We start from the raw sequence: 57,671 nt of genomic DNA on the forward strand, positions 1-57,671 counted from the left end.
GCGGGCCCCCGTCAATTCCTTTGAGTTTCAACCTTGCGGTCGTACTCCCCAGGCGGAGTGCTTAATGCGTTAGCTGCAGCACTGAAGGGCGGAAACCCTCCAACACTTAGCACTCATCGTTTACGGCGTGGACTACCAGGGTATCTAATCCTGTTTGCTCCCCACGCTTTCGAGCCTCAGCGTCAGTTACAGACCAGAGAGCCGCCTTCGCCACTGGTGTTCCTCCATATATCTACGCATTTCACCGCTACACATGGAATTCCACTCTCCTCTTCTGCACTCAAGTCTCCCAGTTTCCAATGACCCTCCCCGGTTGAGCCGGGGGCTTTCACATCAGACTTAAGAAACCGCCTGCGCTCGCTTTACGCCCAATAAATCCGGACAACGCTTGCCACCTACGTATTACCGCGGCTGCTGGCACGTAGTTAGCCGTGGCTTTCTGGTTAGATACCGTCAAGGGATGAACAGTTACTCTCATCCTTGTTCTTCTCTAACAACAGAGTTTTACGATCCGAAAACCTTCTTCACTCACGCGGCGTTGCTCGGTCAGACTTTCGTCCATTGCCGAAGATTCCCTACTGCTGCCTCCCGTAGGAGTTTGGGCCGTGTCTCAGTCCCAATGTGGCCGATCACCCTCTCAGGTCGGCTATGCATCGTGGCCTTGGTGAGCCGTTACCTCACCAACTAGCTAATGCACCGCGGGTCCATCCATCAGCGACACCCGAAAGCGCCTTTCAAATCAAAACCATGCGGTTTCGATTGTTATACGGTATTAGCACCTGTTTCCAAGTGTTATCCCCTTCTGATGGGCAGGTTACCCACGTGTTACTCACCCGTTCGCCACTCTTCTTTTCCCGGTGGAGCAAGCTCCGGTGGAAAAAGAAGCGTACGACTTGCATGTATTAGGCACGCCGCCAGCGTTCGTCCTGAGCCAGGATCAAACTCTCATAAAAAGTTCGAACAATCTTACGATTGTTAAGCTCAATTTGTTTGCTAGCATATTGCTTGCTTGTTAAAAATGTTTGTTGTCTTGAATTGAATCAAGACGCCCTACACATTTGGTTTGTCTTACTTTGTTCAGTTTTCAAAGGTCTACTTCATCGGAAGTGCTTCTCCGACTTGTTTTGGCTGCCGTAGCAACTTTTATATCATATCAGAGTAACAAGTGATTGTCAACTCTTTTTTAAAAGTTTTTTCGATTTCGTTTTTCGAAATCTTTCAGCAACTCATTCATCATAACTTATCGTTTGTTATTTGTCAAGAACTTTTTTGAAGTTTTTTTCGATAGAATCAAGCTTCGCAAGCTGTTCTTTTTTAACGACTCAGTTATCTTATCACGTCTAAAAACATGTGTCAACTCTTTTTTGGAATTTTCACAAAATGTTTCAATTAGATGCGACAACGTTGTTTAATATATCATTAAAAAAAATAAAGGTCAAGCTAAAATAATATTTTAGCTTGACCTTATTATAATTTCAACGATTGTCAAAAGTATTGTTTGCAACTGTGTTCCCTGTTTCTATTGATAGGATACAGCTTTCGAAACATAAGTTTTGAACTGCTTCGATTCGTCCAAATTCTTTTGCAGTTATTGTACAATGAGTAAAGCAGACATCTTCTATAGGTTTTTCAGGAAATGCTACCAAGTCAAAAGCCCGAGAAGGAAGTGGATAGCCTGGAGAAAGACTTGCCTGTACATTTTTGACATGTATGTCTCTGACTTTTGTCATTTGTTTTGATTCAGGTATTTCTTCAGCCACTGCTTGCCAACTTTCTGGCATTCGTTCAAGGCCATTGCTATTTTTTCTATTATATTCATTATGCCAGTCCATTATCCAAGAAAACGGAAATTGTACATCCATCATATTCAGGTTTTCTACCCTGATATTTTCAATCACTCCCCCTCTTTCTCTTGAAGATTTCATTCGAATACCACAGTCTGACTGAAAAAAATCGATATCATGAATATACACATCACTAACTCCAGCACTAACTTCGCTACCAATAGTTACACCGTAACCTGAACGAATGGTACATCTTGCAATCTCGATTCTTGATGATTTTCGATTGACTCTTGCACCGTTGCCGTCCCTGCCAGATTTAATAGCGATACAATCATCACCACAGGCCAAATCACATTCATAGATACGCACATCTGTTGAAGAATCAATATCAATCCCATCTGTACTTGGCCCATCATTATGACGGATGATTACTTTTTCTACTAATACATCGTTAGAATAAGTGATTTGCAGGTTCCAAAAACCTGATTTTTGAAAAATCAAATCACGAATGACAACATGTTCTGCATGATACAGTAAACACGCGCGCGGACGCTTAATAGCATAATCTGCAATCCAACGCAGTCTCTTTCGATCATATTCAGCTCTTGTTCCGCTTTTTTGGTCTTTCCCCCAATATAGTTCCCACCAATGCTCTCCTTGTCCGTCAATTATTCCTTTTCCTTCTATAAGAATATCTTTTGCTGAGAGAACATTCAAAATCGCTGCTGGCCATTTCATTTCTATTCCAGCAACTCGTGTATCAATCTCTGGAAATGCTTCGATCTCTGTTTTTCCCTTGAGAACAGCCCCTTCTTCGAAGATGAGATGGCTCTTATCTTTTAAAAAAAGTGCACCGACTAAATAAATACCTTTTGGAATAAATACGGGCAAGTGTTCTTTTGCACCTTGATTGATTGCCTTTTGCAGCATTACTGTATCATCTTGATGAATGTCGTTTGTTATAAAATCTAAAGCATTGATGAACTCTTTTTTTGTCTGCAACACTTTTCTCCTTATCTTTCATTGATTTTTTTTAATTCTTCACCAATAAACACAGTTTTCGAACGATTCAGCGGATACCCTACTAATAAAATGATTGCGGATACAAATAAACAGAATGCTGGTAGCAAGTTTGCCATCGTATAAATTCTTTCTTGTACTAAAACTGATTGGATGGCTCCACCTGTTGTAGATGATTGGTAACCAATGAGTGCTAGCATAAATCCGCCGACTGCTCCTGCGCATGCTTGTCCTACTTTTCTCGCAAAAGAATTCACTCCGTATACTGTTCCATCTTCTCTTAAGCCTGTCTTATATTGATGATAGTCAATCACGTCAGTAATGAATGCCCAGACCATCAAATTGAATAAACCAGATCCTAAAGTAGCAATAAATAAAAGAATCAGATATACCCATGCATTTGTTATATGAAGGAAATACATCAGCAAGTACATACATGAAGAAGCGAGTAACGCAAATACGCTTGCTTCCTTTTTACCAAATAATTTTGTCAGCTTTGTAGCAAATGGTGCTAAAACCACTACTGTTCCGTAAGTAAATAAAAGAGCAACAGACATTGCTTGTTTATTATGGAAGTAATCATTAAACAAATAAGTCATATTCGTCCCAGCTAAAATCTGATTGATCACAATGAAAATGTCAACAATGACTAAAATAATCAGTGCTCGGTTAGCCAACAAACCTTTTACCAACTGAGAAGCAGACACTTTTTCATTTTTGACAACTCTTACTCGTTCAGTAGTCAATTTACAAGTCAGCATGTATGCGACAAATGCAATTGCCGCACATCCGATGGAAATCCAAAAGAAATGATTCCCCGAAACGACTTGCTGCCCACTCTTGTTATGGGTGTACATTAAAATCGGGATAAAGAACCCTGTAGTTGACCCGCCAATCGCAGAACCAATGCTTCGGAATGTGGATAACGAGGTGCGGTCATTAGGATTTGAACTAATGGCTGCTGCCATTGCTCCGTAAGGTATATTGATTGTTGACAGAAAAATACCATAAACAATATATGAAACAAAAATATATGCAATCTTCACCGTCATTGGAAGATGTTGGACGAATGGTAAAAACAAAATGACTGTCACTAAGCAAAATGGATATTTCATTTTTCTGATCCAAGGAATAAATCGGCCAGCTTCTGTTAACTCTGAGACATCGCATAATCTTCCAACCATCACATCAGCAAACGCATCCAAAATTCTAGAAATCAAGAATAACGTACCTACGATTGCTCCTGAAACACCAAGAACATTCGTGTAATAAATCATCAAGAAACTATTGACCAAACCTAAAATAAAACAGTTACCTAAATCACCGAACATGTAGCCTATCTTATCGGAAATCCCAAATTCCTTTTTTTCTTTTTTTACTGTATTTGCTGTAACAGCATTTTGTGAAAGCATTTGAATTCCTCCTACCCCTTATAGTAAACGTTTTCAAAATTATAACTCTTTTTTTCTTGTTTTGATATTCACAATATTGACTTTTTATTGCACTATCTTGACAGAGAAAAAACAAAAATACGTTTAAAAACATTGGCAGAAAAGGGCATTAATATTATTTTCATAACATCATAGATAAACAAAAAGATTCACTAACTAGCAAAAACAAGTTAGTGAATCTCTATTTATTAGAGAGCTAGGTCATTCATGATCTTTTCCATCATACTTAAAAAATTCAAAGTCAGCATAACTTCCTCTTTTTCTATTTAAATCATGTACGACTATCCCGATAAAATTCCCCGTAAATCCACCTGAGAGTATACACATGTTTTTTTGTAGACCTACTTCCTTCCATTCTTCAGATGGTGCGTCTTTCAAATAAAACTGTGCTGTCTCTTTCTTTACGGCTACTTTCAAGAAAGTCTTCTTTTCTTTGAGTGGAATCCTCCAATCTTCTATTTGTGCAACTCCGTTTTCTGATTCTATCATACGAAGACATTTTCCCTTGTTCTCATCCCAAGTAACATAGCAATAAATATAATTGGATTCATTTAAGTACAATACCAGCCCAGCCATCTGATTAAAATTATTAGGTGTATATTCAAATGCTGTCTCCGCATCAAAAGTAAAATCCGTTTGACGAATAGCTAATAAGTGATGGTCAAAGGTAGATTGAAGAGATTCACCGGCAATCAGTCGTAAAAAACTAGGTCTAGTTTTTGTATCACACCAATCAGCCCTTGGCAAAATACGTCTGGCATTCCAGTTCTTTTTTAGCTCTCCTTCGAATGTATCCATAAACTGATGATTTCTCTCTTGTTGTACCTCTTCATTCGTCTCAATCGTTATTTCTTCCATTGGAGTTGTCTGGTTATCTTTAAGCCTTAACCAATCGTCGGACGTCCAATACACTTCTTGGATAGCGGTTTCTCTTCCCAAAATAGCCGCACCGTTTAATGGTCTGGTACAAAGATATGTCATGTACCATTTTCCTGACGGGGTTTGTACTAAGCTCCCATGTCCTGTACATTGCAATGTAGAAGCAGGTTTGTCACTAGCTGTCAGCATAGGAAAACCAGGATCAAGCTCGTAAGGACCAGTAATATTCTTTGCTCGGCAGACTGTGACTGAATGTCCTCTTCCTGTACCGCCTTCTGCCGTCATCAAATAATAATACCCGTTACGAAAATACAAATGCGGTGCCTCCGTTTTCGCTAATTCTGTACCTGCAAATATTTTATAGATGGGACCATCAAGCTTCTTCTTCTCTGCATCATATTCTTGCAATACGATACCGCTGGATTTATTCGGTGTGTCCAGACGATAATCCCATAATTCATTGACAAGCCATTTTTTTCCTGTTTCCAAATCATGAAACAAAGAAGGATCAAAGCCGTTACTATTTAAATAAATCGGTTCGGACCAAGGTCCTGTGATCTCAGATGCAGTAATCAAGTAATTGTGGACATCTTTAAACGGACGGCCTGCACTTTTGACCTCTGTGTAAACAAGATAGAACAATCCATCAGCATAACTGATTTGCGGTGCCCATATGCTTCCGTTTGTAGGATTTCCTTGCAAAGATACTTGAGTGGTCAAAATATCCGTTGTATGTGACCAATTGACTAAATTCTTCGACTCATATACTCGAATTCCTGGAAGCCATTCAAAAGAGGAGACAATAATATAATATCGGTCTTTCGCTCTTAAAATATTAGGATCTGGATTGAACCCTCTTAAAATAGGATTTTTCACTTTGATAGTCTGCATGATTCAGGCTTCCTTTCTCATTCTTACTCGATACAAACTGAATGCCCCAGCGGCAAAATAAAAAAATGCAAAAGGAAACGCAATAAACTGAGTGCCGACCAACAATATAACTCCTGTTATAAAATACAAGCCAGTGGCAGTTGTTAAGTATTTTCCTTTAGCCGTCAAAAATAGTGCTACTGCTAAAAAAGCAAGTGAAATAAACAACACAACGGCAAACAGACCAGTCATGTCCTGTAATAGCTCAAATGTATTTTCTAAAGACAAAGTTGGATGATCGACAGCAAGCGACTGATAACTTTTTTTAAACTCTGACGCAGACATATTACTTAAAGTAACTGCTAATCCGCCAAAGAAAATCAGAGATAGGCTGCCACCGATCATTCCTAGCAATAGTTCCCATTTTCTTTTCATTTCAGAACCCCCTGCTTTTCTAAATAGATCCATTCAGGTCTTTTGATTGGTGTTTCATAATTGTTATTTCGTTCAGAGAATTTGGCAGTCTGTTCATTTTTCTTGTCATCCCAATTATCCCAACCAGTTGGGTGAACATGCCCACCTATCTTACACGCTTCAAACACGACATTTGCATACGGGCGCCACGGTCTTCCTAAATAGACGTTTTTAGTATCAGGCTCTGCAGTCAAGGTACAGCTTTCAAAACGATACCCTGATTTTTGATTTTTTGGCGTAGATGCTGCTGTGATGTATCCAGGATTTTTACTGGCTAAGCTATGGATACGGCACTGGCGAAAAACTGCATCTGCCCCACCAAATATGAAATCCACCGTTCCTTCAATCCAGCAATATTCATAGGTCTGACGACAATAATCAGGATTGGCAGAAGCCGGTGTACAAAAAGGCGTACCATCTTTTTGCAAGTCAGGCAACGGACCCGTGCATAAAGTATCCTGATAACCAGTTAGTCGACAGTTTTTTAATAATACGCGATCTCCTGAATTGAATAAAGCAACAGCTTGACCTACTTTTTCTCCTGGACCTGCTGTATTTTCGATGTGAAGATTTTCTAATACGACATTCGATCCTTCTAAGAAAAAAGTAGCACTTCGGAAAGTCCCTAACTGGCTACCGTCAAGATACTCCTGTTTTGCAAAACGATTACCGGAGATCACTACTGTTCCTGTTCCCACAAGTTTAAAATTGGATAATCTGCTTTCTATATATTCATCATATCTTCCTTCTTTTACTATCAAGACCTTTGGATGGCTATCCGGCAGGCCTGCCAAATAATCGATTCCTTCTTGGATAGTTTCAAAATCCGTCGGGATATCTATAGAATTTTTTCCAATTATCAGTTTGTCTTTCATCCTCATAAATGCTCCCTTATGAATTGTTTCCAAATGTTTCTCATTTCTTGTGTTTCCATATGACCGCCTGTTAAAGAAAAAGAAGAAAAGTTTTCTGGACTACCCATTGATCGATACTTTTTGTCCAGCCCTTTTCTCAGCTTCAGTACGCCTTCGTCCAAGCACATCGTATCGTTTTTTCCAACTAAGCTAAGACGAGGGCGCGGAGCGATTTTTTCTTGGATTGCTAACGTTGTATAAGCTGTCAGTAGGTTGGGCACATAGTAATAAAACCCATGATGATCTAGGCGACGATGTAGCAAAAGTGTTTCGATGTCCACCTGTGCCGCTAGATCAATACAAACTTTGACACGAGAATCCAATGCCGCCACCCACCAGCTTAATAAGCCTCCCATAGAAAGACCAATCGTTGCAATCCGTTGAGTATCTGTGTCTTCCCTTGTCTCCAAATAATCGATCAAGCTGATCACATCATAAATACGCATTCCCCATAACGTTTTTCCTGTTAATAAAAATTGTTTGAACAACTCACTTTCGGAAATACCTCCGCGTTCTTCAAATCCCCAAGCATCAATCGACCAAACAGCATATCCCATTCCTGTCAGTACTTCTGCAAAAGATGGAGAAGCTAAGTAAGGAGCACCATGGATCAATTCACTTTTCCCGACTGAAAAATCTCCGCCGTGAGAATGCAGGTAAAGGACCGTCGGAAACGGTCCTTCTTTCTCCGGGTAAGCATAAAGTGCTGGTACTGTTTCCAATTCATTTAAGTACAGTTGATAATATTCAAGCATAAACCCATTTTGTTTTTCTCGGTATAATCGCTTTCCAGTAGGAGTAAGTCTACTAGATGGATCACCTAAAAAGTCATTCAACTGCATAAGCAAAGTTTTTACGAACAACCAGCTCATCCATATTTTCCGATTGAGTTGACCGGAATTTCTCAATACTGATTTCTTTCGTATTTTCTAATAGAAATGCTGGTCCTTCATGATTCTCAATCGTCATTTGATTAAAGGAAACCTTATCCGCAAAACCAATGTAAAATCCTTGCTTGCTCATTTCCTCTATCCCTGTCATCATAGCAGGGACACCGGGAACTGCATCTTGGGCCATTGAAACATCAATATTGTCAAATGTGATTTCTTGTATAAACTGTTCTGCTAATCCATAAATAAATCCTGCAGAAGCATGGACATTCCTTGCCGTGATATTCGAAAAATGGATCCTTCTGAATGCTGGTGTCCGCTCATCTATCGGATAAGCCGTTTTTTCCCATACATATGGTTCTTTTCCTCGCGGACCGCAGAAATAATAAAGATTCAGTATAAATGGACACATCACATTATCCATGACTATATTGGATACTCGAATATCTTCAACGATCCCGCCTCGACCTCGTCTAGATTTCAATCGTATTCCTCGATCAGTTTCTTGGAAGATACAATTTGAAATGGTAATATTACGTATACTGCCACTCATTTCACTTCCTAACACGACCCCACCGTGTCCATGGACCATCGTACAATTTGTGATCGTGATATTTTCACAAGCGATCCTTTCGTACGTATCTTCAGTCCCTGCTTTGATTGCGATACAGTCATCTCCCACGTCAATATGGCAATTACTAATACGCACATTTTTGCAGGATTCTGGATCGATTCCGTCTGTATTTGGTGAATCCGCGGGGTTCAAAATCGTCAAGTTGTCAAACGTCGCGTTGCTACAAAGAATTGGGTTGATCGTCCAACTTGGTGACTGGATCAGTTTGATATCTTTCACAGTGATTCGATGGCAGTTATGGAAACTCATCAATTTAGGACGAGGATAAGCCAGATTATCTGGTTCGTTTCGGAAAGTATGCCACCATTTTTTTCCATTTCCATCTAATGTACCGAAACCAGTGACAGAGATGTTCTCTACATTTTGAGCATAGATACAGGAAGCATAGACTTTTCGATGGACTCCTTCCCAACGTGAATGAACAATAGGATAATCTTTTGGATCGTCAGAGAATTTCAAAACCGCCCCTGCGCTCAAATGAAGTTCTACATTGCTTTTTAAAAATAAAGCCCCTGTTAAAAATTCACCTGCTGGCACAACTACGGTCCCACCACCTGCGCTTGCTGCTGCATCAATCGCTTGTTGTATTGCTTCAGTATTCAATTCATCAATTGATGCACCAAATGTCAAAATATCATACATATTTATAATGCCTCCACTTCGATCAATGCTTGCAAGAATGCACCGACACCTTTTTGATCATTACAAATAATCGGCTCACTGATGTAGTAAGCGTATGAACCATCTCGCTGCTCTGCTCCGCCTAACCCTGCTACTTGACAGTTTTTGTTCAAGTTCAACCAGCCTTCTTTTGTTTCAAGAACAAATTCATCGAGTAGTCCTTGATGAGATTTTTTCACTTGCGGCAGCCACTCTTCTTTGTTCAGCAAGCCTAAGCGTATCCCTTTAGCCATTGCGTAAACAAACATACTGCTGCCAGAAGCTTCCAGATAATTTCCTTTCCGTTTTGTTTCTGTTGTTACTTGATACCATGTCCCACTGTTTTCTTCTTGATACGGAAGTAATGCGGTCAATGTCTTTTCTAAAATTTCCTTCAGCAAAGAACAATCCGTTTCCGCATGAAGCAATTCATAGGTATCTGCCGCAGCCATCAGATACCAGCCAATCGACCGACTCCAGAAATGATGAGATAAACCTGTTTCTGGATCAGCCCATGGTTGGACTTTCTTTTCATCCCATGCATGGATCAGTAAATTTGTTTTTGGATCGAATAAATGTTTATAGCTGATTTCAAACTGTCTCAAGACATCTTGGTAATCTTTTTCCTCACTAAAATTCTGGATAAATTCAGCATAAAAAGGTGAGCCCATATATAATCCATCTAACCAAATTTGATAAGGATAAATTTCTTTATGCCAAAAAGCCCCTTCGGATGTGCGTGGATGGTTTGCCAACTGCTGGGAAAGGAGTTCTGCTGCTTTTTTATATTTTTCTTCGCCTGTTTCTTTGTACAATAAAAAGAAAAGCTTTCCTGTATTTACATGGTCGATATTGTATTCTTCAACGCTGTAGCCACGGATCGTTCCATCTTCTTGCACGAAATAGTCGATATTGTCTTTTATGAAATCAAAATAAATTTTTTCTTGGGTTTGTTCCCAAAGTAATTGGAACCCTTTAAGTACGACACCATAGTCATAAGACCATTTTCCTTTATACCACTTTTCTTCATATAAGCGAGGTGTTCTTTCCATGATGCTTTTTGCTAATTTCTTTGACCAGTTTTCCATTATTTGCTCTCCTTTAAAAATTAAAATAGGATTTGGGACAAATACCAAGAAGTATTTGTCCCAATCGTCTATATTACTGTGCCGCTGCTTTGTATGCTTCCTCGTACTCTTGTGTGATTCGATCGCCTCCCTGTGCTTTCCAGTCTTCTACAGCTTTCTTGAATCCTTCTTCGTCAAGCTGTCCCATGATGTATTGCACCGTAGCATCAATGACGATTTTTTCAATTTCTGATCCTACTTCATTGTTCGTCGGTGAATCCAATGGCACAGAAGGATCCATTACAGCGAATTCTTCGTTTTCTTTGATCAATTGATTCGACAATTCTTTTTCAGGATCTGCATCTTTGAAAGAGAACGTCACTTCACTAGGCCGAGAACTTGATAGCGGTTGCACTTCTTGTTGCCAAAGATCCATATCGATAAATTCAATAGAACCATCATCATTCAATTCATAATGCGTTCCTTCAATACCACCAGTCATCAATTTATACATATCTTCTTCTAGAAGATCATCAACAAATTGCAGTAATTTCTTCAATTGTGCTTCGTCTTTTACTTGGGATTTAGGGAATGCTAGCAAACCGCCAATACCATTTCCTTCTGACCAAACATGATAGCCGCCGCCTTCACCATCTGAGATCTTGTTTACAGGGACTAATTCCATATCATCTTGAATGCCTTGTCCCATTGTCTTCAAGTTCTTGATGTCCACCATTCCAGTGTAGATTCCTGTTCTTCCTTGTGCAAATTGTTCTTGTTGGTCCGTTTTTTGAGTAACCGCAAAGTCTTGAGCTAAATAGCCATTCTCAAATAGATCTCTTGAGAAGTTCAACGCTTTCATGTATTCTTCTGTATCAAATTCTGGAGTGAATTTGCCATTATCGTCTACAGCCCAACCATTCGGTGCTCCAAAATAAGAAGTGAACAGCTTAAAGCTGGTATAACGAATATCACTAGGCGCACGATCACCAAAACCAACTGTATCATCCACACCATTTCCATCTGGATCGTTTTCTGTAAATTGTTTAGCTACTTCGTAAAGTTCATCCATCGTAGTTGGAACATCTAATCCAAGATTATCCAACCAGTCTTTTCGAATGACTAAACCAGCACGAGCATAGTCCTTTTGCATTGGCACGCCATACAGTGCTCCGTCGATACTTGCAGCTTCGATCCTATCCTCAGAGATTTGACTTAAGTTTTTATAGTCTTTTAAATATTCCGATACATCCCAGAATACGCCTGATTTCAACGCATTTCGGACAGAAGAGTTTTTCAGCATAGCAATTTGAAGTGTAACGATATCTCCTAGTTCGTCAGAAGCCAATGCAGTTGTCAGTCTTTCTTCTTTTGAAGCATCAGGAATCCAATTGAATGTAAGTTCCGTATCGGTTTTTTCTTCGATTAGGTTCACGATTGTGTCAGTTGGTGGTGAAGCATGGTGTAAAATATTCAACCAAGTGATTTTTGCTTTCCCATCTTCTGTCTCTGAAGAACTGTTGTTTGAACTGTTGCCGCATGCGGCAAGTGCTAGAATTCCTGCAAAACTAAGACCTAATTTTACGAGCGTTGCTTTTTTCATAAATTTTCTCCTTCACTGTTTTAATGATATTTTTGTTTTCTTCTGTTTTTTCTGTATATGAGTTCTTCCATTCCAAATGACAAAATATAGAATTTGCTGTCCACGTGACTGCGGAAAAGAAGAGACTGCCACCGATAAAGGTTAAAACACCTGGCATTGTTTGGATGATCATCAGGTAAATCCCCACCATACTTAGGATCAACACTAATGAATAATGAAGATGAGAGAATCCGAACAAAAATGCCATTTTCATTTTGAAAAAATATCCTTTCCAATCATAGTGAGCCATGATTGGGAAAATATAGAGTGCTGAGAGCAAATACATGAACGCAGCAATATACAAAGCGATTCTAAGATACCAATTGTGTATGAAAGAAAGATCCACAAGTAAAACAATTCCGATGACACCGTATATCCAGCTCATCAGTAAGGTTTCACGATAGTTTTCTTTAAAATATGAGAAGTACGTTTTCGTCAAAGGAAATGTTTCTTTTGTGCGCAGCCATTTTCTAATCACTGCAACCATTGCATAAGATGCAGGACCAAAAGTAAAAATCCCTAGTCCTGCAATGACTAAACCACCCCACAGAAAATTCAAATAAACCAACTGTAAAATACGATTTAGCCTTCCATTTATTTTATCTAATGACTGCAGCATGTCTTTCCCTCTCTTTCTAAATTAGTAAACGCCGTCTTCTCCTAGCTTTTTGGCGATCTTATTAGCTAAAATTACCATGAATAATCCTACGACCCCTTTAAACAATCCCATTGCTGTACTGAAACTTAATTGTCCATTCTTTAATCCAGCTGTATAAATATAGGTGTCGAAAATTTCTGCAACACTTCGATTCAATGAATTCAATAACAAGTACATATGCTCGAAACCTAAGTCCAGTGTCTGACCGATTTTTAGAATCAGCAAGGTAATGATTACTGGACGAATCGCCGGTAATGTAACATGCCATGTTTTTCGCAAGCGTCCTGCTCCATCCATTTCAGCTGCTTCATATAACTGTGTATCTACTGCAGTGATCGCTGAAAGGTAGATGATCGTAGACCAGCCCAACTCTTTCCAGATTACTTGTCCAATATAGACTGTTCGTGTCCACTCAGGAGATGTCAGAAAACTGATTTTTTCAAATCCCATCGTTGCAAGGAATTCATTCAATACCCCTCCGTCAACGTTCAAAAATACATAAGTAATCGAAACGATAATTACCCAAGACATGAAATGAGGGATATAAATGATCGTTTGAATCCCATTTTTCAGTCGCTTGTTCGTTACTTCGTTTAATAGTAGGGACAAAATAATTGGCATCGGAAAAAACACGAAGATATTTAACCCGAACAAGATCAAAGTATTCCTTAATAAAGTAAAGAAAGTCGGCTCTGTAAACAAACGAATGAAATGTTTGAATCCCACCCAAGGACTGCCCATTATCCCTAAAAATGGTTGATAATCCTGAAAAGCAATAACGAGCCCTCCCATAGGAAGATACCTAAAGATCAGGAAATAAAGGACCCCCGGCAGAATCATCACGTATAAAAATTTATTCGTTTTGATTCCTGCAATTATTTTTTTTCGTCTTCTGAGCTTTTCTTCTTTTTTCGATAGCGTCAGTTGAAATGGTTCTTGTTTCTTTACACTTTCCATAAGCCCCTCCTTAGTTTTGTGAATGTTTGCTGCTTATGTCTTTATGATAGATAACTATCCGAATTACGTATATAATCATTTTTATCGCATATAAAAACGCTTACACAACAATGATTTTTATACTCACAAAATACAAAAGTGTATTTCTTCACAAATAAGATACGCCTACTAACTATTCTATTTTTTTCTATCTGACACTTAACGTAGGAAATGATTATATACGTAATCTTTCACCGATGATAAATTGAATACATAGAAACAGAACTTTTAATTTATTTTGAGGAGGAGCCTATCTATATGAAAAAGAAAGTCTCTATAGGAGAAAGAAGTTTTACATTTTTCAACAATACGTTTCTGATCTTGCTAGCTTTGATCTGTATCGTGCCTTTTTTAAATATCATCGCTACATCTTTCGCTTCTACACAAGAAGTCGTCGCGAAAAAATTTATCCTTTTCCCTACCACCTTTTCTCTAGACGCGTATCGCTATATTCTATCTACGCCAACTATTTTTAGAGCACTTGCTGTTTCGATTGGCGTTACCGGGGTTGGAACGATCGTCAGCATGTGCGCAACTTCACTGATGGCATACGGGCTTTCCAGAAAGTACTTGTTTGGTCGAGGATTCGTCAACTTTCTTGTTGTATTTTCTATGTTGTTCAGCGGGGGAATGATTCCCACATTCTTGGTTGTTCGTTCTCTGGGACTGGTCAATTCTTATTGGGCAATGATCTTACCTGTAGCTGTTAATGCAATGAACATGATCATTATGAGAAACTTTTTCCAAGCCTTGCCGGATAGTTTGGAAGAATCGGCAAAAATGGATGGTTGTACAGATTTTGGTGTATTTTTCAAAATCATGCTACCATTAGCGTTACCGTCTATTGCTACTATCTCACTTTTTTATGCTGTTACTTACTGGAACACTTATATGACCGCTATTTTATATATCAACGATTCATCTAAATGGCCGATACAGATTCTTTTACGTCAGATCGTCATTGTATCAAGCGGGATGCAAGCAGAAAGTAGTGCCGTTGATGTGATTCCACCAGCACAAACAGTTAAAATGGCTGTTATCGTTATTGCAACAGTCCCTATGCTGATTGCTTATCCTTTTGTTCAGAAATACTTTGTCAAAGGCGCACTCGTAGGTTCTGTTAAAGGTTGATTATGTATGGAACATAAAATGGAGGTTGTGAAAGAGACGTTCAGCCTTATTGTTTATAAGCTGTCTCTTGAACACCGTTTATTCGCAAAAAAGGACTGTGACAAAGCTTTGGTCACAGTCCTTTTTGCGTGCTTAGCCTTGAAATTTAACTATCCATAAAGACAAATACTAAGGTTATTCACCTTTCTTTTATTGCTTGAATCAGATCACAAGAAAAACAGCCTCTTGATTAAACGGCGTTTATCTTATTGATTCTGCGGCAATAAAATCAGCCAGCCACAAAACATGAAATGCTGTTTTTCGCTGTCCTCTTTTATTGCTTGAATCAGACCACAAGAAAAACAGCCTCTTGTTTCACAAATATTTTTTTCGATATTCTCCCGGAGTGATCGATTCCTTCTTTTTGAAGAAACGAATAAAATTTTGCGGATTTCGATATTGCAGTTTTTCTGCAATATCTTTCACAGAGAGGTTGGTCTCTTTCAACCACTTTTTCGCTACCTCTAGACGATGATTTTGAACGAAATCACCAAATTTTTCTCCTGTTTCCTTTTTAAATACATTGCTTAAATAATTAGGGTTATAGTGCAACCTATCAGCAATCACATCTAGAGATAGATCACGGTCATATTCTGTATAGACGATGTGCATGATATTCTCCGAAAGATTTTTAAATTCATGATCAGTGATTGCTTGAGAACATTCTGTGATTGGCAAGACTAATTGTTCTAAAACAAGTTTTTCTAGCTCTTTAGGATGATAATTGTTCAATGCTTTTACATAGATTTGTTTCATGTTATCAAAATTTTTTGAATCTACTCCCAATAACTGACCTAATTGAACAAGTTCATTGATCAAACGGACCGAAACTACTTCTCGGCTCAGAGGATTTTTATTTTGTGCGAACAATGCATTAATTAATTCATGTACCAACTTCCTTACTTCCTGATTTCCGGAACGAATAGCTTCAAACAATCGATTCTGTTCTTCTACTGGGTATCTAATAAGCGTTTTTTCATGCGCAGCAGGAACAATTTCCTGATAAAATATGATCGAACTCGGACCAGTATTTACACGATAATACAGGGCTTCTTTTGCTCGGTCAACCGATTGCTTACTTTCATTCAGCGTTTCGAACCGATTACTGATACCTATACTCACAGTTAATTTCAAGTATTCTTTTACACGTTTTTGAATGAGTCGGCAATACTCCATGACTTTTTTGCTTGCATCTGCATCATCTTTATCCATTCGATAAATAGTGGCTTGCATTTCTTCATTTAAAACGATCGGCAGCATTCGATTTTCCTTTGGCACAATTTCCGTGATCATGTTGTTGATCGCTAAAAGTAGCAAATCACGCTCCCCACCGTGACTATCTTCTAACAGATCGATTTGAACCAAAGCTGTATAATAGCAGTCATTTTGAGAACTATAACCAAATTGCTGCAACCGCTGATCTAGTTCTCGCCTTTCTACTCGATTTCTAAATAAACTAAGTACAAATAGCGTTTCCAGTTGCGGCTTTTGGGTAACTAAGTGTGCACTTAACGCTTCTTTTTCTCCTATGATCCGACTGACTGATTGAGCGACCAAATCTAGTTCTTTCCCGCTGAATCCTTTTGATTTAAGATTCAAACGTTCCTGAATTTGAGAAATTGGACGAGCAAATCTGTCCGAAAATAAATAGGAAAGGAGACCGATCAGTCCTACTAGCGTCAAAGACACTGCAACTAACCCGATTCTCAGATTGCGAATCGTTGCTCCAATTGCACTAGAATCAACTTCTAATCTGTAAATCCAATTATTATAATCTGATTTCAGTACGATATAGGATGTCCCATTTTCTCTTATCACTTTCAACTGGTTGTAATCTAGATCCACATCCGCTAATGCATCTGGCTGCCCTTCTTCTTTTACTTTCTGTGTAGAAAAAAGCTTCCCATCTTCGTTTTCAATAGAAAGTATATCTTCTCCACTTTCACCAACAACTTGTTCTATTGTATGTTTCTCTATCGTAGCAATTCCCAATGCATATTTTTCTTTTTCAAACATTGGCAAAGGAATCACCATTTCGATTCCTTTGTTTTTCTTTTGCCAAAATAAATTATCTTTGTTATTTATGTACTTCTGTTGATACCTTTCAACTTCCTCTTCGGTCAGTTGATTCAACGATCCATTGATTACTCCCCATTTACCAGCTAAACTGACTAAATCATAATTATTATCATCCATAACAATTGTTTCTATAAAGTTTAGTTCTTTCCTGATTTCAGAATAAGTGGAGTAATTTGTATATGTCAGCGGATGCTTGAATATATCCGAGAAATTTTTGGTCGAACCATACGTAGAAAACGAATATTCGATCGTTCTGATTTTCCATTCAACGTTCGTTTTGACTTGCCTGAGCAGATTTTTTTTATCTGTTAAATAACTCGATTCGATCGACTCATAGGTATTCTGATAAATGAATAAACTAAATCCTATGACAAGTACGGCTCCTAATAAAAACATCGGTAAAAATATTTTATAAAATACTGTACTTTTCTTCATTTTCTTCCTCTCTTTCCTTTTAAATAAAAGGCTTTCATTTTTCTGTAAAATTGATACTCATCTAATTAAATGAGCATTCCCCGCTTTTAAGAATAGCATAATTAAAAATAAAAATCCAAGTAATTTTTAACGTGTGCAATCTTTTCATACCAAAGATCTATTGACTTATCGTAGTTATCGTAATATGATGAATGCGTTAACAAAAAGTGAAAAAGTAAGGAAAATGATGGAATGGTAACGATCAAAGATATCGCTAAAGCAGCTGGTGTTTCTCATACGACAGTTTCTCGTGCTTTGAATAACAGCAGTTTAATCAAAAATGAAACAAAACAAAAAATACGGAAACTAGCTAAGGAAATGAATTATTCGCCGAACTATAGTGCAAAAGGTTTAGTAAATCAAAAAAAATATCTGATCGGGCTGTTTTTCTCAAGTTTGCATAAAGGAACTTCATCAAATTTCCTAGCAGATTCCATTGCAGGTATCCATTCAGTGTTGGACACAAACTACAGCTTATCTGTCGAAAGTATCGATGCTGTTGATTTAACAGAAATCAATTTGCAACGTTATGATGGTCTAATCGTTATGAGTCAAAGTGATGAAGATCAGCCTTTTATCGATTATCTAAAAGAAAAAGAGTTTCCCTTCGTCGTTGTCAATCGTCACATCAATGATCCAGCGGTTATCAATGTTACTGTCGATGATGCGGCCGGTGTTATGCAGGCAGTAGATTACGGTATTGGGTGCGGACATACGAAGATCGCTTATATTGGTGGGAAGAAAAACTTTCGTTCGACAAAAGAACGGGAAAAAGGTGTATTGGACAGTCTAAAAAAAGCAAGCATCCCTGCCAATCCAGCCTATTTTTTAACAGGAGACTACAGCTTAGAAAGCGGCCTCCAAAACATGGAGTACCTATTATCGCTTTCTGACCTGCCTACTCTGGTTTTTTGTGGCAACGACGACATAGCGATTGGTGCATTGAGAGCTGTGCATTCAGCTGGTCTTCGTGTTCCCCAGAACATTTCTCTGATTGGGTTCGATGATTCTCCAGTCGTCTCCTATCTTAATCCACCGCTTACTACAGTACACAAACCGTTGAAAGAAATGTGTCAAGTAGGAACAAAGCTTTTACTGGATTTGATTGAAGACAGGCCGATCGAACAATCTAAAATTGAGCTCTCCACCTTACTGATGCTTCGTGAGTCGATCAATTACTTGTAAACTGCAAGTAATTTTATATAAAAATGTTAACGTGTGCACAACACAGAAAGGAAGTAATCTATGAATAAACTGACAAAAGAATTAGTGAAAAAAAACGAGGCTCCCGTAAAAGTTCTTCAATTCGGCGAAGGCAATTTTATGCGCGGATTTGTTGATTGGCAGATTCAGCAACTGAATAACCAACAATTGTTTAAAGGAAATGTCGCCATCATTCAGCCTTTAGAACAAGGTCTTGGGAATATGATGAACCAGCAAGACAATTTATACACGGTCATTTTACAAGGAATCAGCAATGGCGAAATCGTTGATACTTCCGAGATTATCACCATAGTAGAACAAATGATCAATCCTTATCATGAATGGGATGCTTATCTTTCTCTAGCAGAAAATGACGACTTGACCTATATTGTTTCCAATACAACAGAGGCAGGAATCCAATTTGTGGAGACTGATGAACGAACAGATACGCCACCACAGAGCTTCCCGGGCAAACTGACAGCCTTTTTATACCGACGTTTCGAATTAAACAAAGCTGGTTTTACAATTATTCCTTGTGAATTGATTGACAGAAACGGTGAACGTCTAAAAGAAATCATTTTACGCTACGCAGAAAAATGGGATTTAGAACCTGCTTTTATTGAGTGGTTAGAGAAAGAAAATGTTTTCTGTTGTAGTTTAGTTGACCGCATCGTCCCAGGTTATCCTCGTGAGGATGCCGATGTTTTCAATCAACGACATAACTATGAAGATCAATTGATGGTCAAAGCGGAACCATTCATGCTTTGGGTAATCGAAGGGCCTAAAGAGTTGGAGAATCAACTACCATTCAAACAGGCTGGCTTGAATGTCATCATCACAGATGATATGACTCCTTATCGTGAACGTAAGGTGCATTTGCTTAATGGACCGCACACAGCGATGGTCCCTCTTGCTTTGTTGGCGGAATTGGAAACTGTAGAAGAAGTAATGAAAGATCCTTTATTCTCCGCTTATGTTGATCAGCTATTCGATCTAGAATTGATTCCTATGCTTTCTTTACCTAAAGATGAATCAGCCATTTATGCTGATCAAATCAAAGAACGTTTCTTGAATCCTTTTGCCCATCACAAATTAGAAGCGATTTCATTAAATAGTGTTTCAAAATTCAGCACCCGTCTGCTTCCGGTCTTCAAGAAGTATATCGAAGAAAAAAATCAGGTACCACCGCTAATCTCTGTTTCACTAGCTGCGTTACTTCTTATGTATCGAGGCGATCAAGTAAAGCCCCATGATGATGAAAAGACAATAAACGAATTTGCTGATGCTTGGTCTGATAATGAAACAGCTATTCTTCGATTATTGCAAAATGCTGCGCTTTGGGGAGAAGATTTGTCTCAATTACCGAATGTGGCAGATACTGTTCAAGAAATGGCTACAAAAATCGATCAAAAAGGTGTCCGAGCAGTATTACAAGAAATGAAAGGAACGATGGTCCATGCTTGAAACCCTGCAACCAACAATGAAACTAAACCAACGAGACAGTGTTGTTGTCGCATTAACACCTATCCCAAAGCAAACACAACTGACGATTGATCAGCAAACGATCACCACTCTTGAAGATATCCCGCAAGGTCACAAGATTGCATTGAGTGATTTGAAAGCTGGAGACAACGTAATCAAATATGGCTATCCAATCGGGCATGTGACGACAGACGTAACTGCCGGTCAATGGCTGCACACTCATAATGTAAAAACCAACCTTTCTGGTGAATTGGATTATCGATATGAAAAAGATGTCCATCCAAGTCATTATCCTTTTGAGAACCGAACATTTCAAGGCTACTTACGAAAAAATGGAAAAGTAGGGATTCGTAATGACTTGTTCTTAGTACCTACCGTTGGGTGTGTGAATGGTATTGCTGAACTGATCGTCAAACAGTTCAAAGAAAAACATCCGGATCTGGGACAGTTTGACCATATTACGATTTTAAAGCATCCCTACGGCTGTTCACAGCTTGGAAAAGATCATCAAAATACTCGAGAAATCTTAGCAGATGCAGTAAACCATCCAAATGCTGGCGGAGTTTTAGTGTTTGGATTAGGTTGCGAGAACAATACCGTTCCTGAATTCAAAAAAATTTTAGGTGAATATGATGAAGAACGAGTGAAATTTCTAGTGGCTCAAGATGTCTATGATGAGATCGAACAAGGCGTAGCTCTATTAGAAGAACTTTTAACTGCGGCCGAAAACGACCAGCGCATATCAGTCCCGCTCTCTAAGTTGAATGTCGGTTTGAAATGCGGCGGTTCTGATGGTCTATCGGGAATAACTGCTAATCCTTTGCTTGGTGCATTTTCTGATTACTTGATTGCTCAAGGAGGTAGCACGATCTTAACAGAAGTGCCAGAAATGTTTGGCGCAGAACAAGTATTGATGGCACGAGCGGAAAATGAAAAAGTTTTTGGTTCAATCGTTGACTTGATCAATGACTTCAAACAGTATTTCTTGTCTTACGGGGAACCAGTTTACGAAAACCCATCTCCTGGTAATAAAGCAGGTGGGATCACTACATTAGAAGATAAGTCTTTAGGCTGCACGCAAAAATCAGGAAGCTCTCCTGTCGTTGATGTGCTGCAATATGGCGAAAAAATCAGAAAACCAGGGCTTAGTTTATTGCAAGCTCCCGGGAATGATCTTGTAGCTGCCTCTGCTCTTGCTTCATCCGATTGCCAGTTGGTCTTGTTTACCACAGGAAGAGGGACTCCGTTTGGCTCATATGTCCCAACGGTCAAGGTATCTACGAATACGACTCTTTTTGAACGCAAAGGTCATTGGATGGACTTTAATGCAGGCGTCTTATTAGACCAGCCAATGGAAGTGATCTTAGAATCATTTGTTCAAAAAATCATCGCTGTAGCTAGTGGAGAAGAAACGAAAAATGAACAAAATGACGTTCGAGAAATTGCCATTTTTAAAAACGGAGTAACACTTTGATTTTCATAAAACAGTATAAAAAGAAAGAAGGAAGATTTATGTTTTTATCTGATGATTTTTTATTAAAAGACGATTGGGCGAAAAAGCTTTATCATTCCTACGCAAAAAATATGCCCATTATTGATTATCACTGTCACTTAGATCCAAAAGAAATTTACGAAAACAACAATTTCAGCAATCTGACAGAAGCTTGGTTAGGAGGCGATCATTACAAATGGCGTTTGATGCGAGCTTGCGGCGTGCCTGAAGAAAAAATCACAGGAAATGCTTCTGATTTTGAAAAATTTTTAGCTTGGTGTCAAACCGTACCAAAAATTATCGGAAATCCGCTTTACAGTTGGTCACATCTTGAATTGAAGCGTTTCTTCGATATTGACTTATTGATAAATGAAGAAAACGCAGAGAAAATTTGGGCACAAGCAAATGAAATTTTGGCAACTCCTGATTTCCGTCGACGGGAAATCGCGAAAAAATCAAATGTAGAAGTGATTTGTACGACAGATGATCCAACAGATGACTTACACTATCATCAATTGCTTGCTCATGAAGAACCAGATTTGAAAGTTCTCCCTTCATTCCGTCCAGATAAAGCACTCAATATTGAAAAAGAAGGATTTAATGCATGGATCACACTACTGGAAGAAGCAGCTGACCAAACGATCACCACCTATCAAGAACTGATCGAAGTCTTAGGACAGCGGATAGAATACTTCCATCAACATGGATGTCGTGTTTCCGACCACGCTTTAGATACCTTACGCTATAAAGAAGCGGATGAAACAGTATTAGAAGAGATTTTTCAAAAAGCACGAGCTAACAAACTATTATCTTCAGATGAAATCGATGCTTATCGTACAGAAACACTGATACGTTTGACCCACTTCTATCATTCTCATAATTGGACGATGCAGCTGCATATTCATGCTTATCGTAATTGTAATACACAAATGTTGGAAAAATTAGGACCCGATACCGGTTATGATGGAATGAATGATCTTTCTTTGACTATTCCTCTGCAAAAATTATTGAATCGTGCAGAAGAAACGGATCAGTTGCCAAAGACGATCCTCTATTCACTAAATCCAAATGACTACCCTGCGATTTTAGCTTTGATGGGCTGTTTCCAAAAAGAACAGAATGGAAAACTGCAGTTAGGTTCTGGATGGTGGTACAACGATACTCGAGCTGGTATGCGCGATCAATTGACACAGTTTGCTGATGGTAGTGCTTTGGGGAATTTTGTCGGCATGCTGACAGATTCAAGAAGTTTCCTTTCTTACACTAGACATGAATATTTCCGTCGTGTTCTTTGTGAATTTTTAGGCGAAATGGTCATGCGAGGAGAAGCACCTGAGGATGAACAACTTTTAGGAAGTCTAGTTCAAGCGATTAGTTATACAAATGCTAAAAATTACTTTGGCTTTTTTGCCTAATTGATTAATAGTAACAGTAACGAATCAAAAACAGGATAGCGAAATAACGGAATCCGTTTATCCACGTTTTAGAGAAGAAGACGGACCAAATTTGCTCCGTCTTCTTCTCTTGCTGTTCTGCTTCATTGCCTATAAACCTTTATGAAAGAAGAGATAACATGCCTACTATCCATATTGCCGGTGATTCTACTGCGGCAGAAAAAGATGAAAACAAGCGTCCCGAGACAGGTTGGGGAGAAAAAATCTCTGCTTATTTTTCACCTGAGATCCAGATCAATAACCAAGCAAAGAATGGACGCAGCACCAAATCATTTATCCAGGAAGGAAGGTTAGTCCGTTTAGCTTCACAGTTTCAGCCAAATGATTTCTTGTTTGTACAATTTGGACATAACGACCAGAAAATCCAAGAAGAAAGAGGTACGCTTCCCTTCGGTAGCTATTTAAAAAATCTGCAGATATTTTTTGAATGCGCAAAAAAAGCGAACGTCCACATGGTCTTACTGACATCTGTGACGCGACGAGATTACTTAGAAAATGGAACATTGAACCCAGATATACTTGGAGACTATCCAAAAGCGATGCGTGCATTTGCTGAGAAACACCATATTCCGCTTTTAGATGTTTTCTCAAGATCACAAGAATGTTTCCAGACCTTTTCAAAAGAAGAGACAAAAAAATTCTATCTGCATCTTATGCCTAACAGTTGTGAAAATTACCCAGAGGGACTAAAGGATAATACCCACTTTAGTCCAGAAGGCGCTGATAAAGTTGCCCGAATAATTGCTGAATTGATAAAAGAATCCCGTCTGCCTCTTGCTGATTATTTACAAAAAGGAGTTTGAGATGTTTCCATTAAATTTAGGCATCCGTGCCCATGATCTAGATGTTCGAAATCGTGAAGAAATCGTTCAAAAAGTATCACAGCTTCACTTGTCACATATCCAATTTGCACCGCAAAAAGCATTTCCTGAACAACTTAAATTAGCTGACATGACACTTGGGAGTGCTGCCTATTTTGGTGAATACTTCCAAAAAAACAATATCGAACTTTCCATTTTAGGATGCTATATCAACCTATCCAGCAAAAATCAAGAAGTTCGTGCACAAGCATTGGCAACTTTCAAACAGCAAATTACTCTGTGCTCTGCCTATCAAGCCAAGATGATTGCTACGGAAACCGGTAGTGTCTCTGTCGGTTTCACAAAAGAAAATTTTACTGAAGAAGCTTATCAGATCGCTAGAAATTCTGTCATTGAATTAGTCGCTCATGCAGAAAATTTTGGTGTAACTGTTGCTGTTGAAGCAGGGATCAATCATCCAATCTATAACTATCAGTTAGCCAAACGTTTAGTCGATGAAGTAGCTTCACCAAATTTAAAAATTATTTTAGATTGTGCGAATTTGATGCATAAAGAAAATCATGCTGATCAGGAGAAAGTGATCCGAGGTGCCTTGGACAATTTACAAGGTTGTATTACAGCACTTCATCTCAAAGACTACATCATGGAAAATGGAAAGATCCGCATGGTTCCTGTTGGCAAAGGCTGTTTAGATTTCCGCCCGGTACTGCATTATATCAAATATGAGCGTCCTCTAATGTACGCCACGCTTGAAGCTACTCCTGAGATTTATGTTCCTGAAGCAATAGAACACTTGCAGTTTATTTACCAAGATTGTTAAGGAGAAGATTATGGAGGAACGAATACAGAAAAGTTATCAAAAATATCATGCAAATGCTTTTCAGACATTGCTGCATCTTTATCAGGGGAATTATTGGCGCTTTGCCATGTCAGGACTCTTTTTTATTATCAAACATCTTCCATCTTGGTTAATGCCGATCGCTATTGCCAATGTAATCAATGCAGCTTCATCAAAAGATTCCTCTCAATTGCAGGCGATTTATTTCAACGCTTTTTTGATGGCTTGTCTGATCGGTCAAAATATATTGACGAATTATTTTCATGTAAAATACCATAGCACTTCGATCCGGCAAGTAGAAGCTGGACTAAGAGCGACTCTTATCAAGAAAATCCAAGAACTTTCTATTCCCTATCAAAAAGAATTGCAATCTGGCCGGATCCAATCAAAGATCATCCGTGATGTAGAAGCCATCCAAACATTGTCCTCTCAAGTATTTGTCAGCGGATTGAACATTGCTGTCAATTTATTCGTGGCTTTAGGTATCACGCTTTATAGAAGTCCTGTTGTTTTCTTGTTTTTCTTATTGACTGTCCCTCTCGCCGCGTTAGTTACTCTTTTTTTTCGGAAAAGGATCAGACAGTCCAATTCAGATTTCCGGCAAGAAATGGAAGAGACTTCTGCAAAAGTGATCGAAGTGATCGAATTAGCACCGATTGCTCGAGCTCATGGGTTAGAAAAACACGAAACAACTCGCTTAAATAAGCATTTTACCCAAATCTATGAAAAAGGATTCCACTTAGATATCCTGCAATCTGTTTTCGGATCAGTCAGCTGGGCTAGTTTTCAGATATTTCAACTGATTTGTTTGATTTTCACTGGGATATTAGCTTTACAAGGGCGTATTCAACCAGGTGATGTCGTGATGTATCAGACATATTTCACAACGATCGTCAATTCCGTTTCTGGAATGATCACACTGATTCCTACGATTTCAAAAGGCATGGAATCTATTACTTCTATTGGTGAACTGTTGATTGCTGGCGATGTAGAAACTTATCATGGTAAGAAAAAAATCCAACATTTGGATGGAAATTTTCGTTTTGAGGATGTTTCTTTTCATTACCCGGACTCACTCAAGCCGATTATCGATCATTTTTCTCTAGAGGTGAAAGCTGGAGAAACAATTGCTTTTGTTGGGCCATCTGGTTCTGGAAAATCTACACTCCTTAACTTATTGATTGGATTTATCCAGCCGTCTTCAGGGAGGATTTTCCTAGATAATCAGCCTTTGGATGAATTGGATATGCGAAGTGTGCGTAATTATTTAGCCGTTGTTCCTCAAACCACTTTGTTGTTCTCCGCTTCGATTAAAGAGAACATCACTTATGGCTTGAAAAACGTATCAAAAGAACGTTTAGATGAAGTCATCGAAGCTGCGCAACTTTCTTCACTGATTGACCAGCTTCCTGATGGTCTGGATACCTTAGTAGGCGAACATGGCAACAAGCTGTCTGGTGGCCAAAAACAACGTATCTCCATTGCACGAGCATTGATACGTCAGCCGAAAATCATTTTGCTAGATGAAGCAACTTCAGCTTTAGATAACCAGTCAGAGAAAAAAATCCAGCAGGCCCTGAATTACCTGACAGAAACACCCACTACTTTTATTGTGGCTCATCGGCTTTCAACGATCAAAGAGGCAGATAAAATCGTCGTGATCGATGAAGGAAAAATCGTTGAGATGGGTACTTACGAAGAGCTGTTAGCTCAAGAGGGCTATTTTTACCGTTTGAAAAATGAATGACAAAAAAAGGAGAGACGACAAGACTTTTGTCGTCTCTCCTTTTTCTGAATAAACGGTGTTCTCCTGCCAACTCCTCGGTTACAAATCACAATAGTCATCAAACATGAGAAGCTGTTTTTTGAAATTGTTCCTTGTCACTCAGAGTTAAACGGTAGGCTCACGACCTCTTGGTAAACGGTGTTCAAGAGACAGTCTATCGGCAATAAGAAGCAATTTTGTCATCGCTCAAGGCTGAACGTCTCTTTCACAACCTCTGTTGTTTCATAAAATAGTTCTATTCGCTGTAAAGGTCGCGAACTGGCGTCATGATAATCCGGTTCAAGTCATTAATGATCGTGCTGAACCCTTGTTCTTTTTGCATTAAATCATTGATTACTTCTTCTGATTGAATTTTCACAGCCATTTCTTGTGCTTTCATTGCATCTTCGTCGCTGAATTCTTGTCCACTCATTTGTTTTTCTTGTAATTCGATTTGCATCGCTTGGAAGTCTTTGAACAGCTTGTGTGCTTCTTCGTTTGCTTGTACTTTCTCGTACGCTTCTTTCAACGCTTTGAATTCTGGTAATTCACGGATCTCACGTTCGATCTGATTCGCGCTATCGTAGATGTTTGACATGTTATGCCCTCTTTTCTTTTAGTAGTTACTCTCTATTGTAACATGGGGTTATTCGTTTTCAAAGGGTCTACTCTCCTTGATATTTCCGCCAGAGGTCTTTAGCCGCTTCACCAATTCCCTGAACGCCTTCTTTCACCATATCGCCGAAATTCTTCAATCCTTCTTTTGCTTGTTCACCGTATTGATTCAAGTTATCTTGCCAATTTCCAGACTCTCCATTAGAATTGCCTGTGTTTCCAACTTGATCTGCTGCTACCACTTGCCCTCCTGTGGCATAGGCATCCGCTACACTAAATCCTGTTTTGGAAGTATAAGGAAGGATACCTTCTGCCGCTGATTTGAAGACTTTCCCGACAACATTTCCACTTGTCCCTTCCAAATAATGCACCTTGCTGGATTCTTCATACCCCATCCATGTCGAAATCACTACATCTGGCGTATACCCGATCATCCATTGGTCATTTGCTTTCGTAGCATCGAAATTAGTTTCTGTGGTTCCTGTTTTCCCTGCTATCGTATAACCTGCAGGATTCGCAGCTGCTGCTGTCCCATTTGAGAATGTACCAAGAAGCATGCTGGTCATTTCATCGGCTGTTTCCTTTGATATGACCTGTTTTGGCTTTTTGTTTGTATTATCGATGATCACCGCTCCAGTTGAATCAACGATTTTCGTGATGAGATGCGGCGTATACATCTGACCTTCATTGGCAAATGCACTGTAAGCACCCGCCATGATCAATGGAGATACTCCTTTTTCTAATCCGCCAAGAGCTAAGCCATAATACTTATCAGATTTTGCTAAAGGCAGGCCGAATTCTTCTGCTTTATCATATCCTTTTTGTAAACCGATCTCATGCAAAAGCCATACAGCAGGCAAGTTCAAACTTTGTGCAACAGCCTGATACATTGGTACTTCTCCTTGATATGTCCCGTCAAAATTATGCGCATCGTAATAACTTTGCGGTTCATCTTTCAAGACACTAGAAGGCTTGTAACCAGCTTCCAACGCTGGTGTATATACGCTTAATGGTTTGATCGTTGATCCTGGAGAACGACGCATCTGTGTAGCAAAGCTGAATCCTCTAAAAACATGATCTCCTCTTCGTCCTACTAATGCTTGTACACCGCCTGTATTCGGATCTAAAGCTACTGAAGCAGATTGGACCATGGCACCATCTGAAGCATTTACTGGGAATAATGTATTATTTTGATAAGTAGCTTCTAATTGCTTTTGGTAATCCTGATCTAAAGCTGTATAGATTTTATAGCCTTTATTCATGACATCTTCTTCATCAAGACCATACTCGTTAACTGCTTCATCGATCACTGCATCAAAATAATAAGGATAACGATAACCAGAATCTGAATTGTCGTATGTGTCATGAAGATAAGCACTGATGTCTGTCTGGCTTTCTGCTTGTTCTTGTTCTTTTGTGATCTTTCCGTTTTCTTCCATTACGCTTAGTACTGTGTTTTTCCGATCATTCGCATTTTCTGGGTGATCAATCGGATTATAAATACCAGGACCTTTCAGCATTCCTGCCAAAGTAGCAGCCTCAGATAGCGTAACATTCGTTGCATCTACTCCAAAATACTTTCTGGAAGCGTCTTGGACACCCCATACCCCGTTGCCAAAATAGGCATTGTTAAGATACATGGTTAAGATTTCTTCTTTGCTGTACTTCTTTTCGATCTCGATTGCCAAAAATAATTCCTTCGCTTTTCGATCAAATGTTTGATCTAATGTCAGATAAGCATTTTTGGCAAGCTGCTGAGTAATCGTGCTTCCTCCGCCCCCTGATGTTCCGCCAGACAAAACCATCCGAACAGCCGCACGGGCGATTCCTTTGATATCAAACCCGTGATGTTCGTAAAAATTCCTATCTTCTGTCGAGATCACCGCATCTTGGATATAGGGAGAAATCGCGTTTAATTCTACGTATGTCCCTTTTTGGGCGTACAGTGTGCCAGCTTCTTCATTTTTCTTATCATAAATGACTGTCGATTGGCTTAATCCAGATTTTAACGTTTCGACATTTGCTTGTTTGGCTAAAATAAAAAGGTAGATACTTGTCACTAAGACACAGATCAAACCAATCAGCAAAATCAATTTGTTCACATGATATTTTTTCCAAATGCGCTTTCGCCATCGATGGAATTGTCCGAGATATGGTCTGATCCATCGCCAAAAACTGATCAAAGCAGCTTTTATCTTTCCTAAAATGCTTTGAAAATCCATTCGCTTCTTCTCCTGTCTATTCAATTCAATCGTCTTATTTTACCATAATGAAAGAGTGTTTTCTTCCTGCTTAAGTTGTAGTTCGATTTGTTTTTTTTCGTTAGTGCAAGTAGAGTAACATAAGAATGAACAGAAAAATGTAAGTTTTTTCTTAAATATGTTTTAAAAATGGTACAATTAGTCTGCAATTTTACCGAAAGGAGTACACTTGTGAAAATCACGATCACTTTACCTATGAACCATCCTGAAACAACGATTCGCGATTTGCTTGAAAAGGAATGGTTAGTTCCTAGAAAGGTTCGGCACTTTTTGCGTATACGTAAAAACGTTTGGATCAATCAACAACCTGCTTTGTTCCATCATGAAGTAAAAGGCAATGACCAGATCACATTGTTATTCGAAGAAACAGATTATAATTATCAAGAAGTCCAATTAGGAGATGCGAAGCACATCCGTGTTTTATATGAAGATGAACATTTGATTATAGTGGATAAGCCTGCAGGCATGAAGACTCATCCAAACGAACCAACAGAAAACAGTACCTTGTTCAATCACTTAGCTGCTTATCTCGATACGAAAAAACAACGACCTTACGTTGTCCACCGTTTGGACAAAGAAACAAGCGGCGCTGTTTTATTTGCAAAAAACCCATTTGTCTTGCCGATACTTGGAAGAATGTTGGAACAAAAAATGATCTATCGGAGATATCAAGCCATCGTATGGGGGAAAATCGCCAAAGATAGGACTATTACTAATAAAATCGGACGCGATCGCCATGATCGGAGAAAACGGGTCGTAGATGATAAAAATGGTCAGAACGCCTTGACACATGTCACTGTCGACAAAATACTTTCTGGAAAAACACAAGTGTATTGTGTTTTGGAAACCGGTCGTACGCACCAGATCAGAGTTCACTTAGCTCATATAGGGCATCCAATCGTTGGAGACCCTCTCTACCAAAATAGACCAGCTGAACGACTGATGCTCCATGCATTAGAACTGCATATGATCCATCCATTTACTCAAGAAAAAATAGTTGGTAAAGCTTTACCCGGATTGTGGAAATAGAAAGAAGAAAGAACGTAGTCTTATCATTATCTGCTGATAAGACTACGTTCTTTTTGTGTAACTTGTCTGCTTACTTTTGATGTTCGTGTTCTGCTAACAGCAAACTACCGACAATCCCACTTTCATTCGGCAGTCCCCAACGAACGATATATTCACTTACTTGAGGTGTTTCCATGTAGCCACCCATCAATTCAACAAATTGCTGACGAATTTTTTGAAGGAGATGGTCCTGATTCATTACCCCGCCGCCTAAAATAATCTTTTCAGGTGCTAACGTCAACGTATAGTTGATCAGTGCTTGAGCAATATAGAAAGCTTGAATATCCCAAATCGGATGATCTTGCGGCAGATCTTGCCCTTTGATCCCTATACGTGCCTCAATAGACGGACCTGCCGCTAATCCTTCTAAACAGTCTTTATGATAAGGACAAGTGCCTTCATATTGATCATCTGGATGGCGTTTTACCCAAATATGTCCCATTTCAGGGTGTGCGATCCCTGAAAAAATTTCCTCATTGATCACGACGCCTGCACCAATTCCTGTTCCCACAGTAAGGTAAATACAACTATTTTTTCCTTGTGCTGCTCCTTGCTTCAATTCCCCGTATGCAGCCGCATTGACATCCGTCGTCCAAGCAATAGGAACATTGTAGCGTTTCCTGATTGTGCCGAGAAAATCAAATTGTGCCCATCCTTTTTTGGGAGTTGCCAAAACGTATCCGTAATTGTCTTTTGTTTGGTCGATACCAATCGGGCCGAATGAGCCGATCCCGATTCCTTTCAGTTCATAACGATCAAAAAATTCAAATACTTGTTCCAATGTTTCTTCTGGTGTTGTGGTAGGGATACTTGTTTTTTCCAAAATCTCTCCACCTTCTGAAATCGCACACACAAATTTTGTTCCGCCTGCTTCTATTCCGCCATACATTTAGTTTTCCTCCTCGAATCCGATTGTCCGAATTTCATAAGGTTGGATTATCGGGAGAACCGATTGCTGCGTTGGTTCTTCAAGCAGATTCAATATGACCGTTTTTCGATTGTCTTTAGTTATTTCTAACTTTTCTAAATGACTAGACATATTGAAACCTCTCACTACTACTTTATCACTAAACTTACTCCGTTTCAAAGCTGTAATTGCAAACGTTTCACTTTCTATCGTTAAATATTGTTGTTTTGATGCCAATGTTCCTTCATGATGTTTGATTTGTTGAGTGGAAAAAGGAATCTGTGCCGCGTATGCATGCAAATAAGTAGAGAATGTTTCTTCTGGTCCATGCAGTTCAACGCTGTAATTGAACCGATGCTTACCTAAACACTGTGCTTCTGGTGTTGGAAAATACCCCCAATCTCCTAGTTCTCCCACACAGCGAAGTAGCGTCACCGCGATTTGTCCATCTGCTGTTACTTCATATTCATTCAAACCAAAGTTACCAACTGTTACACCGTACTGTTCATCATGAATATTGACAAATGCTTGTTGATGTTGCGGATTCGTGGGATTTTCCCAGCTCCTAGGTACATGGTTTGGGCGCTTTACTACTTCAAAAATACTATCTGCTTCGTGATGTTCCACATGTAACTTTGTAGGAAACAAGACACGCAATCGATGATCTTTCATTTGATTGTCAAGAGTCGTTTCAAAGTCGATTTTTTTACTATCTTTTCTGACAGTCATGATCGTTTCTAGTTGAAGGATCCGTTTTTCTTTAGAACGTTCTGCTTTTCGATAACGAAATTCTACAACCATCCGTTGTTCTTTCTCTAAACGCTCGTCTGCAGAAACTGGAATCTCCATTTCCTGTAGAATACTTATTTTGGCTATTTCTGGTGTATCTACTAATACTTTTACTTCAGAGCCCTCTTGATTACTGGATAGGATTGGTTGATCATAGACAGGTTGCTTAAAGATATACTCGTTTCCTATATCACCGATATCTTCAAAAATATGCAGGTTATTCCATTTTCGTTTGTTTTTACGATCTTCCATTGTAATGGTACCGTTTTTTTCAATCGTCAAACGCAGGTGGTCGTTTTCGACGATTTGTCCACTCTGACGGATCATTGTTTCCTTTTCTTCTGCTTTCGCTTCCCCTTCTACAAGCGCGAATGTTTCCCAAGAAAATGCTGGCATGTTTTTTATTGGTAAAGTTACCTTGATCGTTCTTGCCATATACGGCACACGGAAACGATCTTTCGGCAAATCATAACCAAATTGGACAGTTTCTTCAGATAAAATAGCTGGTATAGTGGTCCCGCTTTTTGTTTCTACGTGATACTTCCGTCTAGGCAACTGTTCTAACTCTTGATACAGTTGTTCAGGTATTCCTTCAGCGAATCTTTTTCTTGCTAATTCGATGGTTATTTCTGCTTCACCGCTTTTATCCATTCCCGCAGTATTTACAACGACAAATGGAAAGCTGTCTTTTGGAAATCCAGTTGTATCGATTGCTGTGGTCAGTTGTTCTAAAGAATCTTGTGCAAGATACTTTCCGACTTCATCTGCTTTTTCAAAACGAGGTATCATTTCCCGATGGACAGAATCAACTGAACAACCGCAAATGCTGTCGTGAGGATGATTTTGCATTAATGTCTTCCAAGCATAATCTAATTGATCGTGGGGGTAAATCCCTGTAACTTCGTAAGCCATCGTCGCAAGTGGTTCTGTGATGTTTTCTAGCTGCCGTTGGACCTTGGTATTCCATTGCTTCAAGTAAACGCGAGCAGATGCTGTATTGGCTAAAGTATACCAGCCATCCGTTTCTTGACTTGTCAATTCTCCTTCTACTGAACCTAAGTCTTCTGGCAACTCTTGTCGAACTGCTTCCAGATAGTCAGTAAAATTAGAATGGATGAACTCGTAATCTGGCAACAGCTCATTTGCGAGATGAATTGCTTTTGATATATCTTTTTGTACTGGTTGATGATCAACACCATTCATCATTAATAGATGATCAGTAGATGCATATTGTTCTGCATCTGCTAATTTCTGCTTCCAAAAGACACGAGCAGCTTCTTTTTCTACGGGAATCTCATTCCCATTGCTATACCAATTGGCAAATAACAGACCAAAGATTGCTGTTTGATCAGGTCCTTTCCACCACATCTCTGAGTATTGAGAAGAATAGTTTTCTGCTTCCAGAACTTGATTGTCAAAGCCAATTGGTTTTACCCCACGGCCAAATGCCGCTGCTGAAATACCAGCTTGTTTCATTAATTGAGGCGTCTGTCCCATATTTCCAAATGTATCAGGAAAATAACCTAACATGACGGGGTTTCCCCATTTACGGCTTTCTTCCATACCAATCAGCATATTTCTCACGTTTGATTCCGAACTGATCAGAAAATCATCTTGCAAGATATAAAATGGTCCGATTCTTAATTTTCCTTCATTGATCGCTTGTTGGAGTGCCTGTCTTTTTTCTGGTCTTACTTGAAGATAGTCATCTAAAATAATCGTTTGCCCATCCAAATGAAAACTGTTGAAGGACGGATCAACTTCAAATAGCTCTAGTAAATCGTCTATCAATTCAATCAACCGCATGTGATGCTGTTCGTAAGCCATGTACCATTCACGATCCCAATGGCTATGAGAAATGATATATACTTTCTTTTTCATTTACAGTATCTCCTATTTTTCTACTCGAATATCAAAGTAATCCATAACTAATTCGCAAAACATCATATTTGCCCAAGAAAACCATTCTCTCGTATAATTTTCAGGATTGTTCACATCAAATCCTTCGTGCATAAGATGTGTTCCTGCATCAGTTGCTACAAGCAAATTCAATAGCCGTTCTTTTTCAGATTTATCTGGTGTTGTCATTCCTTCCATCGCTAATGCAATCGGCCAAACATACTCTTTTGGCGTATGGGAAGAGCCAATTCCTTTTGCATATTTTCCTTCATAAAAATATGGATTCTCTTTACTCAACAATGTTCTTCTTGTTTGAAGATAATCTTCCTCTTGTTCCGAACAGTAACCCAAATAAGGTGCCGCGATCAAATTGGGCACATTACTGTCATCCATGACCGTCGCATTACCCATTCCATCTACTTCGTATGCATAAATCGTTTGCCCTTTTTGATTAACCGTCCGTCCGTGATTTTGGATACCTTCTTGGATCTCTTTCTTCAATATTTGTGCTTTCTGTACAATTTCTTTATCATCGAGTATTGTTTGGAAAATTTCTTCCACATAACCTAACACGACCACCGCAAACATATTGGATGGTACCAGATATCCGTAACGGCAAGCATCATCGCTAGGACGGAACCCCGACCATGTCATACCTGTAAAAGTTGTTTTGGCTCCTCGTCCGGCATTGATCAGCGTATCTTCTTTTCTTGTCGTATCTCGTATAAATGTATAAGGAGAGTGTTCATGATCCTGCTCTGTTTCGAACACGCCTAAGATTTTTTTGATCCCTTCAATAAAAGTTGGGTTGAATTGGTCCGTTTTTCCTGTATTTTTGTAAAGAAGATAGGCCAACTGTATCGGGTAGCATAAAGAATCAATTTCATATTTTCTTTCCCAGATCCAATCGTTCATTTTTGTGTGATCTGTTTGGTGTCCCGCACCGTTCGCTTCTTCATTGAAGGCATTCGCATATGGATCGATGTTGATATAAAAAAATTGCTTTTTGACCAACCCACTAATCATGTCAGCTAGTTCCTCATCTTCTTTTGCAATCACTAAATAAGGACGAACTTGTGCAGTAGAATCTCGCAACCACATTGCAGGAATGTCTCCTGTCAATAAAAAAGTAGTACCGTCATTTTGCTTTTTGACTGTTGTCAAAAGTGTATTGGCAAATGCTGCTGTAAAATTCGTTGCCCAGTCCGCATGGGTTTCCCCGCATTTTTGTGTGATATCATCCATAAATTTTTGCACTGACTTTGGTATATCTTTATAAACCATACAAATCTCCCCTTTTAACTTGATATATCTTTAAAGATTATACCTCTTGCGACACTTTATGTCTACGCTTTCAAAAAAATAACTTTTTATTTACTTTTTCATCTATTATGGTATTATTTAAATATGATATATCATTAAGAGGTGTTTATATGAATCAACCATTGTACCAGACAATATTTAATGATTTGCAAACGGCTATTTTAACTGGTGAATTACCTGTGGATAGCCAACTACCAACGGAAAAGGAACTTTCCCATACTTATAAAGTAAGCAGAATCACTTCCAAACGCGCATTGACTGAATTAGAGCAATTAGGGCTGATTTATCGCGTTCGTGGAAAAGGCAGTTTTGTTAAATCAGCTTCTCCGGATCAGATGCTTCCTTCTCCTACAAAAACACGGCGGATTCTGTTTCTTCTTCCATATGTCGCTGATTTATCTGTTGGTGATTTTACCAAGGGATTGAATCCTGTGATGCAGGATAAACAGATGGATGTCATGATGACGACACATGATTTTTTACAAAATAAAACGGCAAAAGAACTCATCCATGAATTTGATGGATTGATTTATTATGCCTTTGATACAGAACAGCATCTTGACTTGCTTTTTGAGCTTTCATTAAAGGAATTCCCTGTTATCATATTGGATAAAAAAATCTATGAATTGCCTTTTCCTACCGTGCTTTCCGACAACTTCCAAGGTGGTGTGCTCGCTACTTCTCATTTGATCGAACAGGGACATTCAAAAATCGCTTATTTATTTGGTGCACAGACTCATCCACAATCCGTACGTCAGCGTTACCTTGGTTACCTTGAAGCATTGGACAAAGCTGGTTTGGCTTTTCACACTTCGCTGGATGACAAAAGCGCGACATTCGATGAATTGCTTTCTTATACCACTAAGTATGAAGTGACCGCTTTTGTTTGCGAAAACGATGTTGTCGCTATCCAGACGATGAATTTCTTGAGACAGCATGATTATCATGTTCCTGAAGATTTTTCAATCATCGGATTTGATGATATCCAAGCAGCCGCTCTTGTTGATCCACCGCTGACAACCATCGCACAAGATTTTGAACAATTAGGCAAGCTTGCTGGAGAGTCTTTGATTACTTGGTTAGAGACAAACGAACGTCCTTCCGACAGCAAATTTCCAGTTTCATTTATCAAAAGACAATCAACAAAGGAGAAATAAAATGAATATCGGTCAAATAGATACTAGACATGGCACAGCTAATCAGCCAAATTTCTCTAACGGGAACTGCCAGCCTTACACTGGCGTTCCTTTTGGGATGAATTATTTTGCACCGCAAACGACCGATCAAAACGGCAGCTGGTGGTTTCATCCTGAGGACCGTGTTTTTCAAGGTTATCGACTTACCCACCAGCCAAGTCCTTGGATGGGCGATTTCAGTCATATGCTGCTCACGCCAATCAATGGTAAATTACAGGAAAATACTCTTTTTCATGCTCAAAGTTCTTACCGCCCAGAAGAAAGTATATTTTGTCCGACTCATCTGTCGATCCGTCAATTGCGTTATGGCATCCGTTCTACATTGATACCCAGTATGTATGGCGGAATCTTATCTATTGATTACAGCACAAATGATAGCGGTTTACTTTTATCCTTTCCGGGACGTCATCAGCTCTTTGTTATAGATCCTTACACAGTGGAAGGAAAAATCACACATTTTGCTGGTTCAGAAGATCCTGATTTTTCTTTTTATTTTATATTGAGATTTGAATATCCTTTAACAATTGATGAGCTAGCTGTTTCCAACAAAAATAGCGATTCGATCCCGTTGTATTTTGAACAGACAAAAAAACAAACCATCCGATTTGGGACATCTTTTATCAGCCCGGAACAAGCAGCTTATAACCTGGAACTAGAACAAAATCAAAGCAAAGAGACTTACCTTACTAACAGCCAGAAACAATGGCAATCCTATTTTGATCGTATACAGCTCACACACCATGATCAACAACAATTGCGGACGTTTTATCATAATTTATATCGGGTGTTTTTATTTCCGCAAACATTTTATGAAATGGATCCTAGTGGGCAAAAAATCCACTATGATACGACTAGCCGATCTGTGAAACCTGGTGTTCTCTATACAAATAATGGGTTTTGGGATACGTATAAAACGGTTTATCCTCTTTATTCTTTGATTGCTGTAGAAAAGTACGAAGAAATGCTGGAAGGTTTTTTGAATAGCTATCGAGAAACTGGTTATTTGCCAAAATGGCTGTCTCCTGACGAACGTGGACTAATGCCTGGGACATTGATCGATGCGGTCGTTGCAGATGCTGCTGTGAAAGATATTCGGCCAGACTTGATGCAGGAATTTCTAATAGCAATGAAGAAAGGCGCTACAGTTCAAAGTAATCATCCAAATTATGGACGACAAGGGACAGATGATTACTTGACATACGGCTATGTTCCTAATCGCTACCATGAATCGGTCAATCATACGCTAGATTATGCTTATAGCGACTTTTGTATTAGTCAAGTTGCCAAAGTACTAGCAGAGGACGAAACGGCGAAAAAATATCAGCAACGATCATTGAACTATCAAAATATTTTTGACTATGAGACAGGATGGATGCGTTCCAAAGATAAAAATGGCAAATTCAGAGAACCATTTTCTGCTCATCGTTGGGGACAAGATTATGCAGAAGGCAGTGCTTGGCAAAGCAGCTTTGCTGTTTATCATGATTTTGCAGGGTTGATCGAAAAATATGGCGGCAGTGAGAGATTCAAAGAAAAACTCATTGCTTTGTGTAATCAATCTCCGACATTTGAAACAGGAGGATATGGTTTTGAGATTCATGAAATGAGCGAGATGGCTGCGATAGAATTTGGGCAGTTAGCTATCTCCAATCAACCAAGTTTTCATTACCCATACTTGTTCAGCTATATTGGACAACCCGAAATGGCGCAGCCATTGCTTAAACAATTGATGACTCAAACTTTCGACGATTCTTCAACGGGTTACCCTGGAGATGAGGACAACGGAAGTATGGCTGCTTGGTATATCTTCAATAGTCTGGGATTCTATCCTGTCACACCAGGAACCGGTGAATATGTTATCGGTATGCCTTTAATGGACAAGGCTGTTGTGCTTTTGTCAAATGGAAAGGAATTGACGATTGAAGCCACTCCTAATCGGCCGCAGCAGCAATTTATCCATAAAATCAACCGGATGGATAAAGAATATACGAAATTATATTTTACCCATCAAGATTTGCTGAAAGGCGGCAAGATCTCTTACCAATTAGGTATCGTCCCTCATCCTAAGAAGTATCGATCAAAAGATTTGCCTTTTTCCTTATCAAACGATAACTAACAAGAGGATGTGAAAAAGCTGTCCTGCATCAAGTAATAAGAACAGCCAAGCAAAAATAGCTCCTCATATTTTTCGTTTGGTTGGGCTTATTACCGCAGATGCAAGCTTTTGAACACCGTTTATTGAGAGATTGTAAAATCAGCGTTTTGACCTGATTGTTAGAGAAACAAACGGCAAAATAGTTCCTCATATTTTGCTGTTTGTTGAGCTAATACTGAGGGTTAGCTGATTCAGTGGTTGTGAAAAAGCTGCCCTGCCTCAAGTAATAAGAACTCTCAAAAGTTAGCTTTCTAGATAAACTTTTGAACATTGATTCATTCCATACGCTTCTTCTTTTAGGATTCTCCTCTCTTTTCCCGATACTCCTTAGGTGATCTGCCGACAATCTTCTTGAATAATTTAGAGAAATACGTGGTATTGTTGTAGCCAATCTCACTTGCTATTTCATTGATGTTTTGATTACTGTGCAAAAGCAACTGCTTTGCTTTTTCCATACGTAAGTGGTTCAAATAAGCTGAAAAACTTTTTTTCGTTTCTTTTTTGAACAACTGTCCTAAATACATGACATTTAAATGCAAACTTTCTGACACTTCTTTGAGTGTAAGTGGTTCTTGATAATGCTGATGCAGGATTTCGATTACTTTTTCTACATTGCCACTGTACTTTCTCTTTCTCTGGTGCTTTTGGATGAATGACAGAAGTAGCTGGTGGAGTTCTTGCACCGTTTTTGCCCGATGAATTTTTTCGATTCCTTGTAAATATTCCTCATCTTCTAGATCAATCAATTCCCGTTGAATCTCCATAAACAGTAAAAAGCTGGAGTACCGGATGTCTTCCGGCATCATGGCTGCTAATTGAAATTGTTCGAAAAAATCAGTGATCATTTTTTGGGCAACATCCAATCGTTTATTTTGCAACACACGTCTGAAATTTGAAAAATCGATGGTTTGCCCTTTTGTTGTTGCTTGTACTGCATAAAAAACATGCTCGTCTTTATCTCCATAAAATTGATGCAACTGTAGATTGTCTTTTGCTTGTTGAAATGTTTCAGGGATCTTGTCCGACGAATCTGTCTCTTCCCCGATACTGATCAGCCATTCCTGATCAGGAATGTTTTCTTGAATAAAACAGCAGAATCCATCAACTTCATCTGCCTCCAACAAAAGCGTAATCAATATACGGTCTCCGTAATTTCTTTGATAGTAAAAGATTTGCTGATGTTCTTTCAACCATGTATTGATAAGAGAATCATGAATTCTTGATAATTGGATCAATACTATTCTATGCTGTTTCTCACTGATTTGTCCTATTATTTCTTCTTCACTTGCTTCATCTAACTCTTCACTCAACCATTGACTGAATAATAGTTCCTGATAGATTTCTTGCTGATTTTTTTGTTCATTTTGCTGGTCTAACCGTGTTTTGATTTTCTTGAGGCTTTCAATCAATTCGAACTTATTCACGGGTTTCATCAAATAATTCACCGCGCCTAACTGCATGCCTTCTTTCAAATAATCAAATTCTTGGTACCCGGACAAAATCATAAATTCAAAATTATGATGTTCTTTTTGAGCCGCTTCAATAAATTCCAGTCCGTTTATTTCTGGCATCGTCACATCCGTTACCACTAGATCAATCCGCTGTTGTTCAAGGACAGATAGTCCTTCTTTGGCATTCTCCGCTGTTGCTGCTATTTGAAAACCTAAACTTTTCCAATCAATTATCTTTTTCAACCCATTCAAAATCATATATTCATCATCTACCAATAACACCTGATACATGTTCACCCCTCCTTGAATGTAATAGAAACAGTCAGTCCACCTGTCTCATTATTCTCAAGCGACATGTAATAACTGCTGCCGAAATTGGCACGTAAACGTTCATTCACGTTTTGCAGACCGATTGATTTGTGAAGTTCCACTTTGGGATGAGACAGTTTTTCTTCCACCTGTTTTAGCCGTTTTTCAGTCATCCCTCTTCCATTATCTTTGACGATGATCCTAACCCTCTTGTCTTCCTGTAAGACTTTGACACTTAGGGCATTATCAAATCGAGTAAAATCAATACCATGTTTAAAATAATTTTCAACTAATGGTTGAATCACAAATTTGGGTACTTCGATTTTTTCTAAATCAGGATCGATCATAAAATGATAGGCCACTCGATTAGGATAACGCATTTGATATAAATAGACATATTTCTCGCAAAAGTCCAGTTCTTCTTTCAAAGAGATCGTCTTCTCTTGATTTGTGTTGTTTCGGAGCAAGGCGGAAAAAGCGTATACAACATCTGCTAATTCTTCGCTTCCTTCGCTGATTGCATACATTCGGATATATTCTAATGTATTGTATAAAAAATGCGGATTGATCTGTGCTTGAAGCGCCCGCATATGTGCATCTTGCTGTTTGATTTCTAGTTTGTAGATGTCTTCGACAAATTGATTGATGCTATCCAACATTTCGTTGATACCGATTGAAAGTTCCTTTAGTTCATATTCCGTTTTTGTTGTATCAATCCGTGTTTCTAAATTCCCTGCTGCTGTTTGCTCCATTGCCTGCATGACGATGGATATTTGCTGTGAATATCGTTTGAATGTTTTATAAAGAAAGATAAGCAATATACTGTCTAAAACAATGATACCGACAATCAGCGGTGCAAGGTTTTTCCCCGTTTCGATTTTTACGCTTTTTTTATCTAATACAGCTAATATTCGGTAATCATCCGACAGTTCTTGATGTTGGATAAAATTATTTTTTCTCAGATTAGCAATTGGCAATTGTGAATTTTTCTGAAGACTCTCTGAGATAATCGTTTCTTGTCTTCCAAACGTTTCTTTAGCTATTTTATTATCATGGAACGTATACAAGCGATTTGTCGTGCCAGAAATCATGTATAAAGAGAGTCCATTGAATGACGTTAGATTCTCTAAAATCGTATCTAGCTCTTTCTTTTGGAAACCGATAAAAATACTGCCTGACTCAGCTCCTCCTTGTGTGATAGGCAACTTGATATAAAAGGCGTCTAGTAATTTTGGCGTTCCTGCTTTTACTTCTCCGCCTTTGTTTTCTCTAGAGGATTCATAATACTCCGGTAGCTGATTCAACACGATATATACCGCACTTAGTTCTTCATAATTTATATAAAGATCTTTGATTTGATTTGGGAAAGAAACTAATTCGTCGGTACTGTTTTGCTGCTCATATACATACATCAAATACTGATCTATGGGTTTTGTTAAGTAGGTAGTGACATTTTCGATTTTTTCGGAATCACCGACGAGTTGGTTTTTAATGATCCTACTCAAAGTTGTTTTGTCATTCAGCATTCTGCTTGTACTTTGAACGGCATCACTTGTCATGTTTTCTGCCTGCTTTTGGTTTTGATCCCACGTATGGACACTAAAAATAATAGTAGCAGTCATCGTTACACCAATCATGATAACCGCATATTTCCTTAACAGCCGATTCAGTAAGGTTCCTTTTGAAAATAGAATCCGGATCCTATTCATAACTTTCCAACTGTTTATCTAACTCTTCACGCCACTGTTTCGTCATCGTACCATTCCAAACCGTCAAAAGACCAATGACACCAAATAGGATCAATCCTTTGAATTGCCAAGTCACAGCTATAATTACACCGCTACCAATAATTGTTTTTAGAAAAGACGAAAAGCTGGAAAAAACCGAAATAAAACTCAGCTTTAGTAAATTAGAAACAGAGATCGTATATTCACTGTCTAAAATCATACTGTATTGATAAGTAGCAAATAGGCAAAATAAGGCAAAAAGCAAAATAAAATCAATAGCTAAAAAAATGAGCCCTTTGATTTGAACAGATAGATATAGATTGTAGCTCAATAAAGCAGTACTAGATAAAAATAAACCAAATAGCAGATTTCCTCTTAAAAAATTTCTTTTATATATATTCCAGCCTCTTTTTAACGTGATTTCTTTATACTCGAATCCATATAAATAAAATAACTCATTGACTGTTTTCCATGCCGTACCTAATCCAAAGATGATTCCGCCGGCAAACGTATATATCCAGAAATATAAGGTTAGTTTTATCATGACCCAGATCCGGATAAACAACTCTTCCAAAACCTTTCCTAACATATCTTCTCCTCCAAACATTAAGTTTATACTTTCTTATTATACAAAAAAGGTTGGGCAATCAGCACCATGGCCTGAGTATTAGAGAAACCAACGAAAAATAGTTCCTCATATTTTGCCGTTTTGTGAGCGAATACCGAGGGGCAGCTGATTGAACACCGTTTACCAAGAGGTTGTGAAATAGCCGCTTAGTTTCGAGTAGTAAGAAAAATTTTGTGAATATGGCTTTCCACATTTTTACATAAATTTAGCTTAATACCGAGAAACTGGCTTTTGAACACCGTTTATTCGGAACAAGAGGTTGCGACACGTTTTTGTCACAACCTCTTTGTCTTTATTCATTATTGTTCTTGTCGAAACTCGTCATATTGTTTTTGCATTTCTTTCAATACCTTGTCATAACCAGCTTTATCTAAAGCTTCTTTTAATTTCGGCAATGTTTCATCTGGATCAACAGTTCCTGTATTCAATCCATCCAAATACTGGTTCATGACATTTGAAATATTACTTAATTCTGTTTTCACACTGTCCGTGTTGAAGCTGAATCCTAAAATCGGTGAAGTTTCTGCTTCAGCAATCGATTGGTCGCGTTTGGCAATCATGTCATCCGTAATGGACTCTTGTGTATATAGAATCTTATTGTTTCCTGTATTCCAAGCAGACATATGTGTGTTTGGCTGATAACCATCTAGCAATTTGATTTTATCCTCTGAACCATCGACTTTTTCCCATGCTTCTCCTTCGATTCCCCAAACAAGTCCATTCAATAATTCTGGATCACTGTTAATCAGCCCTAGAAGTTCTACTGATTTTTCTTTATTTTTTGAAGTATTGGATACGACAAAATTTGCCATTTGTGCTTGAGCTGTAGATTTCAATGGAACAGTAATTGCTTTTGAAACTAGTTCTTGTTTTGCTGCATTTGTCAAAATCGTGTCGCCATAATCATAGGGTCCTTGTGTTTCTCCACGCATCAGCCAAGTATTTCCTTCTAGTGGATAGTCCTTATTGCTCGTTGCAGCGTCACTTGGAATGAGTCCTTGTTTGTACCAGCTATGCATCGTACGCAACAGTCCGATATACGTTTCATTGTCGTATTGATTGATGATTTTTGAATCATCTCCATCCAGATCAATAGCAAATGGTAAAGTGTTCCCTAAAGGATAGTCAAAGTTTCCTTGGACTTTGAATCCTTGTCCAATCGCAAAAGCGGCCGTGTTTGGTTCTTTTTCATGGAATTCCTTCAAAACTTTTTCTGCATCAGCGTAAGATTGGATTCCATCAATTGAAAGGTCATATTTATCTAGTAAAGCTTTGTTAAAAGTAAGTACTTGTTGAGCAAAGACATTTCCATTTACTGGAAAGGCATATAATTTCCCATTCACCAAATTTCCTTTGATATAAGCTTCGTCTAAATCATTATACGCTTTTTCAGCATACTTAGGCGCTAATTCAGTCAAATCAGCAAAGGCTCCTTTTTGAGCATTGGAAACATAGTTGTTCGCAAAGGCGATATCGTAATTTTCTCCGGAAGAAATGATGACGTTCATTTTCTTTTCGTAATCGCCCCAACCAATGTAATTGATATTGACTTTTGCACCGATCTCTTTTTCGATTCGTTTGTTTGCCACTTCCATCAATTGATCGAAATTATCCGGTTTATCACCGATTTGATACATCTGCAAAGTGTCCGAATTGCTAGCTTCTGCTTTCTCTTTAGAACCAGAACCTCCGCATGCCGCTAATGTACCTACCAACAATACTGAAACACCTGTAAAGGCTAGTTTCTTCCATAACTTCATTTTTCTTCCTCCTAGTTTTATGATTTATATTTTTTTCTTTATTCTTTTACTCCACCGATCGTTAGACCTTTGACAAAATGTTTCTGGAAAAATGGATAGCTGATCGCAATAGGCAACGTAGAGATAACTACGATCGCCATTCTGGCGGATTCTCCTGGAACTGAAGCTAGCCCACCTGTCAATTGGCTTCCTGCTCCTGAATTTTGCGTCAGATATTGAATATTACTTTGGATTTTCATCAAAAGATACTGTAGTGGAACTAGCTTATCATCTTGAATGTATAGTAAAGCATTGAACCAGTCATTCCAGTAACCCAATGCGGCAAATAAGCTGATTGTCGCGATACCAGGAACAGCTAACGGTAAAACGATTTGAACGAATATTCGAAGTTCGCTAGCTCCGTCGATCCGCGCCGATTCAATAATCGAATCAGAGACCGAACGTTTAAAGAATGTGCGCATCACAATAATATTGAAGGGGCTGACAGCCATTGGCAAGATCAATGCCCAAATCGTATCTTTTAACTGGAGAAGATTTGTCATAACAAGATAATTGGCTACCATACCGGGTGAGAACAACATCGTAATCAAACAAAAAACGGTAAAAAAACGACGGAATGGAAAATTTGACCGCGAAATCGCATAAGCATATAAAGAAGTAGCCGTGCTATTGATCAGTGTACCTAAAACAGTGACAAGCATAGTAACATAAAGCGCTTGGAAAATCTTATCCTGCATCTGATCGAACAAGTACGTATAACCAAATAGACTGAATTTTTCTGGCCAAAAACTGTACCCGTGCGTCGACAATATGGACTCATCGGTAAAAGAGATGGCAATAACAAATATAAATGGCAAAATACAGGAAATAGCAAAGAGTGCAATCATTATATTAGAGAAAAAATTGGTCGTCTTATTGAAAGAACGGACTTGGACTCTCTCCACTTTCTTTTTTTTCATTTTTTTCCTCCTTAGAATAATGCAGAGTCGCTATCAAAACGACGGGCGACCGTATTTGTGATCATCAATAAGACAAAACCGACAACTGATTGATAAAGTCCTGCAGCAGCCGTCATACCAAAATCTCCTGTGGATGTCAGCCCATTGTAGATATACGTATCCAAAACTTGAGTCACATCGTACAATGCACCGGAATTCCTAGGAATGTTATAAAACAGACCAAAATCAGCTCGGAAAATGTTTCCTACGGCTAAAATCGTTAAAATCGTCATCAATGGAATCAGTTGTGGTATCGTCACATGTTTGATTTGCTGCCATTTGCTAGCTCCATCAACCATAGCAGCTTCATAATAAGTCGGATCGATTCCCATAACAGATGCAAAGTAAATGATGCTGTTATAACCAATCCCTTTCCATGTACCGATGAACACTAAGATAAATGGCCAATATTTCGGTTCATTATACCAATTGACAGCTTCTCCTCCGTGTCCAGTAATCCACTGGTTGAATATTCCTTTGTCGGGACTTAAAAAGGCGTAAACGAAGTAACTGATAATGACCCAAGATAGAAAATAAGGGAGCAAGGACATCGTTTGATAAACTTTAACAAGTCGTTTATTTCTCAACTCGCTCATAATGATTGCAAATACGACTGAAATGAGCAGATTTAAAAGGATAAATGTTACATTATATAAAATTGTATTTTTAGTGATGAGAAATGCTTGGTCCGAAGAAAATAAAAATTTGAAATTTTCCCAACCCACCCAAGGACTTTCCCTCAGGCTAGCCAAGAACCCCTCTGCTGAAATATGAAAATTTTTGAATGCTACGACATTCGCCATTACAGGTATGTAAAAGAAAAAAATCATCCAAAGCATACCCGGTACAGCCATCAGGACAAGTGCTTTATAACGCCATAGATTCATAAAAAAATGATTGAACCCCTTTCGTTTTTTCATCTAAAAACCCCTTTCGATTCATTCGCAACGTCATTATAGCGCTTTCAATAATGAGAATAAATAAACAAAGTATAGGGAAAATGAAACAAAGTATAGGAGAGGTTGTGAATTCAGCGTTTTGTCCTGAGTATTAGAGAAAAAAACGGAAAAATAGTTTCTCATATTTTACCGTTTTTTGAGCTAATACCGAAGGTCAGCTGATTGAACACCGTTTATCAGAGGTTGTGAATTCAGCGTTTTGTCCTGAGTATTAGGGAGATCGTAACCTTACTATCTAACTCTGAGTCACAAGGAACAATGGGGACTGTGACAAAAGTCTTGTCACAGTCCCTTATTCTGAACAAACAGTGGAAGTAGCTTCTTCGGAAATAAGCCGAAATTTTACAAAAATTTGAGAAGCAATTTTCGTCAATTCCTTCTTATTTCTTGAAGCTGACCACTTCTATTACAACCTCTACGCTTAATCTTTGCTTTCCTTCACAAAAAAGCCATCCAAAAGTCAGACGGACAAGTCTGCTTTTCAGATGGCGCTACAACTACACTGCTTATTCTTTTAGCTTTCCATTCACTTATTTTTCTCTCACTTGTTCTAGCTCTTCTTTGGTCATGGGGCGATACTGCCCTTTATTCAAATCTTTAGGCAGCCAAAAATTCCCCATACGGATTCTTTTTAAATATAAGACTTCTTTTCCTACTGCTTTGACCATTCGCTTGACTTGGTGAAACTTCCCTTCATGCAAAATCAGACGGATAATTGAAGTTTCTGACTCTTGATCTACTTGATCAATTTGGAGTTTTGCCGGCAATGTCTGCTCATCGCCATCAATAATCAGTCCTTCTGCAAATAAACGGATATCCTCTTCTGTCATTATACCGCTAACCTCAGCTAGATATTCTTTCTCCACGTGTTTTTTTGGTGATAATAACTGATGGGCAAATACCCCATCATTCGTTAAAATCAGGAGGCCTTCCGTGTCTTTATCCAATCGGCCAACTGGAAAAAGATCTTCCCGATAATCTTGATCTTCCAACAAATCGATTACGGTTTGATCATGATTATCCTGAGTAGCAGAAATGACTCCTGCAGGTTTATGCAAAATATAATAAAAATCTTTTTGATACGCAATGATTTCTCCTAAATAAGTAACCGTATCTTCAAACTCGTTTACTTGCGCTTTATCGCTTTTGACCACTTGTCCATTGACTTCAATCGTTCCTTTTTTGATCAATCCTTTGACTTCTTTGCGGCTACCAAGTCCCATATCTGCTAAAAATTTATCTAAACGCATGCGTTTCCCCCATTTCAAAAGAGCATTGATTCAGCTCTTCCCATTCACTTATTTTATTTTTAATTTGTGTCGTAAACGCGCTATTCCTGGTCCTAGTAGTCTTTCTGCCAAACGGATTTTCAAAGCTAAATAACCGTACACCAATGCCCCTATACATGCTACTGCAAGAATCAATAATAGAGACTGGAATTTGCTATCTTCATTTAAGAAAGTCCCAAAAATCATCTTTGTGATCCACGAAGCAAAAAGCATAATCAAGGTAAGAATAAAGATCAGTAATGTCCTACGCCAGACAAAACTTGGTTTAAAGCGAGCTACTTCATGGATCCTCTTTAAGATCAAGGTACAAGACACAGCAAACCCGAGCATTGTCGCTAATAAAGGGCCATACACTTCAAATAAACGAATGGCTGGATATTGAAGAAGTAGTTTCACCAGAAATCCAACAACCAAATAACTGATTGCCGCCCTGTTTTCAAACATTCCTTGCAGCATGTTGGATACTAGCATATATAACCCTAAGAAGAGTCCTACAAAACTTGCTTGGATCAGTACATTGCTTCCTAGAGAATCTGGGGTATAAAATAATGTGTTTAGCGGATAGGCAAGTAACATGACACCAAATGTCGCTGGAAACATAAAAAATGAAAACAGTTGTAAATTTCCGCTCGTCAATTTTGCCAGCCCTACTCGATCTTTCAACGTAACAGCTTCTGTAATCAACGGTAACCCGGTAGACGCGATCGATGTTGCCAATGCGATAACTACCATCGTCAACTTATCTGGATTGGCACTAAAAATCGAAAAAAGATCTAGCAACTGTGCATTGGAATATTCAGTGGATGCGGACATGATCCTCATAAAAGTGAATTGATCGACTAATTTGAAGATTGTTACCCCTGAACCAACGATAATAAACGGTATTGCTTCTTTAATGGTATCTAACAACAATTCCTTCGTTGCAATATTTACTTTGTTTTCGCTGTAGTGGATAAATGCAGATGTATACGCTTGATGTTTCTTCAAAAAATACAAAAGGACAAGGATACTTGCTAGCATACCGATAAATGCCGCGAAAGTTGATTGCGTGACCGCCGTCACATAATCGCCATTCATGACTTTCATGATGATGAATGTAGCCAACAGCATATAAAAAATACGTGCCACTTGTTCGACGATCTGCGACAGCGCATAAGGCATCATCTCTTGGTTTCCTTGAAAATACCCTCGTATCACACTCATACAAGGAAAAACCAATACAGCGATACTCAAAGAACGCATCGTTGGAATCAGTTCTTCTCCGCCACCAGAAGCATGAGCTAGCCAAGGAGAGGCGATGTACATGAACAAAGCGAACAACAGACCTAACCCGCCCATCATCTGTAATGCACGGATGAATAATCGTCGTGAAGTGCCATATTCATTCAACGAATTATATCGCGCGGTTTGTTTTGCGATCGCCGCGGGTATTCCTGCTGTAGAGATCAGTAGAAACAATGCATATATATTGTACCCCATATTGAATAAGCCATTGGCAGCCTTAGCATTTTCGCCCATCCAAGCATACCAAGGAATGATATAGACAGCCCCTAGCAACCTTGAAATGATATTACTGGCGGTCATCCAGGCAGAGCCTCGTGCCATTTTTTCTTGCGGTGATAATTGATCTAATGCTGGTTTTCTTTGATTATCCATCGGTCAGATTCCAACTTTCTACAAAACATTACTATCATTTTAATTGGTAAAACAGAAACTGGCAATCGATTTTATATAACTTTTATAAGAACGAATGTTTTTTTGAATTCGGTTTCGTTTTTTTGGTAAAGTAAAGAAATATACAGCCTTTTATGGCTAACATTTATAGGAGATATCAATGACACAAGAAATAAAAAAACTACCCGTTATATTTTTAGGTCTTTTCTTTATCACAGTTGGATTGAATTGGTTCTTGCTCCCTCATGATATAGCTTCCGCCGGAGTGGGCGCAATTGGACATTTAGTTGAAACGGCCTTTTCTATCCAACGTTCAGTTACTGTTTGGAGCATCAATCTTATGATGCTGCTTCTAGCCGCTGTTCTATTAGGAAAATCAATATTTTTTAAAACTGTAGCGGGAAGTCTGCTTTTTCCTGTTGTTTTAGAAATCGTTCCAAAAGTGGAAATGCTCTCCTCTCATTTCTTCTCACTGATTTCAGGAAGTCTTTTGTTCAGTCTTGGCGTTTACACATTGTACACCGTCGGAGCGTCAAATGGCGGGATAACGATACCGCCAATTATTTTTCACAAATTTTTTCGGCTTCCAATGCCGCAAGGACTGTTACTTACGAATAGCCTTATCATCTTTTTGAATTATTATGTATTTGGATGGTTGGAGACACTGTTCGTTCTCCTATCTATTACAATCAGTTCATTGTTTATGAAAATACTCATCCGCTTGTCACCTGTGTCAAGAAAATTTGAATAAAGCTGGATTTTGTCATAGCGGAATCAAACGATATATTGAAAAGAGTGTGCTATAATAAACCAAGAAATTGAATGAAGCGAGGGATCAATCAATGAGCTTCTCTTTAGAAGACATCCGTCATTTACTATTAAAAGAACATCTATTAAAAGAATTTGTTTCAACAAAAGGCTGGCATCTTGATGTACCAGAAAAAGCTAAATTTCTCCAGTTAAGTTATGATTCAAGAAAAGCTGATGCTTCTACTCTGTTTTTCTGTAAAGGAATGAATTTCAAAGAAGAATATTTGGATTCAGCGATCAAACAAGGTATCCAATATTACGTATCAGAGCAGCCATACGAAAATTCAGCAGTAGGCATCATTGTGACGGATATCCGTAAAGCAATGGCACTTCTTGCTATGGCCTTTTACGACTATCCACAAAATAAATTGAAAGTGATTGGATTCACTGGAACAAAAGGTAAAACAACTGCTGCGTACTTTACTAAAGCAATCTTGGATCACACAACGAATAAAAAAACTGCATTGCTTTCTACGATGAATACAACGCTAGATGGCAAAACGTATTTCAAATCCCATTTAACAACGCCTGAGTCATTAGATTTATATCGTATGATGGCAGAAGCAGTTGAAAATGGTATGACTCATTTAGTGATGGAAGTTTCTTCCCAAGCTTACAAAACACAACGTGTGTACGGGTTGACTTTAGATGTAGGAATCTTCTTGAATATCTCGCCTGACCATATCAGTCCGATCGAACATCCGACATTTGATGACTATTTCTATTGCAAGCGTCAATTGATCTTAAACTCAAAAACAGTTGTTTTGAATCACGAAAGTGACTATTTTGATTTGCTTAAAGAAACCGCCGATCTATTCCAGATCCCAACGATCACTTATGGTCGTTCGGAAGAAAGCAATTATCAAGTGATTCATTCAGACAAAGGTAACCACGGGTTTACTTTATCTTCTCGTCAAGATCACTTAGCTATCTGCGATACTGCTTATGATATTTTGCTGGCCGGAGGATTCAATCAAGAAAATGCAGCCAGTGCGATCATTGCCGCAGCACTAACAGGTGCTTCCAGTCAAGATGCACAAGCCGGATTAAAAGAAGCTCGTGTACCAGGCCGAATGGATCAATTGATCCAATCAAATGGGGCGCATGTCTATGTGGACTACGCACATAATTATCTAAGTTTGAAAACATTGCTGGAATTTGCCAAAAATGAACATCCAGATGGTCGTGTAATTGTTGTATTAGGCAGCCCAGGAAACAAAGCAATCTCCCGTCGACATGATTTTGGAAAAGTGCTATCAGAAACAGCTGACGTTGCCTTTTTGACGGCAGATGACCCAGCATTTGAAGATCCGCAAAAAATCGCGGAAGAAATCAATGAAGCAATTACTAATCCAGAATTGATCGTTCATTATGAAATGGACCGTCCTGAAGCGATTCGACGTGCTTTAGCAGAAAGTACTCCGCAGGATTCAGTCGTCATTGCGGGAAAAGGGGTTGATCCCTATCAAAAAATCAATGGTGTAGATGAACCTTATGAAGGGGATTATGCAATCGTGAAGCGGTTGATTGAAGAATAATGTTATTTATATTCTAGTGGACGGGACGCTATGAAAAGAAAAATTTTCATAGCGTCCCGTCCATGGAATTATCAAGAAAAGTTGCCGGAACTACGTTAATTTTTATTGTTTCTTTATCATACCTCTTAAAGATAGCGCTTTTATTCGTTTTGCTTACTGGCTCTTCTATCGTGGCTTTTAGTTTATTATTCCTGTCTTTTCAATAATATAAAGGTGGTTATTATGAAAAAAATTTTCAACTTAGCAAACGGTATCTTTTTTCTTTCTCTTTTTTCTGTCATTTTTCTAACTTTGAATTTGCAAAGTGGCAAAATGGGGGCCGTTATTTTTAGAAATCTCCATTTGCCAGTTGATGCATCGATTGTTGGATGGTTACTGCTACTTTTTTCTTACTTGATGAGTCGGAAGCATCAGACTAAGTTTTTCGCGCGCTTAGGCGGAAGGGTTGCTCTATTTTTTCTAGTCGTTTATCTGATATTCACATGTCTAGGTTTGCTTCAGTCGCTCGGTATTCTGCCTTGATACTTCGTTCGAATCATATTGACTATAATGAGGCTGGGACAGAAGCGATTAACTCCAAGAAATAAGAGGAAATTCACGAAAATTGCTTTTCAAATTTTTGTGAATTTCAGCTTGTTTCCGAAGGAGTTGCTTCTGCTTCCGCCGTTTACACATGTTTAGAGCGTGAGACAAAAGTGTTCTTTACTTTTGTCCCACGCTCTATTTTCTTAGAAATCAGTTAGCTGACTTTTCGCCAGCTAATTCTGCTGCCTTTTCTCTTTCTTCATTCAATAATTTATTATCATAGAATTTAATAAATGGGAACCAAATAATGAATGCGATGATTGCACAAAAGACAGCTAGCACAGCTGCTTTCCAATCACCCCCACTGCCGACAAATGCGCCAATTCCAACTGGTGAAGGCCACGGCATCTGTGCAAGCATCGGTTTAACGATTTCCAGCCGAATGGCAAAATAAGCGAGTGTAGCAGAAGCCATCGGTGCTAAGAAAAACGGAACCGCTAAATAGGGATTGTAGACGATTGGCATCCCGAAAATAATTGGTTCGTTGATATTGAATAGTCCTGGTACAAGAGAGGCTTTTCCTAACACTTTCAGCTGATCAGATTTCGCGAGGAATGCAATAAAGATGATCAATCCTAAGGTCGCACCTGATCCACCAACGGTTACATAAGAATTGTTGAATTCTCCTGCCAACGGATAATTTGCGCCGTGTGCGTTAGCTGCCATATTAGCTAATACGATTGGGGTCAAGAAAGAAGTGATGATATTCGCTCCATGGATCCCTACGATCCACAATGCATGGATCAAGAAATAAATTACCATGACACCAAGCCACGTATTCGTCAGCTGCGTAACAAACCCAAATGGGATAGCAATCATTTTGAAGATATCCGTTCCTAGCGCAACTAATAATCCATTGATGATCATCACCACAAACGCAATGACAAATGTTGGGATCAGAGCAGTGAAAGAACGAGAAACTCCTGGCGGAACAACATCTGGCATTTTTATGACCCAATTTCTCTTGACACACATACAATACAATTCGACCGCAATGATCGACATAATAATAGCTGTAAAGATTCCTGAAGTTCCTAAACGTTCGACAAAAGAGCCTATCCGTATCCCATTTACTACAGTTTCTGTCTCATTGATAGAAGCAATCAAGCTGATTTTACCATCGTTCATGATCAATTCAGGGATACACATAAAGAATGCAAAAACAGATAGTAATGCCCCCGTGAGCGGATTAACGTTCAACTTTTGTTCATCTCGTTCAATTGACGTTAATTCATAAGCAAACACAATGGCAAAGTAAATAGATAAAATCCCCATCGTCATTGTATTGACGATCATGTACAAGTCACTAACTTTAAAAAAAGTTGCATTAAAAAATCCTTCTAAAAATGGAAACGGTAATGGCAAAATATTCAAAACCAAAAACATCGAACCTACGATTGTGAAAGGAATAGAAGCCATCCCCGCTGCCATGACAGCCCTAACGATTTTAAGTTGCGCAATTTTCCCCATAGGCCCCATCAGGTATTTCTGCAAAAAATCAAACATTAATTATTCTCCTTTCCTAAATACAACGCTTTTTCATATTGTTTTATACGGATATACTGCTGATCTTGATTGAGCGAAATTTTCTTTAAACGATACTGGATAAATACACTGACAAAAATACCGCTTACAATAAGAATGAAAACAAATAGCTGTCCTCTATTGTTATTTGCCATAAAAGGATACAAGAGTGTAAATCCTGAGGTGAACAACACTGGAATCAATAGTATATTGCAGACACCCTGAAACAAAAAATACCGCTTTGTCCATGGAACATTCGTTTGGTGCTTTCGATAAAGCTTTACTTGTTCTCCTACTGCAGGCAAAATAGCTAAAAGTAGAACCATTGGTAAACTGCTTCCTAAACTTTTAGCTGATAGAAGCAGAATCAGCCATTGCATGTTCATGAAAAAGAAAAAGGCAGTCAGATAGCGTACGAACAGATAACGATTGAAATACATGTTTTTCAAACTAAGTTGCTTTTTTTCTAATTCGATTTTCCTTTTTACTGTATCCTGCACAATAGATCTTCCTTTCTATTTATTTTTTTGATACAAATAACTCATTTCCTGTGCAACTTCCAATAATGTCATCGTCGTCATCAGATGATCTTGTGCATGGACCATGATAATTTCCATTTCTATTTTTGTCCCACTAGCATATTCTTTCAGAAGTTGAGTTTGTGATTGATGCGCATGAAGAATCTCTTCATTTGCTTGTCGCAACTTCTCTTCTACTTCTTCAAACATCTCCTTACGCATCGAGCGAAATGCTTCATGTATCAGTGTTCGTGCATTTCCGCTATGAAAAATGATATCAAAAGACGTCACTTGTAGCGTTTCACTGTTTATTTTTTCAGCCATCTGTTTTCCTCCTTATTCGATCAGTTTGATAAATTTACTGCTGAAATTCTCAAAAATAGGTTCAGCTAAGATTTCCTGTTGCACGTTTAGCTGGTCAACTAACCTAACGATTGCTTTGGTCACGACCGTAATTCCTTCATTTTCGATATAAGAAGGCGAAACTAGAAAAACAAAATGGATTCCTTGATACTGATTCCATTGCATCCCTGAAGGAATCAATGCAACGGCTATCTTTGTTTCGATTCCAACTGGAACAGCGGGATGTGGGACTGCCACTGTATCACTGAATATGATTTGTCCCATACTTTCACGTTGCTGGATCTGCTTTCGCATTTCTCTTATATATCCTTCTTCTTCATTTATGCTCAGCTTTTGCAACAAATCATGAAGAACTTCTTCTTTTTTCGGTTCGTACGTATAAGTCTTGAAAAACTTTTCAGACAGCTGTTCGGTGTAAATCTGCTTTTTTTGCTGTAGAGAAAATGCTGGTATCGGTCGATCTGAGGAATGATAGGGTATGGATTCACCAATTACCTTTCGTATTTTATGAACATCATCTTCATTCAAAAAAATACTGACATGTAAAACTGGAATTTTAAAAAACATTGTCGAAAGATCAATAGAAGAAATAATCAGGTCGATTCCTTTTAAAGTTGTTTCATTGATCTCATAATAGCCTTTTACATTTACCACTGTAATATTTTTTCCAAATTCGCTGATCACACGATTCTTTAATAATTGAGCACTGCCATAGCCTGTTGCGCAGATGATCAACGCATGCAATTTATGCGTAGCTCTTTCTTTTTCCAATGCCGCCATGAGATGCAAAGCCAAATAGGCCCATTCATCTTCATTGATGGTATAGTTTTTCAAAGCCGGCATGTTGCTGAAATGCGTTTTTACTGCTTCAAAAACTTTGGGATTTTCTTTCTTTATCTCTTCAGTCAATGGGTTCTCAATGCGAATGCCTCGGCTCAATCGAATCATCATTGGTGACAAATGATCGAGCAGTCCATTGAAAAGCTGGAGATCCTCTATTAATGAAAAACAAAATTCCTGAGACAATCGTTTCAAAACTTTCGCTACTTCCTTTGATAGTTCCTGATCATTTTTATTTTCTCTATGATTTGACTTAGCCATAAGGTGTAAAGTCAAATAAGCAATTTCTTCTTGGGGAAACGATACATCTGCGATTACCTCAATACGTTGAACAATGCGTTGCGCCACTTGATACTCTACTCGATCAGAAACTTCTTGTTCGATACCTAGTTCCTTGATTTCAAACCCTTCTCGTAGACGTTTGATTCCCAAAGCCAAGTGTAAGGACAAATTCTGTATGATAAAATCAGAAACTTTTAACTTAGCTTCTCTTGTTTCATCGAGAATGATGATCACTAGCGCTTCAAAACTGATGTCTGTGAAAAAGCGACTTTGTCCTAAATATTCTTTCAATGAATTCCCATAATGGTTCCCGAAAAAAGTATCCATGATAAAATGCCGTCGATTTCTTTCTTCCCCTTCGATCCATATCCCTTGACCATGCTTAGAAACAATTTTTAGTGAATAAGGAATCAACCGCTCTTTGATTTCTTGCATGTCCTTTGTCAAACTAGAACGACTGATATAAAGCTCTTCTGCCAAATCATCCATAAAAAGAATGGCATCTTCCAAAAGCAGTTGGTTCAATATATACTTTTGTCGGTCTTCCGACTCATAAAATCCTTGAGGCTCTCTAGCATATCCGGGTATTATTTCTTGCCGACTCAAAAACAGATCAAATGTCAATCTCTGCAAAATGTGCAGTTGATAGCCATAACCTGGTTTAGCAATGATCTTACCTCCGTTTTTTTCTACTAACTCTTTGATCCGCTGCAAGTAATTACGGATCGTCCGATCAGATAATAACAATTCAGAAGCTAAACGTTGACTGGTGACATACTCCTTCCTGTGATCAATCAAATATCTCAACAGCAATTTTTCCTTCTGTTTCATTATCATCCACTCCTATTTCATCATATGTTCTCTTCGATCACCTCTGCTAACTTCTGGATACCTGTAGGGATTGGGACATACGCTTGGAAAGGGATACTAACAACAGGCTTTCCAACAGATTCTCCTAATTTTTTGAATTTATCCAAAAACATCGTCGTTTGCGGGCTGATCAGAAATAAATCAAAATCACTATTCTTAATCATATTATCGCCTTCTGTAGCTGAAACTGCATCTACGAGTACCTCTTCTCCTTTTTGCTTAAAGAAATCCGTTGTCTTTGAGGCCATCATCGATGATGACATTCCTGCTGCACAAATAATCAATGCTTTTTTCATAAATCAATCACTCCTTTTATTTTTATAAACCAAGCATAACTTGTAAGCGTTTTCTATTCAAAATATATATTTCCGTAGCATTACGGAAAAAATGTGTATCATCACTTGGGCAACGTTTTCTGTCTCCATGATATACTAGTGATAGAATTTATTCAGGAGGGGATGTAATGAGTATCACAGTAAATATTTTGTATACAAGTACAAATGGACAGGCAAGAAAATTTGCAGAAGAAATGGTCGAAAGAAACATTGTCAAAGCAATTCGTGCAGAAGAAGGAAACGAGAAATATGACTATTACTTTCCACTAGAAGATCCAGAA

General features: G+C 38.6%; 45 protein-coding genes and 1 rRNA gene (2 of these 46 cut by a window edge). 15 read left to right on the forward strand and 31 right to left on the reverse strand.

Going from position 1 to position 57,671, the window contains the following annotated elements; genetic code table 11:
• From IGJ53_RS12565 to IGJ53_RS12620, 12 genes are all read right to left on the reverse strand, one after another.
• Positions 1–953 (reverse strand): 16S ribosomal RNA (locus IGJ53_RS12565) (it extends 608 nt beyond the left edge of the window).
• A gap of 522 nt (positions 954–1,475) precedes the next feature.
• Positions 1,476–2,786: a glycoside hydrolase family 28 protein gene (locus IGJ53_RS12570; protein WP_438750394.1), complete on the reverse strand. Its 1,311-nt coding sequence runs from the start codon at positions 2,784–2,786 to the stop codon at positions 1,476–1,478.
• Between the two features lie 11 nt (positions 2,787–2,797).
• Entirely contained in the window at positions 2,798–4,216 is a 1,419-nt protein-coding gene (locus IGJ53_RS12575; protein ID WP_002297765.1) for an MFS transporter, read from the reverse strand.
• 240 nt (positions 4,217–4,456) lie between these two features.
• Positions 4,457–6,025, reverse strand: coding sequence for a glycoside hydrolase family 43 protein (locus tag IGJ53_RS12580; RefSeq protein WP_259741498.1), 1,569 nt, complete (start codon positions 6,023–6,025; stop codon positions 4,457–4,459).
• A gap of 3 nt (positions 6,026–6,028) precedes the next feature.
• Complete coding sequence (locus IGJ53_RS12585; protein WP_002373246.1) at positions 6,029–6,439, reverse strand: DUF4064 domain-containing protein; 411 nt, start codon at positions 6,437–6,439, stop codon at positions 6,029–6,031.
• Positions 6,436–7,359 (reverse strand): pectinesterase family protein, encoded by a 924-nt coding sequence (locus tag IGJ53_RS12590; protein WP_259741497.1) that lies wholly within the window; start codon positions 7,357–7,359, stop codon positions 6,436–6,438. Before IGJ53_RS12590 ends, IGJ53_RS12585 begins: the two co-directional genes overlap by 4 nt.
• Positions 7,356–8,234, reverse strand: a complete 879-nt coding sequence (locus IGJ53_RS12595; protein ID WP_042957056.1) for a dienelactone hydrolase family protein — start codon at positions 8,232–8,234, stop codon at positions 7,356–7,358. The genes IGJ53_RS12590 and IGJ53_RS12595 overlap by 4 nt, the downstream gene beginning before the upstream one ends.
• The gene (locus IGJ53_RS12600) at positions 8,221–9,558 is read right to left on the reverse strand and encodes a glycoside hydrolase family 28 protein (protein ID WP_002373241.1); all 1,338 of its coding nucleotides are present in this window, start codon (positions 9,556–9,558) and stop codon (positions 8,221–8,223) included. The genes IGJ53_RS12595 and IGJ53_RS12600 overlap by 14 nt, the downstream gene beginning before the upstream one ends.
• Before the next feature lie 2 nt (positions 9,559–9,560).
• The gene (locus IGJ53_RS12605) at positions 9,561–10,664 is read right to left on the reverse strand and encodes a glycoside hydrolase family 88/105 protein (RefSeq protein WP_002310857.1); all 1,104 of its coding nucleotides are present in this window, start codon (positions 10,662–10,664) and stop codon (positions 9,561–9,563) included.
• A 73-nt stretch (positions 10,665–10,737) separates the two neighbouring features.
• Positions 10,738–12,246: an extracellular solute-binding protein gene (locus tag IGJ53_RS12610; RefSeq protein ID WP_010733452.1), complete on the reverse strand. Its 1,509-nt coding sequence runs from the start codon at positions 12,244–12,246 to the stop codon at positions 10,738–10,740.
• A complete protein-coding gene (locus IGJ53_RS12615) occupies positions 12,212–12,904 on the reverse strand; it encodes a YesL family protein (RefSeq protein WP_002373238.1) in 693 nt (230 codons plus the stop codon). Before IGJ53_RS12615 ends, IGJ53_RS12610 begins: the two co-directional genes overlap by 35 nt.
• Positions 12,905–12,925: 21 nt before the next feature.
• Positions 12,926–13,900: an ABC transporter permease gene (locus IGJ53_RS12620; RefSeq protein ID WP_002286009.1), complete on the reverse strand. Its 975-nt coding sequence runs from the start codon at positions 13,898–13,900 to the stop codon at positions 12,926–12,928.
• Between the two features lie 297 nt (positions 13,901–14,197).
• Here IGJ53_RS12620 and IGJ53_RS12625 point away from each other — a divergent pair, with 297 nt between their 5' ends.
• Positions 14,198–15,070 carry a carbohydrate ABC transporter permease gene (locus IGJ53_RS12625; RefSeq protein ID WP_002329939.1) on the forward strand — a complete coding sequence of 291 codons (873 nt, stop codon included), beginning with the start codon at positions 14,198–14,200 and terminating at the stop codon, positions 15,068–15,070.
• 354 nt (positions 15,071–15,424) lie between these two features.
• On the opposite strand, the gene IGJ53_RS12630 is transcribed toward IGJ53_RS12625, so the two are convergent.
• Positions 15,425–17,623 (reverse strand): helix-turn-helix domain-containing protein, encoded by a 2,199-nt coding sequence (locus IGJ53_RS12630; protein WP_010733453.1) that lies wholly within the window; start codon positions 17,621–17,623, stop codon positions 15,425–15,427.
• Between the two features lie 231 nt (positions 17,624–17,854).
• Between IGJ53_RS12630 and IGJ53_RS12635 the strand changes: the two genes are divergently transcribed.
• The 7 genes from IGJ53_RS12635 (at position 17,855) to IGJ53_RS12665 (ending at position 26,699) form a co-directional block, all read left to right on the forward strand.
• Positions 17,855–18,847: a LacI family DNA-binding transcriptional regulator gene (locus IGJ53_RS12635; protein ID WP_259741495.1), complete on the forward strand. Its 993-nt coding sequence runs from the start codon at positions 17,855–17,857 to the stop codon at positions 18,845–18,847.
• Between the two features lie 60 nt (positions 18,848–18,907).
• Positions 18,908–20,329 carry a tagaturonate reductase gene (locus IGJ53_RS12640; RefSeq protein ID WP_259741494.1) on the forward strand — a complete coding sequence of 474 codons (1,422 nt, stop codon included), beginning with the start codon at positions 18,908–18,910 and terminating at the stop codon, positions 20,327–20,329.
• Positions 20,322–21,821, forward strand: coding sequence for a UxaA family hydrolase (locus tag IGJ53_RS12645; protein ID WP_010733456.1), 1,500 nt, complete (start codon positions 20,322–20,324; stop codon positions 21,819–21,821). Before IGJ53_RS12640 ends, IGJ53_RS12645 begins: the two co-directional genes overlap by 8 nt.
• A gap of 38 nt (positions 21,822–21,859) precedes the next feature.
• Complete coding sequence (gene uxaC / locus IGJ53_RS12650; protein ID WP_259741493.1) at positions 21,860–23,254, forward strand: glucuronate isomerase; 1,395 nt, start codon at positions 21,860–21,862, stop codon at positions 23,252–23,254.
• A gap of 158 nt (positions 23,255–23,412) precedes the next feature.
• Positions 23,413–24,096: a rhamnogalacturonan acetylesterase gene (locus tag IGJ53_RS12655; RefSeq protein ID WP_259741492.1), complete on the forward strand. Its 684-nt coding sequence runs from the start codon at positions 23,413–23,415 to the stop codon at positions 24,094–24,096.
• A 1-nt stretch (position 24,097) separates the two neighbouring features.
• A complete protein-coding gene (locus IGJ53_RS12660) occupies positions 24,098–24,934 on the forward strand; it encodes a sugar phosphate isomerase/epimerase family protein (protein ID WP_010733459.1) in 837 nt (278 codons plus the stop codon).
• A gap of 10 nt (positions 24,935–24,944) precedes the next feature.
• Positions 24,945–26,699: an ABC transporter ATP-binding protein gene (locus IGJ53_RS12665; protein ID WP_002373217.1), complete on the forward strand. Its 1,755-nt coding sequence runs from the start codon at positions 24,945–24,947 to the stop codon at positions 26,697–26,699.
• A gap of 274 nt (positions 26,700–26,973) precedes the next feature.
• Here the strand turns inward: IGJ53_RS12665 and IGJ53_RS12670 are convergent, their stop codons facing one another.
• Together IGJ53_RS12670 and IGJ53_RS12675 are read right to left on the reverse strand one after the other, a co-directional pair.
• Positions 26,974–27,315, reverse strand: coding sequence for a YlbF family regulator (locus IGJ53_RS12670; RefSeq protein ID WP_002285994.1), 342 nt, complete (start codon positions 27,313–27,315; stop codon positions 26,974–26,976).
• A gap of 67 nt (positions 27,316–27,382) precedes the next feature.
• Positions 27,383–29,554 carry a PBP1A family penicillin-binding protein gene (locus IGJ53_RS12675; protein WP_010733460.1) on the reverse strand — a complete coding sequence of 724 codons (2,172 nt, stop codon included), beginning with the start codon at positions 29,552–29,554 and terminating at the stop codon, positions 27,383–27,385.
• 210 nt (positions 29,555–29,764) lie between these two features.
• On the opposite strand from IGJ53_RS12675, the gene IGJ53_RS12680 reads away from it, so the two are divergent.
• Entirely contained in the window at positions 29,765–30,622 is an 858-nt protein-coding gene (locus IGJ53_RS12680; protein ID WP_010733461.1) for an RluA family pseudouridine synthase, read from the forward strand.
• Between the two features lie 70 nt (positions 30,623–30,692).
• Here IGJ53_RS12680 and IGJ53_RS12685 read toward each other — a convergent pair whose 3' ends face one another.
• From IGJ53_RS12685 to IGJ53_RS12695, 3 genes are read right to left on the reverse strand one after another with little or no spacing between them, the layout of a single operon-like run.
• A complete protein-coding gene (locus tag IGJ53_RS12685; protein WP_010733462.1) occupies positions 30,693–31,550 on the reverse strand; it encodes an ROK family protein in 858 nt (285 codons plus the stop codon).
• Positions 31,551–34,238 carry an alpha-mannosidase gene (locus IGJ53_RS12690; protein WP_438750403.1) on the reverse strand — a complete coding sequence of 896 codons (2,688 nt, stop codon included), beginning with the start codon at positions 34,236–34,238 and terminating at the stop codon, positions 31,551–31,553. It lies immediately after the preceding gene.
• A gap of 12 nt (positions 34,239–34,250) precedes the next feature.
• On the reverse strand, positions 34,251–35,540 hold the full coding sequence (locus IGJ53_RS12695; protein WP_010733464.1) for a glycoside hydrolase family 125 protein: 1,290 nt from the start codon (positions 35,538–35,540) through the stop codon (positions 34,251–34,253).
• A gap of 149 nt (positions 35,541–35,689) precedes the next feature.
• Between IGJ53_RS12695 and IGJ53_RS12700 the strand changes: the two genes are divergently transcribed.
• Both IGJ53_RS12700 and IGJ53_RS12705 read left to right on the forward strand, forming a co-directional pair.
• Positions 35,690–36,736 (forward strand): GntR family transcriptional regulator, encoded by a 1,047-nt coding sequence (locus IGJ53_RS12700; RefSeq protein WP_010733465.1) that lies wholly within the window; start codon positions 35,690–35,692, stop codon positions 36,734–36,736.
• 1 nt (position 36,737) lies between these two features.
• Positions 36,738–38,891 carry a GH92 family glycosyl hydrolase gene (locus tag IGJ53_RS12705; RefSeq protein WP_010733466.1) on the forward strand — a complete coding sequence of 718 codons (2,154 nt, stop codon included), beginning with the start codon at positions 36,738–36,740 and terminating at the stop codon, positions 38,889–38,891.
• Positions 38,892–39,226: 335 nt separating this feature from the next.
• On the opposite strand, the gene IGJ53_RS12710 is transcribed toward IGJ53_RS12705, so the two are convergent.
• The 8 genes from IGJ53_RS12710 to IGJ53_RS12745 all read right to left on the reverse strand — a co-directional run bounded on the left by IGJ53_RS12710 (position 39,227) and on the right by IGJ53_RS12745 (position 49,707).
• Positions 39,227–40,672 carry a response regulator transcription factor gene (locus tag IGJ53_RS12710; RefSeq protein WP_010733467.1) on the reverse strand — a complete coding sequence of 482 codons (1,446 nt, stop codon included), beginning with the start codon at positions 40,670–40,672 and terminating at the stop codon, positions 39,227–39,229.
• Positions 40,673–40,674: 2 nt separating this feature from the next.
• Positions 40,675–42,399 (reverse strand): sensor histidine kinase, encoded by a 1,725-nt coding sequence (locus tag IGJ53_RS12715; protein WP_086323901.1) that lies wholly within the window; start codon positions 42,397–42,399, stop codon positions 40,675–40,677.
• Positions 42,392–43,006 (reverse strand): YesL family protein, encoded by a 615-nt coding sequence (locus IGJ53_RS12720; protein ID WP_010733469.1) that lies wholly within the window; start codon positions 43,004–43,006, stop codon positions 42,392–42,394. The genes IGJ53_RS12715 and IGJ53_RS12720 overlap by 8 nt, the downstream gene beginning before the upstream one ends.
• Positions 43,007–43,344: 338 nt before the next feature.
• Positions 43,345–44,805 (reverse strand): ABC transporter substrate-binding protein, encoded by a 1,461-nt coding sequence (locus IGJ53_RS12725; protein WP_002374178.1) that lies wholly within the window; start codon positions 44,803–44,805, stop codon positions 43,345–43,347.
• 38 nt (positions 44,806–44,843) lie between these two features.
• A complete protein-coding gene (locus tag IGJ53_RS12730) occupies positions 44,844–45,764 on the reverse strand; it encodes a carbohydrate ABC transporter permease (RefSeq protein ID WP_002374176.1) in 921 nt (306 codons plus the stop codon).
• An 11-nt stretch (positions 45,765–45,775) separates the two neighbouring features.
• Complete coding sequence (locus IGJ53_RS12735) at positions 45,776–46,723, reverse strand: ABC transporter permease (RefSeq protein WP_010733470.1); 948 nt, start codon at positions 46,721–46,723, stop codon at positions 45,776–45,778.
• Between the two features lie 569 nt (positions 46,724–47,292).
• Complete coding sequence (locus IGJ53_RS12740; RefSeq protein WP_010733471.1) at positions 47,293–48,012, reverse strand: pseudouridine synthase; 720 nt, start codon at positions 48,010–48,012, stop codon at positions 47,293–47,295.
• Positions 48,013–48,060: 48 nt separating this feature from the next.
• A complete protein-coding gene (locus tag IGJ53_RS12745) occupies positions 48,061–49,707 on the reverse strand; it encodes a putative polysaccharide biosynthesis protein (protein WP_010733472.1) in 1,647 nt (548 codons plus the stop codon).
• Between the two features lie 178 nt (positions 49,708–49,885).
• On the opposite strand from IGJ53_RS12745, the gene IGJ53_RS12750 reads away from it, so the two are divergent.
• The 3 genes from IGJ53_RS12750 (at position 49,886) to IGJ53_RS12760 (ending at position 52,595) form a co-directional block, all read left to right on the forward strand.
• Positions 49,886–50,476 carry a YitT family protein gene (locus IGJ53_RS12750; RefSeq protein WP_010733473.1) on the forward strand — a complete coding sequence of 197 codons (591 nt, stop codon included), beginning with the start codon at positions 49,886–49,888 and terminating at the stop codon, positions 50,474–50,476.
• A gap of 91 nt (positions 50,477–50,567) precedes the next feature.
• Complete coding sequence (locus tag IGJ53_RS12755) at positions 50,568–52,073, forward strand: UDP-N-acetylmuramoyl-L-alanyl-D-glutamate--L-lysine ligase (protein WP_010733474.1); 1,506 nt, start codon at positions 50,568–50,570, stop codon at positions 52,071–52,073.
• Between the two features lie 222 nt (positions 52,074–52,295).
• Positions 52,296–52,595 (forward strand): hypothetical protein, encoded by a 300-nt coding sequence (locus IGJ53_RS12760; RefSeq protein WP_010733475.1) that lies wholly within the window; start codon positions 52,296–52,298, stop codon positions 52,593–52,595.
• A 213-nt stretch (positions 52,596–52,808) separates the two neighbouring features.
• Here the strand turns inward: IGJ53_RS12760 and celB are convergent, their stop codons facing one another.
• From celB to IGJ53_RS12785, 5 genes are read right to left on the reverse strand one after another with little or no spacing between them, the layout of a single operon-like run.
• Positions 52,809–54,164: a PTS cellobiose transporter subunit IIC gene (gene celB, locus IGJ53_RS12765; protein ID WP_259741488.1), complete on the reverse strand. Its 1,356-nt coding sequence runs from the start codon at positions 54,162–54,164 to the stop codon at positions 52,809–52,811.
• A complete protein-coding gene (locus IGJ53_RS12770) occupies positions 54,164–54,682 on the reverse strand; it encodes a hypothetical protein (RefSeq protein ID WP_010733477.1) in 519 nt (172 codons plus the stop codon). Before IGJ53_RS12770 ends, celB begins: the two co-directional genes overlap by 1 nt.
• A gap of 15 nt (positions 54,683–54,697) precedes the next feature.
• Positions 54,698–55,024, reverse strand: coding sequence for a PTS cellobiose transporter subunit IIA (locus tag IGJ53_RS12775; RefSeq protein WP_010733478.1), 327 nt, complete (start codon positions 55,022–55,024; stop codon positions 54,698–54,700).
• A gap of 12 nt (positions 55,025–55,036) precedes the next feature.
• Positions 55,037–57,016 carry a BglG family transcription antiterminator gene (locus IGJ53_RS12780; protein WP_010733479.1) on the reverse strand — a complete coding sequence of 660 codons (1,980 nt, stop codon included), beginning with the start codon at positions 57,014–57,016 and terminating at the stop codon, positions 55,037–55,039.
• 20 nt (positions 57,017–57,036) lie between these two features.
• Complete coding sequence (locus IGJ53_RS12785; protein WP_002297720.1) at positions 57,037–57,351, reverse strand: PTS cellobiose transporter subunit IIB; 315 nt, start codon at positions 57,349–57,351, stop codon at positions 57,037–57,039.
• 167 nt (positions 57,352–57,518) lie between these two features.
• Between IGJ53_RS12785 and IGJ53_RS12790 the strand changes: the two genes are divergently transcribed.
• Positions 57,519–57,671: the 5' portion of an antibiotic biosynthesis monooxygenase family protein gene (locus tag IGJ53_RS12790; RefSeq protein WP_010733480.1), read on the forward strand. 141 nt of this gene lie beyond the right edge of the window; 153 of the gene's 294 nt are visible here — the first part of the coding sequence; the start codon lies at positions 57,519–57,521; its stop codon lies off the right edge, out of view.

This window comes from Enterococcus sp. DIV1283b, from assembly GCF_051710965.1.
GTDB lineage: Bacteria > Bacillota > Bacilli > Lactobacillales > Enterococcaceae > Enterococcus_B > Enterococcus_B lactis.

What these genes read in the sequence shown, in the direction of transcription:
- IGJ53_RS12575 (WP_002297765.1), bottom strand. Translation starts at nt 4,216, where the DNA reads ATGCTTTCACAAAATGCTGTTACAGCAAATACAGTAAAAAAAGAAAAA.
- IGJ53_RS12580 (WP_259741498.1), bottom strand. Translation starts at nt 6,025, where the DNA reads ATGCAGACTATCAAAGTGAAAAATCCTATTTTAAGAGGGTTCAATCCA.
- IGJ53_RS12585 (WP_002373246.1), bottom strand. Translation starts at nt 6,439, where the DNA reads ATGAAAAGAAAATGGGAACTATTGCTAGGAATGATCGGTGGCAGCCTA.
- IGJ53_RS12590 (WP_259741497.1), bottom strand. Translation starts at nt 7,359, where the DNA reads ATGAGGATGAAAGACAAACTGATAATTGGAAAAAATTCTATAGATATC.
- IGJ53_RS12595 (WP_042957056.1), bottom strand. Translation starts at nt 8,234, where the DNA reads ATGCAGTTGAATGACTTTTTAGGTGATCCATCTAGTAGACTTACTCCT.
- IGJ53_RS12600 (WP_002373241.1), bottom strand. Translation starts at nt 9,558, where the DNA reads ATGTATGATATTTTGACATTTGGTGCATCAATTGATGAATTGAATACT.
- IGJ53_RS12605 (WP_002310857.1), bottom strand. Translation starts at nt 10,664, where the DNA reads ATGGAAAACTGGTCAAAGAAATTAGCAAAAAGCATCATGGAAAGAACA.
- IGJ53_RS12610 (WP_010733452.1), bottom strand. Translation starts at nt 12,246, where the DNA reads ATGAAAAAAGCAACGCTCGTAAAATTAGGTCTTAGTTTTGCAGGAATT.
- IGJ53_RS12615 (WP_002373238.1), bottom strand. Translation starts at nt 12,904, where the DNA reads ATGCTGCAGTCATTAGATAAAATAAATGGAAGGCTAAATCGTATTTTA.
- IGJ53_RS12620 (WP_002286009.1), bottom strand. Translation starts at nt 13,900, where the DNA reads ATGGAAAGTGTAAAGAAACAAGAACCATTTCAACTGACGCTATCGAAA.
- IGJ53_RS12625 (WP_002329939.1), top strand. Translation starts at nt 14,198, where the DNA reads ATGAAAAAGAAAGTCTCTATAGGAGAAAGAAGTTTTACATTTTTCAAC.
- IGJ53_RS12630 (WP_010733453.1), bottom strand. Translation starts at nt 17,623, where the DNA reads ATGAAGAAAAGTACAGTATTTTATAAAATATTTTTACCGATGTTTTTA.
- IGJ53_RS12635 (WP_259741495.1), top strand. Translation starts at nt 17,855, where the DNA reads ATGGTAACGATCAAAGATATCGCTAAAGCAGCTGGTGTTTCTCATACG.
- IGJ53_RS12640 (WP_259741494.1), top strand. Translation starts at nt 18,908, where the DNA reads ATGAATAAACTGACAAAAGAATTAGTGAAAAAAAACGAGGCTCCCGTA.
- IGJ53_RS12645 (WP_010733456.1), top strand. Translation starts at nt 20,322, where the DNA reads ATGCTTGAAACCCTGCAACCAACAATGAAACTAAACCAACGAGACAGT.
- uxaC (WP_259741493.1), top strand. Translation starts at nt 21,860, where the DNA reads ATGTTTTTATCTGATGATTTTTTATTAAAAGACGATTGGGCGAAAAAG.
- IGJ53_RS12655 (WP_259741492.1), top strand. Translation starts at nt 23,413, where the DNA reads ATGCCTACTATCCATATTGCCGGTGATTCTACTGCGGCAGAAAAAGAT.
- IGJ53_RS12660 (WP_010733459.1), top strand. Translation starts at nt 24,098, where the DNA reads ATGTTTCCATTAAATTTAGGCATCCGTGCCCATGATCTAGATGTTCGA.
- IGJ53_RS12665 (WP_002373217.1), top strand. Translation starts at nt 24,945, where the DNA reads ATGGAGGAACGAATACAGAAAAGTTATCAAAAATATCATGCAAATGCT.
- IGJ53_RS12670 (WP_002285994.1), bottom strand. Translation starts at nt 27,315, where the DNA reads ATGTCAAACATCTACGATAGCGCGAATCAGATCGAACGTGAGATCCGT.
- IGJ53_RS12675 (WP_010733460.1), bottom strand. Translation starts at nt 29,554, where the DNA reads ATGGATTTTCAAAGCATTTTAGGAAAGATAAAAGCTGCTTTGATCAGT.
- IGJ53_RS12685 (WP_010733462.1), bottom strand. Translation starts at nt 31,550, where the DNA reads ATGTATGGCGGAATAGAAGCAGGCGGAACAAAATTTGTGTGTGCGATT.
- IGJ53_RS12690 (WP_438750403.1), bottom strand. Translation starts at nt 34,238, where the DNA reads ATGAAAAAGAAAGTATATATCATTTCTCATAGCCATTGGGATCGTGAA.
- IGJ53_RS12695 (WP_010733464.1), bottom strand. Translation starts at nt 35,540, where the DNA reads ATGGTTTATAAAGATATACCAAAGTCAGTGCAAAAATTTATGGATGAT.
- IGJ53_RS12700 (WP_010733465.1), top strand. Translation starts at nt 35,690, where the DNA reads ATGAATCAACCATTGTACCAGACAATATTTAATGATTTGCAAACGGCT.
- IGJ53_RS12705 (WP_010733466.1), top strand. Translation starts at nt 36,738, where the DNA reads ATGAATATCGGTCAAATAGATACTAGACATGGCACAGCTAATCAGCCA.
- IGJ53_RS12710 (WP_010733467.1), bottom strand. Translation starts at nt 40,672, where the DNA reads ATGTATCAGGTGTTATTGGTAGATGATGAATATATGATTTTGAATGGG.
- IGJ53_RS12715 (WP_086323901.1), bottom strand. Translation starts at nt 42,399, where the DNA reads ATGAATAGGATCCGGATTCTATTTTCAAAAGGAACCTTACTGAATCGG.
- IGJ53_RS12720 (WP_010733469.1), bottom strand. Translation starts at nt 43,006, where the DNA reads ATGTTAGGAAAGGTTTTGGAAGAGTTGTTTATCCGGATCTGGGTCATG.
- IGJ53_RS12725 (WP_002374178.1), bottom strand. Translation starts at nt 44,805, where the DNA reads ATGAAGTTATGGAAGAAACTAGCCTTTACAGGTGTTTCAGTATTGTTG.
- IGJ53_RS12730 (WP_002374176.1), bottom strand. Translation starts at nt 45,764, where the DNA reads ATGAAAAAAAAGAAAGTGGAGAGAGTCCAAGTCCGTTCTTTCAATAAG.
- IGJ53_RS12735 (WP_010733470.1), bottom strand. Translation starts at nt 46,723, where the DNA reads ATGAAAAAACGAAAGGGGTTCAATCATTTTTTTATGAATCTATGGCGT.
- IGJ53_RS12740 (WP_010733471.1), bottom strand. Translation starts at nt 48,012, where the DNA reads ATGCGTTTAGATAAATTTTTAGCAGATATGGGACTTGGTAGCCGCAAA.
- IGJ53_RS12745 (WP_010733472.1), bottom strand. Translation starts at nt 49,707, where the DNA reads ATGGATAATCAAAGAAAACCAGCATTAGATCAATTATCACCGCAAGAA.
- IGJ53_RS12750 (WP_010733473.1), top strand. Translation starts at nt 49,886, where the DNA reads ATGACACAAGAAATAAAAAAACTACCCGTTATATTTTTAGGTCTTTTC.
- IGJ53_RS12755 (WP_010733474.1), top strand. Translation starts at nt 50,568, where the DNA reads ATGAGCTTCTCTTTAGAAGACATCCGTCATTTACTATTAAAAGAACAT.
- IGJ53_RS12760 (WP_010733475.1), top strand. Translation starts at nt 52,296, where the DNA reads ATGAAAAAAATTTTCAACTTAGCAAACGGTATCTTTTTTCTTTCTCTT.
- celB (WP_259741488.1), bottom strand. Translation starts at nt 54,164, where the DNA reads ATGTTTGATTTTTTGCAGAAATACCTGATGGGGCCTATGGGGAAAATT.
- IGJ53_RS12775 (WP_010733478.1), bottom strand. Translation starts at nt 55,024, where the DNA reads ATGGCTGAAAAAATAAACAGTGAAACGCTACAAGTGACGTCTTTTGAT.
- IGJ53_RS12780 (WP_010733479.1), bottom strand. Translation starts at nt 57,016, where the DNA reads ATGAAACAGAAGGAAAAATTGCTGTTGAGATATTTGATTGATCACAGG.
- IGJ53_RS12785 (WP_002297720.1), bottom strand. Translation starts at nt 57,351, where the DNA reads ATGAAAAAAGCATTGATTATTTGTGCAGCAGGAATGTCATCATCGATG.